Source organism: Pseudoalteromonas sp. S16_S37 (genome assembly GCF_014694405.1).
Lineage (GTDB): Bacteria > Pseudomonadota > Gammaproteobacteria > Enterobacterales > Alteromonadaceae > Pseudoalteromonas.
The window spans coordinates 1-44256 of sequence record NZ_JAAUWV010000039.1; the positions used below are offsets into that span (position 1 = coordinate 1).

General features: G+C 41.2%; 35 protein-coding genes. 20 read left to right on the forward strand and 15 right to left on the reverse strand.

Going from position 1 to position 44256, the window contains the following annotated elements:
• Window positions 1–139 precede the first annotated feature (139 nt).
• From minE to minC, 3 genes are read right to left on the reverse strand one after another with little or no spacing between them, the layout of a single operon-like run.
• Entirely contained in the window at window positions 140–409 is a 270-nt protein-coding gene (gene minE, locus HC733_RS15565) for a cell division topological specificity factor MinE (RefSeq protein ID WP_190365935.1), read from the reverse strand.
• 1 nt (window position 410) lies between these two features.
• Window positions 411–1220 (reverse strand): septum site-determining protein MinD, encoded by an 810-nt coding sequence (minD, locus tag HC733_RS15570; protein ID WP_190365936.1) that lies wholly within the window; start codon window positions 1218–1220, stop codon window positions 411–413.
• A 5-nt stretch (window positions 1221–1225) separates the two neighbouring features.
• Window positions 1226–1936, reverse strand: coding sequence for a septum site-determining protein MinC (minC, locus tag HC733_RS15575; RefSeq protein ID WP_190365937.1), 711 nt, complete (start codon window positions 1934–1936; stop codon window positions 1226–1228).
• Between the two features lie 237 nt (window positions 1937–2173).
• Between minC and HC733_RS15580 the strand changes: the two genes are divergently transcribed.
• The 3 genes from HC733_RS15580 (at window position 2174) to HC733_RS15590 (ending at window position 4029) form a co-directional block, all read left to right on the forward strand.
• Entirely contained in the window at window positions 2174–2455 is a 282-nt protein-coding gene (locus tag HC733_RS15580) for a YcgL domain-containing protein (RefSeq protein WP_190365938.1), read from the forward strand.
• The gene (locus HC733_RS15585; RefSeq protein WP_190365939.1) at window positions 2448–3464 is read left to right on the forward strand and encodes a lytic murein transglycosylase; all 1017 of its coding nucleotides are present in this window, start codon (window positions 2448–2450) and stop codon (window positions 3462–3464) included. Before HC733_RS15580 ends, HC733_RS15585 begins: the two co-directional genes overlap by 8 nt.
• A gap of 118 nt (window positions 3465–3582) precedes the next feature.
• On the forward strand, window positions 3583–4029 hold the full coding sequence (locus HC733_RS15590) for a GNAT family N-acetyltransferase (protein ID WP_190365940.1): 447 nt from the start codon (window positions 3583–3585) through the stop codon (window positions 4027–4029).
• Between the two features lie 43 nt (window positions 4030–4072).
• Here the strand turns inward: HC733_RS15590 and HC733_RS15595 are convergent, their stop codons facing one another.
• The 7 genes from HC733_RS15595 to HC733_RS15625 all read right to left on the reverse strand — a co-directional run bounded on the left by HC733_RS15595 (window position 4073) and on the right by HC733_RS15625 (window position 11780).
• A complete protein-coding gene (locus HC733_RS15595; protein ID WP_190365941.1) occupies window positions 4073–4858 on the reverse strand; it encodes a BPL-N domain-containing protein in 786 nt (261 codons plus the stop codon).
• 469 nt (window positions 4859–5327) lie between these two features.
• Entirely contained in the window at window positions 5328–6326 is a 999-nt protein-coding gene (locus HC733_RS15600) for a cytochrome d ubiquinol oxidase subunit II (RefSeq protein WP_190365942.1), read from the reverse strand.
• A complete protein-coding gene (locus tag HC733_RS15605) occupies window positions 6319–7662 on the reverse strand; it encodes a cytochrome ubiquinol oxidase subunit I (protein WP_190365943.1) in 1344 nt (447 codons plus the stop codon). Before HC733_RS15605 ends, HC733_RS15600 begins: the two co-directional genes overlap by 8 nt.
• Before the next feature lie 15 nt (window positions 7663–7677).
• The gene (locus HC733_RS15610) at window positions 7678–8223 is read right to left on the reverse strand and encodes a GbsR/MarR family transcriptional regulator (protein WP_190365944.1); all 546 of its coding nucleotides are present in this window, start codon (window positions 8221–8223) and stop codon (window positions 7678–7680) included.
• Window positions 8224–8490: 267 nt separating this feature from the next.
• A complete protein-coding gene (locus HC733_RS15615) occupies window positions 8491–9336 on the reverse strand; it encodes a hypothetical protein (protein WP_190365945.1) in 846 nt (281 codons plus the stop codon).
• Between the two features lie 132 nt (window positions 9337–9468).
• A complete protein-coding gene (locus HC733_RS15620; RefSeq protein ID WP_190365946.1) occupies window positions 9469–10413 on the reverse strand; it encodes a hypothetical protein in 945 nt (314 codons plus the stop codon).
• Window positions 10414–10643: 230 nt separating this feature from the next.
• Window positions 10644–11780: a Na/Pi symporter gene (locus tag HC733_RS15625; protein ID WP_190365947.1), complete on the reverse strand. Its 1137-nt coding sequence runs from the start codon at window positions 11778–11780 to the stop codon at window positions 10644–10646.
• A gap of 509 nt (window positions 11781–12289) precedes the next feature.
• Between HC733_RS15625 and HC733_RS15630 the strand changes: the two genes are divergently transcribed.
• Entirely contained in the window at window positions 12290–14236 is a 1947-nt protein-coding gene (locus tag HC733_RS15630; RefSeq protein ID WP_190365948.1) for a sensor histidine kinase, read from the forward strand.
• Between the two features lie 66 nt (window positions 14237–14302).
• Complete coding sequence (locus HC733_RS15635; RefSeq protein WP_190365949.1) at window positions 14303–14809, forward strand: YcgN family cysteine cluster protein; 507 nt, start codon at window positions 14303–14305, stop codon at window positions 14807–14809.
• A 105-nt stretch (window positions 14810–14914) separates the two neighbouring features.
• On the opposite strand, the gene HC733_RS15640 is transcribed toward HC733_RS15635, so the two are convergent.
• Together HC733_RS15640 and hutH are read right to left on the reverse strand one after the other, a co-directional pair.
• Complete coding sequence (locus tag HC733_RS15640) at window positions 14915–16915, reverse strand: urocanate hydratase (RefSeq protein ID WP_190365968.1); 2001 nt, start codon at window positions 16913–16915, stop codon at window positions 14915–14917.
• 12 nt (window positions 16916–16927) lie between these two features.
• Window positions 16928–18421 carry a histidine ammonia-lyase gene (gene hutH, locus HC733_RS15645; protein WP_190365950.1) on the reverse strand — a complete coding sequence of 498 codons (1494 nt, stop codon included), beginning with the start codon at window positions 18419–18421 and terminating at the stop codon, window positions 16928–16930.
• Between the two features lie 151 nt (window positions 18422–18572).
• Between hutH and HC733_RS15650 the strand changes: the two genes are divergently transcribed.
• From HC733_RS15650 to asd, 12 genes are all read left to right on the forward strand, one after another.
• Complete coding sequence (locus HC733_RS15650; RefSeq protein WP_190365951.1) at window positions 18573–19469, forward strand: LysR family transcriptional regulator; 897 nt, start codon at window positions 18573–18575, stop codon at window positions 19467–19469.
• Window positions 19470–19605: 136 nt separating this feature from the next.
• Window positions 19606–20874 carry a glucose/galactose MFS transporter gene (locus tag HC733_RS15655; protein WP_190365952.1) on the forward strand — a complete coding sequence of 423 codons (1269 nt, stop codon included), beginning with the start codon at window positions 19606–19608 and terminating at the stop codon, window positions 20872–20874.
• A 436-nt stretch (window positions 20875–21310) separates the two neighbouring features.
• On the forward strand, window positions 21311–23200 hold the full coding sequence (locus tag HC733_RS15660) for a methyl-accepting chemotaxis protein (RefSeq protein ID WP_190365953.1): 1890 nt from the start codon (window positions 21311–21313) through the stop codon (window positions 23198–23200).
• A 229-nt stretch (window positions 23201–23429) separates the two neighbouring features.
• Entirely contained in the window at window positions 23430–24182 is a 753-nt protein-coding gene (locus HC733_RS15665) for a DUF3450 domain-containing protein (protein WP_190365954.1), read from the forward strand.
• 10 nt (window positions 24183–24192) lie between these two features.
• Entirely contained in the window at window positions 24193–25560 is a 1368-nt protein-coding gene (locus tag HC733_RS15670) for a MotA/TolQ/ExbB proton channel family protein (protein WP_190365955.1), read from the forward strand.
• A gap of 2 nt (window positions 25561–25562) precedes the next feature.
• A complete protein-coding gene (locus HC733_RS15675) occupies window positions 25563–26090 on the forward strand; it encodes a MotA/TolQ/ExbB proton channel family protein (protein WP_190365956.1) in 528 nt (175 codons plus the stop codon).
• 24 nt (window positions 26091–26114) lie between these two features.
• Window positions 26115–26525, forward strand: coding sequence for an ExbD/TolR family protein (locus tag HC733_RS15680; RefSeq protein WP_152087685.1), 411 nt, complete (start codon window positions 26115–26117; stop codon window positions 26523–26525).
• A 9-nt stretch (window positions 26526–26534) separates the two neighbouring features.
• Complete coding sequence (locus tag HC733_RS15685) at window positions 26535–27140, forward strand: energy transducer TonB (protein ID WP_190365957.1); 606 nt, start codon at window positions 26535–26537, stop codon at window positions 27138–27140.
• Between the two features lie 21 nt (window positions 27141–27161).
• Entirely contained in the window at window positions 27162–28466 is a 1305-nt protein-coding gene (locus HC733_RS15690; RefSeq protein ID WP_190365958.1) for a tetratricopeptide repeat protein, read from the forward strand.
• A gap of 166 nt (window positions 28467–28632) precedes the next feature.
• A complete protein-coding gene (locus HC733_RS15695) occupies window positions 28633–30318 on the forward strand; it encodes a hypothetical protein (RefSeq protein WP_190365959.1) in 1686 nt (561 codons plus the stop codon).
• 83 nt (window positions 30319–30401) lie between these two features.
• A complete protein-coding gene (locus tag HC733_RS15700; protein WP_190365960.1) occupies window positions 30402–33086 on the forward strand; it encodes a TonB-dependent receptor domain-containing protein in 2685 nt (894 codons plus the stop codon).
• 674 nt (window positions 33087–33760) lie between these two features.
• Window positions 33761–34870 (forward strand): aspartate-semialdehyde dehydrogenase, encoded by a 1110-nt coding sequence (gene asd / locus HC733_RS15705; RefSeq protein ID WP_190365961.1) that lies wholly within the window; start codon window positions 33761–33763, stop codon window positions 34868–34870.
• Window positions 34871–34904: 34 nt separating this feature from the next.
• Here the strand turns inward: asd and HC733_RS15710 are convergent, their stop codons facing one another.
• Window positions 34905–35411, reverse strand: a complete 507-nt coding sequence (locus HC733_RS15710) for a DUF4240 domain-containing protein (protein ID WP_190365962.1) — start codon at window positions 35409–35411, stop codon at window positions 34905–34907.
• A 124-nt stretch (window positions 35412–35535) separates the two neighbouring features.
• On the opposite strand from HC733_RS15710, the gene HC733_RS15715 reads away from it, so the two are divergent.
• On the forward strand, window positions 35536–36060 hold the full coding sequence (locus tag HC733_RS15715) for an RNA methyltransferase (RefSeq protein ID WP_190365963.1): 525 nt from the start codon (window positions 35536–35538) through the stop codon (window positions 36058–36060).
• On the opposite strand, the gene HC733_RS15720 is transcribed toward HC733_RS15715, so the two are convergent.
• Together HC733_RS15720 and HC733_RS15725 are read right to left on the reverse strand one after the other, a co-directional pair.
• Entirely contained in the window at window positions 36061–37038 is a 978-nt protein-coding gene (locus tag HC733_RS15720; RefSeq protein WP_190365964.1) for a tetratricopeptide repeat protein, read from the reverse strand.
• A gap of 428 nt (window positions 37039–37466) precedes the next feature.
• Entirely contained in the window at window positions 37467–39380 is a 1914-nt protein-coding gene (locus HC733_RS15725; protein ID WP_190365965.1) for a M12 family metallopeptidase, read from the reverse strand.
• A gap of 670 nt (window positions 39381–40050) precedes the next feature.
• Here HC733_RS15725 and HC733_RS15730 point away from each other — a divergent pair.
• Together HC733_RS15730 and HC733_RS15735 are read left to right on the forward strand one after the other, a co-directional pair.
• Complete coding sequence (locus tag HC733_RS15730; RefSeq protein WP_190365966.1) at window positions 40051–42018, forward strand: FAD-dependent L-amino acid oxidase; 1968 nt, start codon at window positions 40051–40053, stop codon at window positions 42016–42018.
• A 58-nt stretch (window positions 42019–42076) separates the two neighbouring features.
• Entirely contained in the window at window positions 42077–43879 is a 1803-nt protein-coding gene (locus HC733_RS15735) for an alpha-keto acid decarboxylase family protein (RefSeq protein ID WP_190365967.1), read from the forward strand.
• Window positions 43880–44256 lie beyond the last annotated feature (377 nt).

Below are 44256 nucleotides of genomic sequence, written 5' to 3' on the forward strand. Positions count from 1 at the left end.
GGACAATGCCCATTCAAAACTGGCGTCAGGCGATGAGTCGATTTATTATCGAATTCGAGGAACGCCTCGAAAGACATATCAACTAAATGGCAGTTACACAGAATCTGTTACAGGGTCGATATTTTGGTTTTTCATTTAGCTATTTAGGCTCTCTGTCATCGTCTGGAAGCGTGACATTCAACTCTAATACTGCTAAATCGTCTTCGTTTTGCTCAAATTGCACATTGACTGCATCTGAGTCTACTTTTACATATTTACGGATCACGTCCAAAATGTCTTGCTTCAGTTGTGGCAAGTAATCAGGTGTACCGCGTTTTGAGCGCTCATGCGCAACAATTATTTGCAAACGCTCTTTGGCAAGCGACGCGCTGTTTTTTTTCTCTGAACGAAAATAGTCAAGTAACGACACGTTAACCTCCAAAAATCCGTTTTAGAATGCCCTTTTTCTCAACATTAAGAAAACGGAAATCAACAATTTCACCAAGTAAACGGTTGATAGCATCATTGTAGGCTTGGCCCGCATCTGATTCACTGTCTAATACCACCGGCTGACCTGAGTTCGATGCATTAAGCACAGCTGTTGACTCAGGAATAACACCTAGTAAATCGATAGCCAAAATTTCTTGTACATCTTCCACAGACAACATTTCACCAGCTGCAACACGACTTGGATTGTAACGAGTTAACAATAGGTGCTCTTTTACTGGCTCTAAGCCGTCTTCTGCGCGTTTTGACTTACTTTGCAAAATACCTAGGATTCTGTCAGAGTCACGTACTGAAGATACTTCAGGATTGGTAGTAACGATTGCTTCATCGGCAAAATAAAGCGCCATCATGGCTCCCGCTTCAATACCCGCAGGGGAGTCGCAAATAATGAAATCAAACTTGTCTTTGAGTTCATTCAAAACACGTTCAACGCCTTCACGAGTTAGTGCATCTTTATCACGCGTTTGAGAAGCCGGGAGAATAAATAGTTTATCCACTCGCTTGTCTTTAATTAACGCTTGATTGAGATTTGCTTCACCATTGATGACATTAACAAAATCGTAGACCACACGGCGTTCGCAGCCCATGATTAAATCTAAATTACGAAGGCCAATATCAAAATCGATGATGGCTGTTTTGTAGCCTTTAAGTGCAAGGCCCGTACCAATAGCTGCGCTAGACGTAGTTTTGCCTACACCGCCTTTACCTGAAGTTACGACAATAATTTTTGCCATGTGATTTATCCTTTGACCAAAGCTGTTATTTCTAAAGAATCATTTTTTTGTTTTACTTGTGCAGCTTTACCCCACAGCTCCCCTTGTAAAGAGTCGCTGATCCAGTAGCTGCCATTAATAGAAACCAATTCGGCTTCAAGACGCTGGCAATAAATTGCTGCTTCATCGTACCCTTGAGCTCCGGCAATTGCTCGGCCTCTCAAAGTACCATAAATATGAATATTACCATCGGCGATAACTTCTGCACCGTGGCTAACCGCACCTAAAACAATCAAATCTCTGTTTTTTGCGTAGATTTGCTGACCTGATCTGACCGTGGTCTGAACGATTTGTGGCGGTAGATAAACTTCTTTTTCAATTTCAACCACTTCAGTGTTACTTTGCTTAGGTTGAACTGGTTTTGCATTATCTTTACTGTAGTTTAAAACTGATAGTTTAACTGCCTTTGCCGCTTCATTTTGCTGCTCTGTGCCATTGCAAATGCCAACAGGGTTTAATTGTAAGTCAAGAAGTGTTTGTTTTAATGTTGCAAAGTCGACATCGGTGTCTTGAAGTTTTGCTAAATTGATAACGATAGGTGCACCAATAAAAAATTTTGGTGCTTGAGAAATCTTCTCGTCTAGCTCTTTTCTAAGTTGGGTGATGTCAACTGAGAACAAGTGCAACACTGACAAGGTAAAAAGGTTTCCTTTTAACTCAAATGTTTGTTCTGACATAAGCGCTCTATAAAATGCAGACTTCATACTTAAGCAAACCTAAAGCTGTATTTTTATAAAAAGAATACTCAGGTTTGCATGGGTATATTTCACGGGCGTATTCACGGGCGTATTCACGTGCGTAATTGTTGTTTTGGCCCCGTATTTTATACGTTTGTAAGTCGCAAAACTTTCCAAATACAATGACTGTCATGGTATAGTGCCAATTAGACATAAGCAAGAATTTATAGGGTTATAATGCTCACTGCTGTTTATAAAAGCTTAAAAAAAGCGGATACCTACCTTTATATAGAAAAAAGAGATGATTTTTCTAAAGTACCAGAGCCGTTAATGGCCATGTTTGGGCGACCTAAGTACGTTATGATGTTTGATTTATCAAAACGCAGCAAACTGGGTATAGCCGATATTGCACAGGTTAAGGAAAAATTAAGCAGCGATGGGTTTTACTTGCAGCTTCCTCCGCCGGAAGAAAATCTTCTAGACCAATTCAAAAAACAAAATGGAGCGTCCAGTGATTAAAAAATTAACTGTGCTAGTAAGCGCGCTGTGCTTATCTAGCTCCGTTTGGGCTAATACACAAGAGAAGTTTGACAAATACGTTGCTAAGCTAAAGATGGAAGCACAAGCGAAAGGGTATGACCAAGCTTTGATAGAAAAAGCGTTTTCGACCGCTCAGTTTAAGGAAAAAGTCATCACCAATGACAAAAACCAACCAGAAATAGTCGAAACATTAGAAACTTACTTACCAAAGCGTGTGCCGCAATGGAAAATAAGTCAAGCGCGCAAGCTCTACAAAGAGCACAAAACGATTTTAGAAAAAATAGCCAAAGAATACGGTGTACAAGCACGCTTTATCGTTGCGTTATGGGGGTTGGAAAGTAACTTTGGCCGTATTCAAGGTGGCTATCCAGTTATTAGCGCGCTAGTGACTTTAGCTTTTGATGGCCGTCGAGAAGAGATGTATAAACGCCAACTATGGGCGGCGCTCGATATCTTAAAAGAGGGCCATATCACGCTTGAAGATTTTAAAGGATCTTGGGCTGGAGCTATGGGGCAAACGCAATTTATGCCAACCTCGTTTAACTCTTATGCAGTCGACTACAACAAAGACGGTCGCAAAGATATTTGGACTACGCAGGTAGACGCCTTTGCTTCAATTGCAAACTACCTCAAGCAAGCTGGTTGGAATGACAACTTAACTTGGGGACGCCAAGTGAAGTTACCAGAGAATTTTGACCACAAATACGTACTTAAACGTGGTACCAAAACACGACAAGAGTGGCTTGAGTATTGGAAAGACTCTGAGCGTTCGTTAGAAGATTGGCAAGCTCTGGGTTTGCGTCGTGCCGATGGTAGCGATTTACCTAAAGTTGACGTTAGTGCCGCGCTCGTTATGCCAGATGATATCAACGGCCGTATGTACTTAGCGTATGATAACTATAAAGCCCTAATGCACTGGAATCGTTCGTACTATTTTGCAACAAGTGTAGGCTACCTATCTGATAGAATCGGATATCCAAAAATTTAAGCGTTAGAACCAGTTTGGATCTAATCGCAGGCCATAATAAATAGCACAGTTGTTCAGTTTATTATGGCCTTTTTGGTTGCAGCGTTTGTTCAAGTGGCATTAACTGTTAGGTAGAGTTATGAAAGTAGTGAAATACACAGAAAGATATAAAGAGGCTTGTTTAACACTATTTCACAGTAATTTAGACAAATACTTCAGTGACGATGAGACCGACGAATTCGAGGCTTACTTAGCAACAGAAGCGCTTTTTAACCCATATTTTGTAGTTTTGAATAATCTTGAAGTCGTTGCCTGCGGTGGCTACGAAAAATGTGGCAGGGCAGTTGGGCTTTGTTGGGGTATGGTACTCAAGAGCAATCATGGACAGTCGATAGGCTCTTTTTTGTTGAAGTATAGACTGGCCAGTATTTTGGAAGAATATGGTGACAGTCTGGTGCTAATTGATACATCCCAACACACAAAAGGGTTTTACGAAAGGCACGGTTTTAAAGTTACTCACATAGTTAAAGATGGTTACGCGCAGGGGCTTGATAAAGTTCATATGGAGTATGTACTTACCCCTTAAAATCCTAGTAAGTAAAAGCCCATAAATCTGACCAGCGCTGAGGCTACTGTATGGTGTCTTTTTGTGCCGTCCACCGGATGATCTCAGGGATCATACCTTGGTTTTCTTCAGGGTGCTCCAAATGAGGGCTTGATATAAAAACACGGCCTTTGCCAAAGGTGGTGCTTATGCAGGCGGTGTGGCCGCTCATATGTTCATCACTAAAATATTCAGGAAAGCGAATATTCTCATCTTCTGCGCCCTCTGGTTCTATCACCGCACCAAAAGCAGCAATTTCATTTATGGTACCAAATTCTAGCGCGCGTTTAGCTTGAGAAGGTTTGCTTTGTGACGGAATAACCATCAGCGGACCTTGCCAGTAGAGCATGGGATAAACTGCATTTTGTGTCCATCGCGGCGAAAGGATAGCCTCGGCATGCTCGGAATTTAGCTTTACATTGATTAGGCCACCACCGCGGTTTTGGTGTTTCATATCATGTAGCTTTACATCCACCAACCCAAGCCAACCAAAACGTGCATTTGTGGCAAGGAACGCACCAGAGCAGATGCCAAAATACCCGCCTCCTTTGCGAACAAAGTCTCGTACGATTTTTCTACCGCGAAAGCCAAGAACCCACTGCTGAAACAACACCACGCCGCCGCCAGGCACTATAAAAACGTCAACGCCGTCAAGCTTGCTTTTTCGAATCATTTTTCCGGTGACAATGATAATTTTTATGTTTGGCTGAGCCGTTAATATAGCGTGCAGAACCCGAGCAGATTTATTCTGTGCTCCAGCGAGGATACCGTCTTTGTTAACATCGAAGATAGCGACAGTAATTGAGTTCACAAATGTTCTTCCTTGTTAAATGGTTACTTGCCGTAAGCCATTTGCATTAGCGTATAAAACTCCCGTTAGGGACTGTTCATCACTTGATATGTTTAATGCTATAGCAAGTGTTGTCGGCGCAAAACTAACAACGAATATCAATGCTGTCAACAAGAAGAATTCGACAAAAATTCAAATGAAAAACAGTAACATGAATAAATGGCAACAATAGTTTTAGGCACTCAAATTTGACTGAGAAATTTACACGCCTTAGCGTTAATTTTTTGAGAGTCATAATGATCAATCAGGTAACGAACTGTATAGAATAATTACAAAGCGAACTATGAGTTGCTTGGCCACTTTAATTGCTCAAACTGAATGTTTAGAGGCAAATAAAAAAGGCAGCATTCCAACATGCTGCCTTTTTGGTGTGGCTTAAATGCCTACAAGTGTGTAATGAACTTTTACTTTGTTTTACATACGTTTAATGTCAATAGTATGAAAGTGGTTGAACTTTCCCCCAAAATACCCGATACGAAAATGCGGTATATGCAAGAATCGTTGGTACCACGACTATGACGCCGTATAGTAAAAAGTTAAGTGACTCTGGCGCTGCTAAGGCTTCAAAAATGGTAAGTTTGCCCGGTACGACATAAGGGTAAAAACTGTACAAAATACCAAAAAAGCACAGCACAAAAATAACGCTTGAGATCAAAAAGGGTAACCATACTCCTACATCGGGCTGTGACTTTAGTTGCCCTAAAATACGGTCGAGCAACACAAATAAAGCAAGACAAATAACGGGGATGGGCAAAATCAGTAGAAATATATCTGAGGTAAACCAGCGTTCATAAACACTGTGATTAATAACCGGGTTTACTGCCGACACCGCAATGACACCAAAAAAAGCCATCCGCGTAGATACTTGGCACCACCGAATAGCATCAAGCTGCAATTTTCCTTCGGTTTTTAGTATCAACCAAGCAGCACCTATGAGTGCATACGCAGCAACAACTCCTACACCGCTTAATACAGCGAACGTTATCGCCAGCACATTGGTTTCGAAGGACATAACGTACAAACCTAGCATATAGCCTTGCATAAATGCGCTGATGATAGAACCTATTTTGAATAGCTTGTTCCACATAGATTTACGCTTTGTTTTAGCTTTGGCTCTAAAATCAAACGCAACGCCGCGAATAATTAAACCAATCAACATGACAGTTACTGGTAGATAAAGCGCCTGTAAAATCATGCTGTGCGCAAGTGGAAAAGCGATAAGAGCCAAGCCAACAGCAAGCACTAACCATGTTTCGTTGGCATCCCAAAACGGGCCGATTGATGCAATCATAGTATCAGCATGAGCTTCATCATCAGTTGGCAATAAAATGCCAACACCTAAGTCATACCCATCTAGAATGGCATACAGTAGTATTGCCAGTGCCATTAACGAGGCATATATGAAAGATAGCGAGTGTGCATCAAGCATAAACATTCTCCTCTATTGAGGGGCGTTGATATTCTTCTACTTCAACCGATTTATCTGCGGTGTAAAAAAGTGTTCTAATGTACGCAATAAGTAGCAGCACATAGACCGTTAAATAGGCAATCAGTGACAATAATACATTATCACTTGCAACAGGAGTGACAGCTTCTTCAACACGCAAAACCCCTGTTACCAAGAATGGCTGGCGGCCAATTTCTGTTACGTACCAGCCAGCTAAAGTGGCTAACCAACCTGAAAAACTCATGGCAACAAGCGCCTTTAGTTGCCACGGAGCTAGAGTGTCGTTACGCCAAAGTGTAAAACGGAAATACAAGGCAACAACAATCATTAATAGGCCCATACCCACCATAATTCTAAAACCAAAAAAGACAGGTTTTACCGGTGGTGTAGCATTTGGGAATTCATTAAGTCCTTTGATTTCTCCGTTTTTCTCATGCGTTAAAATAATGCTCGCCATGTTGGGAATAGCAATTTCAAAATCGTTAGACTTGGTCTGCTCATTAGGAATGGCAAAAAGCAGTAGTGGTGCGCCTTTTTCTGTTTCCCACACGCCTTCCATTGCAGCCACTTTTTGTGGTTGATGCTCAAAAGTGTTTAAACCATGTAAGTCACCTACAAACATTTGCAGTGGTGCTAACAAAGCAGCAACAGTTAATGAGACTTTTAAAGTCAGCTGTGGCGCTTTTTTATCATCGCCTTTTAACAACCTATAGCTGCTCACTCCAGCAATTAGAAATGCGGCTGTTAAACCGCTGGCTAGCAACATATGGGCGAGTCGATAGGGGAATGACGGATTAAATATTACTGCAAACCAATCAGTTGGAAACACTACGCCATTTCGTATCTCAAACCCTGTGGGCGTTTGCATCCAGGAGTTGAGCGAGAGTATCCAAAACGCCGATAAGCTAGTACCTACTGCAACAATGATGGTTGCTAGAGTATGTACTTTTGGTGAAACGCGCTTCATACCAAATAGCATTACACCTAAAAATGTGGCTTCCATAAAAAATGCGGTTAGTACTTCATAGCCCAGCAAGGGGCCCGCAATGTTACCAACTTTTTCCATGAAACCTGGCCAATTTGTACCAAATTGAAACGACATGGTTATACCGCTGACAACACCCAATGCGAAGGTGAGTGCGAATATTTTTACCCAAAAACGATAGGCCCTGAGCCAAACCGGGTGCTGTGTTCGATCGTATTTGACTTTAAAGAAAACTAAAAACCAAGCTAAGGCTATGGTGATGGTAGGAAATAAAATATGAAAGCTAATATTGGCGGCAAATTGTATTCGCGACAACAGCAAGGTATCAAGCATGACGCACCTCGGCGATTAAGATTTTTTAAGCAATTTATCCTTTAAATCAATTACTTTACTTACAGAAGAGCCTAACTTCATCAGTGTTTGTAACTGCTCGGGGGATAAACGTTGTAACTCTGCCGACCATTTAGTAATGGTCTCTAGTAAATCGTGGATTGTTTGAATTTGATTTTGAGCGTATTCCTCTTCTGGGCTTTCACTTCCTTCAAGTATTTGATCACGAAGCAAAGAAAGGGTTGGGTCGATTTCTCGTTTTCTGCGTTCTTCAAAAACGCGATTGGCTAAGTCCCAAATACTGCCATTAGGTGCATAGTATTCTTTTCTGTCACCGGGGATATGGGTCACTTTAACGAGCTGCCAAGACTGTAACTCTTTAATGCCCATACTAACATTGCCGCGGCTGATCTTCAGTGATTCGGCTATTTCGTTGGCAGTCAGCGGTTGTTCGTGGATCACCAAAAGTGCAACCATTTGCCCTATGGTTCTGTTAAAACCCCAGCGACTACCCATTTCACCGCAGTGCAGTACAAAGTTTTCAATTCTTGGAGATAAATTCATTGTTCTAAAGTTTCAGTAATTATTGAAACTTTAATATATAGAGCTAATTGATTTAGATCAAGCGCTATTTACTAGCTAGCTAAAACAATATGGAAATAACATAACAGTAGATACAAAGTGCAGTTGGCTGTGGTTAATATTCCTCAGCTAATAGTGCAATTGACCGCACTAAAGCGGCCAAAGCGAAGGCGTGGAATAAATTTGGCTTTAACACAACTAACAGCTAAAGCCACTGACATTCATTCCTAAAATACGCTTAAAAGGAAGTTACTCTTTGGGCTTAAGTGTTTCAATAATTTTTGCATCTACCCAATGAGGATTTCCTATCCAATAACTACTACCATCTTTTTTTAGCTTTTTATCACCGCGCCAAAAAAATAAGTACTTACCGTCAGGTGTTACTTTTGGACGCTGTTCGTACGCATTGGTATTTATTGCATCACCAAAGTCTCTGGGCGCCCCCCAAGAGCCATCTTTTTGTTTAAAGCTGATAAAAATATCAGGTTTAGTTTTTCCGTTTACTTCTGCATCCCACATTAGATACGATTCATCGGAGGCAATAAAAGGATGAGCGATATAATTTCCTCTATCGATTTGCGTGATCTTTTGCGGTGTTTCGTATTTGCCATTGATAAAGCGCGAATAACTCAAATGGCCACTGCCATCTTTGAAATCTAATACATAAAAGTAAATCGTTCCTGAAGGTGCAAAGGTAAAGCCTACAATCGGGACATTTTTAAACTGGGGGAGGCTGTTTATTTGCGAAACGCTCGGACTGAACTTTTCTTTATACTGATTGATTTGCGCAGGCGGAATGTGTTTTTCACTCCACGTGTTATTTTTAAACTGCATAACAATCCATTTAGGTTCAGTATGCTCTCCACCAGATCGAGTAAATGATAATTCGCTCATATCCGGTAAAAACAGCACTTCAGTTTCACGGTGTTCTGATGTGGCAACAATGCCCGGAGCAAATAGTTTAGGTACTAAGTTCGGTGGGGTTTGGCCAAAATAACGTTTTGCAGTAGGTGGGAAGTTATCTTGAGCGAAACTGCCGCCACTTGATACTAAAAAAACAAACAATAATAGCGTGTTAGCAAGAGTAAGTTTCATAATTATCCTTTTTCCATCAAAAAATTATTCTAATTTTAAGTGCAACTAATTTATGAATACCTTACTTGAAATGGATTTTAATACCTGACGGCGTGCTGACTTTTTGATGATTTATCTGCTGTTTTAATCATCTTACTTGTTGTAAAGGGGGAGGGCCACGCCTACCACATTGGTATATTCAACAACAGCTACAGGATAAAACCCCGTTTTCTTCAATGCGATAGCCGTTTTGCTATTTGATGGCCCTACCCAGAAGTAACCAACAAATGGCTGTACCCAACCAGATTTCGACTCCAAAATCTCCATTAATTGCGCAGCCTTATTAGTATTTGGTGTAAGGTACTGCGGTAAAACGTTATCCCCAGCGCTATACAATGGTGTTTGAGTACCTATTTTCCTTAAATAGCTGAGCTCTACAATTGGCGTATAATCGGGAACGTCGCCTACTTGTATGTCAACATAGTGTTTACCCACCCAATGATTTATCTCAGCTAACGACTTTGGGTATCCCCAAATCTCTAAACCTGCTTTGATTGCAAGCGCGTTGTTTAGCTCAAGGTCTTGATTATACATGGCATAATCTGACGGTATGCCCTGTTGTAAATTGTTAGCATTGGCTTGCGCCATAATTTGCTGAGCAGCAAGTAGATATTGCATTTGTTGTCTTTTGCTGGCGTGTTTTGGCAAGCAGGGAAGTGGTAGAGCTTGGGCTGATTTTCGTTTTACAGCAATAGTGTTAACAGTTTCAGCGTACGCGCCTACAGGGCTTTGAGTTATATCTTGAAAGTACAACACACCAATGCTTTGATTAGTGCCAGTACCATTGCATGCGATTTCTATTGGTTCAAACTCGCTGTGGGCAATAAACTTTTTCGCTTGGTTGGTTTTAAGAATTGATAAGAATGCGCTGGTTAGATTGCCAGCTACGTGAAATGGCGTGCTCACTGCTGTGCCATCACTTAATAAAACTTGTTCGGTGACAGGGTATTGTTGTTCGACACTTGCCACACTTGCTGAACCACTTAATAAAAACAATGCGTAAATGGCTTTGAGCAAACTCCCGCTGTTGTTAATCATTCTTTTATCCTTATTGATGATTATTTGTTTCCGTATTAGGGCTGATAAATTAGCACTAATTTTATTCGCGATATAGATTTATTTAGTTAAAAGTAAACAGGCAGGCACAAAAAAACGCCACAGCTGGGCGTTAATGTGTTGGTTTGAGAGATCCTGAAATTGTCTCGTCATTCTGAACTTGTTTCAGAACCTCCAAACCTTAATCAAGTGCATTTTCAAGTATACGTCGCTTATCTTACCGCCATCATAATAATGCCTGGTAGGATAAAAAATGAACCCAGTACGTAACCTAACGCCGCTGACTTGTTGTTGGCGCCAACGTGAGCAAGCTTTTCGGCAAGTGTAATTGGCAGCTCACGCAATACCGGAACGCCATATATTAAAGCTACCGCGAATACGTTAAACAGTACATGTACCAAGGCGATTGTGAGTGCAACTTCCGCCGCAGGACCGGTAATAGACGTCGCTGCTAATAGAGCGGTAATGGTCGTGCCAATATTTGCGCCCAGTGTAAACGGGTAAATTTGACGGGTGTTGAAAACACCACTGCCTGCCAATGGGATCATTAAGCTAGTCGTTGTAGAAGATGACTGTACCATAATGGTTACCGCCGCGCCTGAACCGATACCTGCGATAGGACCTCGGCCGATTGCGCTGTGCAAGATGTCTTTTGCTTTACCAACCAGTGCTTTTTTAAGTAACTTACCTAAAGCTGTAACGGCAAATAGGATTAGGCCTATTCCAGCAACCACCATTGCAACGCCAAGTGCTTTACCGTCCAAAAAGCCCAAAGCGTCTTTTATCAAACTGACAGTGGGTTTTACCAGTGGCTTGATAAAGTTATAGCTTTTTAATGAAAGGTCCGCATCGCCTACGAAAATGTGAGACAAACTCGCCGCTAGTTTTTGTAGTAAGCCAAAGATGATTTCTAAAGGAAGGAAAATAGCAACCGCAATCAGGTTAAAGAAGTCATGAACAGTTGACGCTGCAAAAGCCCTTTGAAACTCTTCTTTATTACGAATATGGCCAATAGAGACCAGTGTATTAGTTATAGTTGTGCCTATGTTTGCACCCATTACCATAGGGATTGCAATATGGATAGGTAATCCCCCTGCTACCAGGCCAACAATGACAGACGTTACAGTTGAGGATGATTGCACTAGCGCAGTTGCCAATGCGCCCAACAATAAAGCAACAAACGGATTGGTTGCAAACGCAAAAATTTCTTTTGCCCCTTCACTACCTCCAGAAGCGATTTTAAAACCACCACTGACTGTGCTGACAGCGACTAAAACTAAATAAACCAGTAGGGCAATCGCAGCCCAATTTAAAAATTTATAAAGGCCAGAGTTTGCGGAACTACGCATAATACTTCTCTCTCAGTACTCACCAAAAATGACATTTTGATGACGTTTTTATTTCATGGTGCGAATTACAACATCACTTTGTTACAGAAATATTTCAGCTTAGAGATTTAATTATTTTCGCAGGTACGTGAGTGGTGCATTTTTAAGCAAAATGAATTTGTGACAGATGAACAACTAGTATTTTATTCCTAATTAGAGAGTCTCTGGCGATAGCTATAGCTGTGAATTTACCGCTATCGTAGCCCGTTCACCACATGTAAACCAAGTAACCGCAACAGTCGTTGAAGATGATGGCTCTCAAGCGATTATGCCATCAGATACAGCCACTGTGAGCTTTGACTAATTACACTGAAGAGGAATAACTGCTAGGTAATCCTTAAATGGTTATAAATATAATCATTTAGTATTGTTTTTGGTGGAGAAAACACATAATTAGCGTTGTTTTCTCCACAATTACTACACTTTTAACGTATAAAATTGCCCGCACTGAGATTGGCTTGTGTAGGCACATGAAACTAACACGTCTTTTTACATTACTTATAAGTTGGGTCTTGAGCAGTTTTGTTCAGGCAAGCTCTATTGAATTATCAGATAAACAAAGCGAGTACGAGCTAAAAAAATCCGCCTTATATTTTCATGACTATGATAAACAAATCACATCTGTCTCACAGCTGCAGTCTCTATCTGGAATTTTAAAACCTTACTCAACACAGAAACCGCATATAAAGCCATATTGGAAGTGGGCTAAAGTAGAATTGTATAACACTACCAACGTAGAGGATTGGTATGTCTCGTTTGGTTTTGCACGTTTGCCTATCTTAGAAATGTATTGGCACGAAGAGCCTTCTGCCATTATCAAACTTGATGAAAAAAGCACTTTTTTTGATAGAACACTAAAATATCCACAAATGTATGTGCCCATCAAATTGCAACCCAAGAAAAGAAAAACATTGTTTATAAAGTATCAAACGTTTGCTAACGCCCCCGCCAAGATAGTCATTCATTCTCCCGAGCACTTTATTCAAACTGCGCAGCTGAGTGTACTGAACAACGCAGTTATCGCCGGTGTGGTTATAGCTATATTATTGATAGTAATTGTTAATTTGTACTTTAATCGTAACTTAACCAACGTCTTTTATGCAATTTGGACATTGATGTTTTTACTTATCGTGACAGATATGGCTGGATTCACGTACCAATATTTGTGGCCGAATTTAGGAGAATTTGCCAATACATTTTCCATTTTGCTAATGGTGTTGGTGCCGATATTTCACTTACTTTTTGTTCGAAGCTTTCTACAGTTAGCGCACTATCATGTGTTTCTCGATAAAATCTATATAGGGTGTATTTCAATTTATCTTATATTGATACCTTTAGCGCTGATTTTACAGAGTGTATTTTACAATTTGCTTGCTAGTTCGCTAATTATTTTGGTGTTTTTGTATACCTGTTACTGGTGTTTTAAACAGCGTGCACCTGGTATAAAAATTTTCGCTATCAGCCTGTTTAATCACGTTTTATTTGTGAACGTTTTGACTATACTGGGTGCAAGCTTTGGCAATGTTTTCTCCGCGTTTGAAATTTCAACTTATATTAAGGTCGGCTATTCAATAGAAGTTTGCTTATTTACGGTAGCAATGGCGGTGCAGCATAAGTCTGTTCAACATCAGCTCGTTTATCATTTGCAAAATCAAGTGAACGCGCTAAATCAATCGGTATTACAGGAACAACGTTTTTCAAAGCAACAATCAGAGCAAGTGAAAAAGCAAGAGCAGCGATTATTTACCGATTTATCTCATGAGCTGAGAACACCACTGACGGTTATGAAAATTCAGGTTGAGTCATTGCAACACAATATCGTCGACAATGTGCATGATTCCTATCGTAAGTTACATGACAAAATTGATGAACTGAATGAATTTATCAACACCTTGATGTTAGTCAGCGATTCAAAAGATCTACACTACGGATTAAATATTCAAGCTACGCAAATTAAGCCTTTTATCAATGAGGTACACCATTTGTGCTTGCAAAAGTTGGATCTTAAAAATCAGAAGTTGAGCCTTAATTGCCAAATAAATGAATTAGAGTCGTTGTATATAGATAAAAAGGCCATCATCCAAGTTGTTGAGGAAGTTGTCAGCAATGCAGTTAAGTTTGGTGATAGTCGCGTAGAAATCATGTTGAGCTTTATAGAAAACGACGAGAACATGGTCATTCGAGTCGAAAACTCTGGCAGTCCGTTGTCTTACGAAGCGCACCAAATGTTGTTAGAACCTTTGTTTAGGCAAGAGCCTTCTCGCAGTAATTTGCTTGGAGGCAAAGGTATGGGCCTCGCGGTATGTAAAAAGATTATTCAGGCCCATCATGGAGAAATCACCTCAAACAACAGCTTGCTTGGCGGGATATGTGTTGAATTCAGCTTACCGAAAAGTTTTGCGTACGATGTTGTGTGATCTTTGCGTCACTGTTTATATTTAAGTAAACTCCATCGTTTTATGTATAAAGATGGTTGAAGTAGCATGACAGACGCACCGTTTTGGCAAACAAAAAGCCTAGAGCAAATGAATCAACAAGAATGGGAAGCCATTTGTGACGGATGCGGTAAATGTTGCCTTAATAGCTTTATCGACAGCGAACATGAAGAAGATGAAGACTTCGCCAGCACCAACTTTTTGCGAGAAGGTGAAACGCTCATCTATACTAGCTTAGTTTGCCAATATATCGACGACAACAGCTGTGGTTGCACAAGATACAGTGAGCGACAGCAACTGGTACCATCTTGCGTTAAGTTGACTAAAGACAATTTGAAAGACACTTTTTTTATGCCACAAAGCTGTAGCTACCGTCGGTTACACGAAGGGCGAGGGCTTGCCAGCTGGCATCCGCTTTTAAATAATGGCAGTAAAGACAAAATGCACGCTGCTGGAATTAGCGTAAAAGGGCGTGTAACCAAAGACAATACTGTTGATTTAGAGCATGAGTTTGAGAATTATGTAGCCACTTGGCCGACATATGATTGTGATTAAGGCCTTTACTTAAGTATTTTTGCCTTCAAAGACCGGATTAACAAGTAACACTTTATTTAATAAAGAGTTATTCCATCGAAATGGAATAACTCCGTAATTTCTAACTTAAAGTGACAAGTTATTTAAAATCTCATCATCAACGTTATTTGCAAGCGTTACTTTTAACTTAGGCGTACGCGCCATTTCGCGTTTAATAGCAAAGTTAGCTTCTTCGTTACGTGCCCAGCTACGACGAGCAATACCGTTGTTTACATCAAACAATAACATTGATTTAAGACGATTTTCAGCTTCAGGTGTGCCATCAAGTAGCATACCAAATCCGCCGTTGATCACTTCTCCCCAACCAACACCGCCACCATTGTGGATTGATACCCATGTTGCGCCACGGAAGCTATCACCAATCACATTGTGAATTGCCATATCCGCTGTAAAGCGACTGCCATCATAAATGTTTGAAGTTTCACGGAACGGTGAATCTGTGCCGCTTACATCGTGGTGGTCTCGGCCTAATACCACAGGGCCAATTTCACCGCGTGAAATTGCATCATTAAAGGCTTTGGCTATTTCAGCACGGCCTTGTGCATCGGCATACAAAATACGCGCTTGTGAACCTACCACTAACTTGTTTTGTTTGGCGTCTTTGATCCAAGTGATGTTGTCTTGCATCTGTTGTTGAATTTCTGCTGGCGATTCAGCCATGATTTTGTTTAGCACGTCTGCGGCAATGGCATCGGTTTTGTCTAAATCTTCAGGCTTGCCTGAAGTACATACCCATCGGAACGGGCCAAAACCATAGTCAAAACACATAGGGCCAAGAATATCTTGCACGTAAGACGGGTATTTAAAGTCAATACCGTTTTCGGCCATTACGTCGCCACCAGCACGTGATGCTTCAAGCAAAAAGGCATTACCATAATCAAAGAAGTAGGTACCTTTTGCGGTGTGCTTGTTCACAGCATCAGCATGGCGTTTTAGCGTTGCCTGTACTTTTTCTTTAAATAACTCAGGTTCTTCACGAATTAAACGGTTTGATTCTTCGTAGCTAATATCAACAGGGTAATAACCGCCTGACCAAGGGTTATGCAGTGATGTTTGATCTGAGCCTAGGTGAACAAATATGTCGTGCTCATAGAAAGCTTCCCATACATCCACCACGTTGCCGATGTAAGCAATAGACACCACTTCTTCGTTAGCTTGCGCGTGTTTAACACGTGAGAGCAACGCGTCCATATTGTCGATAAGTTCATCAACCCAACCTTGCTGGTGACGCTTGGTAGCAGCTTTAGGATTAACCTCTGCACATACGGTGATACAGTTTGCGATATTACCTGCTTTAGGTTGTGCACCGCTCATGCCACCAAGACCCGCAGTTAGGAATATTTTTCCTTGTGGGCTTTCGCCTTTTTTGAGTACTTTGCGGAACGCGTTCATTACCGTAATAGTAGTGCCATGTACAATACCTTGCGGACCAATGTACATAAACGAGCCAGCTGTCATCTGGCCGTACTGAGTCACGCCTAGCGCGTTAAAACGCTCCCAATCATCTGGTTTTGAGTAATTGGGGATCATCATTCCATTGGTCACAACCACACGTGGCGCTTCTTTAGATGACGGAAATAAGCCCATAGGATGGCCTGAGTACATGTGCAGCGTTTGGTCTTCTTCCATTTCGCTTAAATACTTCATTGCTAACAAATACTGCGCCCAGTTTTGGAATACAGCGCCGTTACCACCGTAAGTGATAAGTTCTTCTGGGTGCTGAGCAACGGCTGGGTCGAGGTTGTTGTCGATCATCAGCATGATAGCTGCAGCTTGTTCGCACTTGGCTGGGTAATCTGAAATCGCGCGTGCTTTTAACTCGTAGTTTGGCTTAAAGCGATACATGTAAATGCGACCGAAATCTTTAAGCTCTTGGGCAAACTCAGCCGCAAGCTCTTGATGCCACTCTTTTGGGAAATAACGCAGCGCATTGCGAATAGCTAATTGCTTTTCGTCAGTAGTTAAAATGTCTTTACGTTTTGGTGCGCGATTCGCATCAGCTGGATATGGCTTAGGTGCAGGTAAAACGCTTGGGATCCCTTGTTTAATTTGCTCTTGAAAATTCATCACAACTCTCCCTTAGTTTACGGTAAATGCTTGAGACTTCACTAATGCAATCATGGCATCGATGTCAGGTTTCAATAATCTATCTTCTTCTAGTTTGGCAACTTTAGCGCGGATCACCTTAAAGTTCTCTTCGATGATGTCTGAGCAGGTATTTGGGCGTCTAAACTCGATTGCCTGTGCCGCATACATCAATTCAATAGCCAAGATTTTTTCAAGATTACCTAAAATTTGATTAAGCTTCCGACCTGAGATGCTACCCATAGATACATGATCTTCTTGGCCCATTGAGGTTGGTACGCTATCTGCCGATGGTGGGAAGCATAGCGATTTGTTTTCAGTCACTAAAGCTGCTGTTGTGTACTGCGGGATCATCATACCCGAGTTCAATCCACCTGACTTGGTGAGTAAACGAGGCAGACCGTGCAAGCCTTCTAGTAATAAGTAACAACGTCTGTCAGAGATATTACCAAGTTCTGCAGCTGCAATTGACGCATAATCTAACACCATCGCCAAAGGTTGACCGTGGAAGCTACCGCCTGAAATCGCTTCTTCTTCACTTATCACGATTGGATTGTCGGTAACCGAGTTCATCTCAATTTCCGCGAGTTCTTTTAGGTGATTGTAGGCATTACGAGATGCACCATGCACCTGTGGAATACAGCGCAGTGAATATGGATCTTGTACACGGTCGCAATCAGTATGTGCAGCCATGTTTTGCGAGTCTTTAAAGAATCGACGCATACGTGCGGCTACTTCAATATTGCCGGCAAACGCACGAATTTGGTGTAGCTCTTCTCTAAACGGTGATTGGCTGCCTTGCATACCTTCAATGCTCATCGCACCTGCAAGGTCAGCTAAATCAAGCAAATAGCGCATTTTAGTCAGTGCTGTAATGGCGTGAGATAAAATAAACTGCGTGCCATTGATAAGCGCCAAGCCTTCTTTAGCATGCAGCTCTAGCGGCTCTAAACCATGTTCTTTCAGTGCTTGTGCCGCAGGCACCATGGCGTCACCTTGCCAAAACTCACCTTCACCAAGTAGAGGTAAAAACAGGTGAGACAGTGGCGCTAAGTCGCCCGATGCGCCAACCGAGCCTTGCTCTGGCACCACTGGAATTAAATCAAGCTCAATGAATTTTAACATGCGCTCAACCACTTCTAGGCGGATACCTGAAAAACCTTGGCTTAACGCGTGTACTTTGGTGATCAACATAAGCTTTGATATTGGCTTTGCGATTGGCTCACCCACACCGACTGCATGTGTGATCAGCAAGTTTTTTTGTAATAGATGCGTTTCTGCTGGTGAAATTTGCGTATCACACAGCGGACCAAATCCAGTGTTAATACCGTATATGGCTTTGTTAGAAGCTGCCATTTTTTCAACATTGCTGCGGCTTTTATTAATTTTATCTAGCGCCTCTTGGCAAAGCTCTGCTTTGATACTGCCATTTGCAATACCATTTACAATATCTAGATTTAGACGGTCAACACCATATCTAAACGTCATATTATTCTCCTAAATATCATCTTGTTGCGATGAATGTTTCGCTGCTATGCCGATATGCTAACTTGTGCTAGATGTTTTATAAATGCATAATAATCGTAATTCATTCCGATAATATCGAACTAAAAGTTCAACCATTCACAAAGGTCATCATATGCAGGTCCAAGACGTTGATTTACGCTTACTGAGAATATTTGTTGCTATCGTTGAGTGTGGTGGTTTATCGGCCGCTGAATCACGCTTAAATATTGGCCGCTCGACGATAAGTTCACATCTATCGGACTTAGAAGTACGATTAGGATTAAAGCTGTGCAAACGAGGGCGCAGCGGTTTTGAGCTGACAGAACCAGGGCGCATAACTTATCAAGCCTCTTTAGAGCTAATGCAGCAGTGCGAAGCATTTGCAACAACGGTAGCAAGCTCAAAAAATGCGTTATCGGGACGTGCAACCATCTCAGTAATCGACACTATGGTCAGCGATCCTCGTTGTGGTGTGGCTCGAGCAATTGCCGCTTTAAAAAAGAAAAGTAACAACATTCAATTTGATATCAATGTGTGTGAGGCGCGAGAAGTTGAAACATCGGTAGTAAATGGTCGTTCTTTAGTTGGCTTGGGAGTAAGCCGTCATCATTTACGTGGGCTTGACTATTTTCCTCTCTACAATGAGAGTAACTTTTTATATTGCGGTATTGCACATCCCTTGTTTGCGTGCGAACCCAACCAAGTTGATGCCTTATTACAACAGGCTGAAGTTGTAAGTAGTAACTATATGCGCGACAAAGAAACGCGTAATGATGGCTTAAATTACCAAAACACCGCTGTGGCATACCACGACGAAGGGATAGCTCACCTGATCTTGTCGGGACAATTTATTGGTTACCTACCAGATCATTACGCAAGTTATTGGGTAGAAAAAGGCTTATTCAAAGCAATTTTGCCAGAGCGCTATTCGTATAAAATCCCGGTTGTATTAATTACATCGAAGAGTAATGCCTCATCACCACTGGCTAATGCTTTGGTCGAGCAAATGAAGCTGTGTCATCAGAGTTGATTAAAGAGCTTTTTAAAAGTCACATAAAATGCACAAATAACGTACCGAATAGCATGGAACGTTCCATGTTTGAGCATGTGATTTTATTGTTACAGCGTGTAAACTCTAATTTATCCTTTTAATTGGAGTTTTTCTTGTGAGTGATATAAACACAAATCAAAGTTACGTTGCGCAAGGTAATGACGAAAACAAAAACTATTTGTTACCGCTCAGTGCAATGACCACATTATTTTTCCTGTGGGGATTTATCACGGTCCTCAACGATGTATTGATCCCGAGGCTCAAAGGGGTATTTGATCTCAATTACACTGAAGCGATGATGATCCAGTTTTGCTTTTTCAGCGCTTACTTTATTGTTTCTTTGCCAGCTGGTGTCTTGGTTAAAAAGCTTGGATACAAAAATGGTGTGCTCACCGGTTTAGTGGTCGCGTCAATTGGCTGTATGCTGTTTTATCCTGCTGTTGTGGTCCATGAGTATTGGCTATTCTTAGGCGCTTTATTTGTACTAGCCTCTGGCATTACTGTGTTGCAAGTTTCTGCAAACCCTTATGTAGCAGCATTAGGTCCAGCCAAAACAGCATCAAGTCGTTTGAATTTGGCTCAAGCCTTAAACTCTCTTGGAACGACCGTTGGTCCATATGTTGGCGGTTTATTATTTTTCGGTACGGCTGGTGCAATGGCAGCAGAAGCAGGTGCTGAATCAGTAAAAGTGCCTTATCTAATGCTAGCTGGGGCGCTACTTACCATCGCCATTGTTTTTGCATTTTTAAAGTTACCAACCATTGAGTCGCACAGTGATGAGCAAGATTGCAAGGCTAAAGAGCATAGTTTGTTTGCTGCGCCACACCTCGTTATGGGCGTTGGTGCTATTTTTTGTTACGTAGGGGCTGAAGTGGCAATTGGTAGTTTTTTAGTTAACTATTTTGCACAGCCGAATATCGCGGGCCTTGAAGAACATGCTGCCGCTAAGTTAATCAGTTATTATTGGGGCGGCGCGATGGTAGGGCGCTTTATCGGGTCGGCATTGTTACAAAAGGTAGCACCATCAAAAGCGCTAACATTTAACGCGCTTTGTATTGTTGCACTGCTAGCTCTAACCATGTCTTCAAGTGGTAGAGTGGCCATGTGGGCGGTTTTAGCGATTGGCTTGTTTAATTCTATTATGTTTCCTACCATTTTTTCAGTGGCAATTGAAGGGCTAGGTTCTTTAACCAGTAAAGGTTCTGGATGGTTGTGCTTAGCAATCGTAGGCGGTGCAATTGTGCCATTGATCCAAGGTCTGTTCGCAGACAATCTTAATATCCAAGTAAGTTTTATCGTTCCTTTAGTATGTTACTTATACATCGCTTGGTACGGTTTAAATGTTGTAAATTGGACTAAGCGTTGGCATAGCATAGCTAAGTAAATAGCTGTCACTTTTCTTAAGGCAAGCATTCGCTTGCCTTTTTTGTTTCTTTTATATTTAAATTAAACCTCGGCTGAATACGTATTCATTGCAGATATAAGCGGAAATTATAGGAACGTTCCAAATTATATCTACTTTGACAAGTCTCTGGCAAAGTTAATATGGGCCTAACAATCCTTGAGCTGAGGCTAGCCCATATTCGATTTTTCAATCTATACTTTTTGTAGTTATCGAAAGTTAAGCAATAAATCGTCTGCTTTTTATACGAATGTACATGATTTAACTAATTTTGCTAAAAAATCTCAGATACTGACCGATACGATAAGACAAACCAGTTTAATTTTGTTACATATGAATTAAAGCCTGATTTGATCAGACGTTGTGTGCAACTTATGGCAACGGGTTTCAGCGTAAAATTTATAATAATAGGCTCATAATGTTTAAATCGTTTAAGTTCACTACCAAAGTCACCATTGCTGCCTCAGTGGTATTAGTGATGGTGTTAGGATTATTTACCGTCAATAATTTTATTGTGATGCGTAGTCAGACCCAAGAGCAACTAACCTTAGTGCTTCAAGAGATTTCTCAGTCTGTGTCACAAAATATCGCCAATTGGCTCAACGATAGGCTAGATATTGTTGGCTCTGTTGCGCTTGGTCATCGCGCATCTGACTCGAAAGAACAGATTTTGCGACGCTTAGCAACTGCCGATGCGGCGGGGGATTTCAAAAATGTGTACATAGGTATGCGTGAAGGAGATTTTATCCTCGATGATCCAAGTATCGTGTTACCCCCAGATTACGATGCAACAACCCGACCGTGGTATAAATTAGCACAAGAAAAAAACGGCACAGCCTTTACCAATCCATATATTGATGTAACCACCAATGAGTTAACAATTTCAGCTGTGGTTCCCGTAACCAGTGGTAGCGAATTTTTAGGTGTAGCCGGTGGTGACATAGATATGGCAACCATCACCGATATCATCAATGAAATTGACTTTTTGGGCTTTGGCTATGGTTTTTTGCTCGACTCAGAAGGCCGTATTTTGTCTCATCCTAATACCAAGCTAAATGATAAACCTATGGCGGATCTGTTTGGTAAGCGTTTGCCATTACAAAGTGAGTTTATCGAAGAAGAAATTGATGGCACTGAACGCTTAATCTCGTTTGTCAAAATGCAAGGGATCAAAAATGTTGATTGGTATTTAGGTGTAGTGATCAACAAAGAAATAGCTTACTCATCTGTATCGTCATTTAGAAATATGGCAGCCATTTATATGCTACTGGGTGTAATAGTCATCGTATTGATGCTGAAGTTATTACTAAAGTACCTGATGAAGCCAGTAGAGCAATTGAACTATGCGATTAAAGATATTGCCCAAGGTGAAGGTGATTTGACTCGGCGCTTACACGTTGAAAGTGAGGACGAGTTTGGTGAACTATCTAATTACTTTAATTTGTTCATAGAGAAAATTCACGACTCTATTTCTCAAGTAAGAGACACAACGATCACACTTGAACACTCTGTAGAGAGCTTGATTGCGCAAACTCAATCTACTTTACGTATGTACAGCGACCAAACGAAGCGAACTGACAATGTAGCGACGGCAATCAACGAACTCTCATCAAGTGCTGTTGAGATCTCAAACAACGCCAGTCACGCGTCTGAGCTGGCAACTGAGGCAAACAAACTGAGTATTGATAGCCAAACAGCATTAAACGCCAACATTGCTGAGATTGCCTCTTTGAGTGACAAAATGGCACAAGCACAATCAACCGTAGATAGCTTGGATAAGCACTCAGCAAGCATTGGACAGGTACTTGAGGTGATTAAAGGTGTCAGTGAGCAAACTAACTTACTTGCACTTAACGCTGCTATTGAAGCTGCCCGAGCAGGGGAAGCGGGTCGAGGCTTTGCTGTGGTAGCAGATGAAGTAAGGCAGCTTGCACAACGTACCCAAGACTCTACCCGAGAAATCGAAGCCACGATTATAGAGCTGCAACAGGGGTCGGCTTCAGCCGTTGCGGTGATGAAGTCTTCGCTTGAAGATTCAGCTAAGAGTGCTTCTCAAGCGACTCAGGCAGGCGAGAAAATGCATGAAGTAAGTAATGCGATTGATTCAATTGATGGTGTTAACCATGCTGTTGCAAGTGCAACGCAAGAACAAAATACCGTGATCCAATCGTTAGATAGCGACATTCATCATATTAGTGATCTATCTATTCAAGGTTCGGAGAACTTACAGGCCACGCTTGGCGAATGCAGACAGTTACAAGCTCAGTTTGATGAACTAGAAAAGATGGTGATGAAATTTAAAGTTTAATGTAACCATTATCTAAATTTAACAAAGGCCAGCCATATTAGACGCTGGCCTTTCTTGTCTCTAAATTAGAGAACATTGTTGCAAGTCAGGAAATAAAAGGCTTGTACAGGTAAGTGTGTACCTTTTATTTCTATTGTCATTTTTCTGTATTGTTTGCGCAACACTACTGTCATTAACCACCCTTAAACTGCACCCAATTTAATTACTAGCAAAACTTAAGGTGTATGCGATGAAGTGCGTTAACCCCCTGTTGTTGGCAGGTTTGCTTGCAACTGCGTCAAGCGTTCAAGCGAATGACTTAAACCAAGTCGTCGAGAAAAGTAGTGCAATTAACGAATCTGCACAAAAGACTCAAACCAAGATAGATTCAATTGCAGACTCAATGCAATCGCGTTTACAAAAGTTCAAAACTCTCAATAAAGAGATTGACGGACTAAATGTATATAACGCGCAATTAGACAAACAAATTAAAAACCAACTTGATGAAATGAACGCTATCAATGCGTCGATGGATCAGGTGTCGGTTATTGAACGTCAAATTACACCTTTAATGCTTCGTATGATCACGGGGTTAGAGCAGTTCGTTCAACTAGACGTACCATTTCTTCCAAAAGAGCGCGCAGAGCGTCTAGCTAGCCTAAGAGCGATGATGGACCGCGCCGATGTAACATCAAGTGAAAAATTCCGTCGTGTGCTTGAAGCGTATCAAGTAGAGGTGGATTATGGCCGCACTATCGAAGCGTATACAGCGTTATTAGATGTTGAAGGTCAAGAGCGTGAAGTTGACTTCTTACGGATCGGTCGTATGGAGCTACTTTATGTCACAAAAGATGGTTCTCTTGCTGGCAGCTGGGATCAATCTGCAAAGAAATTTGTAGCACTTGAAGATACAAGTATCAGCCAAATCAAAAAAGGCATACGCATAGCGCGTAAGCAACTTGCCCCAGATATGTTATCGCTCCCAGTTCACGCGTCGGAATAAGAGGTTCATCATGAAATTTATCAAGCAATTTAGCAAACACGCTGTTCTGGCAGCAACTTTAGCGCTTTCAACTTCTGCATTTGCAGAGGAAGCGTTGAACTTGGACTCGTTACTTAAAACACTAGAGCAAGGTCAAGTTGCTCAAAGCAAACAAAATCAGGCGCGTGAAGCAGAGTTTAAAGCTAAGCAAGATCAACAAGTCGCAATGCTTAACCAATTAACGCAAAAGCGTAATGATGAACTTGCACGTTCAGAGCGTTTAGAAACTCAGTTTGAAGAAAACGAAATTAAGTTACAAAACTTAACCGATACTTTGTCAAAGCGCATGGGCTCTTTAAAAGAGCTATTTGGTGTAATGCAACAAGTAGCGGGTGACTCAAGCAACAAATTCCAAACTTCGGTTGTGTCGGCGCAAATTCCTGGTCGGAGCGAATTTATGGATGAGATGGCCAAGAAAATGGGCTCAACGTCACGTTTGGCTTCGATTGAAGATATCGAAAAAGTATGGTTCGAATTGCAACGTGAAATGACAGAGCAAGGGAAAATCACTCGCTTTAACAACGAGGTTATCGTAGCTGGTGGTTCTAAAGAGACTAAAGAGGTAGTACGAGTTGGTGCATTTAACCTTATTGCTGATGGTAAGTACCTAACTTATAACCCTGTAACCAACACTATTTCTGAACTAACACGTCAACCGGTAGCTCGCTTCACAGAAACAGCAGCGGATTTACAAGCGGCTAAATCAGGCGTTGTTGAGTTTGCACTAGATCCAACAGGTGGTTCTATCCTTGGCCTACTTGTTCAAGCGCCGAATACCGAAGAGCAGGTTCATCAAGGTGGTGCTGTAGGCTATGTCATCCTTGGTGTTGGTGTTTTAGCGCTTATCATCGCACTAGAGCGTTTTATCTCACTTATGCTAATGGGTGCCAAAATTAACCGTCAGCTTAAAGATAGCACCGCACGTGATGACAACCCGCTTGGTCGAGTGATGAAAGTTAAAGATCAGTATCCTGATGTAGCGTACGACACGTTAGAGCTTAAATTAAGTGAAGCAATTTTACGCGAGATGCCAAAAATCACGCGCAATCTAACACTGATTAAGATCATCTCAGTTGTCGCACCACTGCTAGGTCTACTAGGTACAGTAACAGGTATGATTAACACCTTCCAAGCAATTACGTTATTCGGTACTGGTGACCCTAAACTGATGGCTGGTGGTATCTCTCAAGCGCTTGTTACAACAGTACTTGGTCTGGTAGTCGCAATTCCAACAGTATTCCTATACACATTACTTAATACCCGTTCACGTAACTTGCTACTTATCCTACAAGAGCAAAGTGCGGGTATCATTGCAGAGCGAAGCGAAAAAGGAGCGTAATCGTGGTCCTATTGGTTGAAGCAATCAATGCGCTACGAGAGTTTTTAGATACAGGTGGCCAGGTTCTGCTGGTCATCGGACTAATTATCTTCGCCATGTGGTTGCTGATTTTAGAACGCTTTATGTTCGTATTTGGACGTTACAGAACATACAAAAATGAACTGCTCGCAGCTTGGAAATCACGAAGTGAAAGAAACAGCTGGAATGCAGAGCAAATTCGCCAAGCGCAAATCTCACGAGCGGGAATTCGCTTAAATGCCAACTTACCTTACATCAATGTCATGGTGGCGTTGTGTCCACTTTTAGGGCTACTAGGTACTGTGACAGGGATGATTGAAGTGTTTGATGTGATGGCAATCACAGGCACGGGTAGTGCCCGTTCGATGGCCTCAGGTGTATCAAAAGCCACCATCCCGACAATGGCTGGCATGGTTGGCGCACTTTCAGGTGTATTTGCATCAACTTATTTGCAGCGAAAAGCAAAGCGCGAAGTAGAACTGTTAGAAGACAAAATGCTGCTTGATCACTAAATCGAGCAGCGAGAGGAAAATATTATGAGAGCTCCATTAGCTAAAGTATTTCAAGAAGAAGAAGCTGAAGAAATTAACATGACGCCAATGCTTGACGTTGTATTTATCATGCTGATCTTCTTCATCGTAACTGCTTCTTTTGTAAAAGAAGCTGGTATTGATGTAAACCGTCCGGAAGCTGCGACAGCCGTTAAAAAACAACGCGCCAATATCCTAGTGGCAATTTCAGATAAAGGTGAAATCTGGATCAACAAGCGTCAAGTAGATATCCGTGCAGTTCAGGCAAATATCGAGCGCTTAAAAGCTGAAAACCCACAAGGCAGTGTGGTCATTCAGGCTGATAAAAAAGCAACCACAGATATGTTAATTAAAGTAATGGATGCATCTCGTGCTGCTGGCGCGTTTGATGTTTCAATTGCTGCACAAGAGTCATAGGTAACAATTATGCGTTATTTAATAGCACTGATAATAGCAGGTGTTATTACGTTCTTCTTGTTCTTGGGTATGCAAGCGCTTATCCAAGGCGGGGAAGGCGCAATGACTGATCCTGTAAAAGGGAATGTGCTTGATTTTGTCCGTTTAAAGAAAGAAGAAACGGTACAGAAAAAAGAGCGAAAGCCACAGAAGCCACCGACGCCAAAAGAGCCGCCTCCACCGATGGATGCGCCACAAATGCAAAGTAATGATCTTGATACTGCGGGTGCAGACTTTGACTTTAGTGCGAACGTTGAAGCAGATGTAAATCTTGCAGGCGGTTTGGCACTTGAGTCAAGTGACGGTGAATATCTACCTATCGTTAAGGTTGCGCCTGTATATCCTCGCCGAGCACTTTCACGTGGTATCGAAGGATATGTGATAGTCGAATTCATTGTGACAAAGCAAGGCACAGTTCGCGACCCTAAAGTAGTGAGCGCTGAACCAGAAGCGATATTCGATAGGGCGGCGCTCGATGCAGCATTAAAGTTCAAGTATAAGCCGCGTGTCGTCAATGGTGAGGCGGTAGAGGTTGCAGGTGTACAAAATAAGATTTCATTCCAAATTAATGGTTAATGAGGTTTTCGAGGTGCGATTATGAAAAATATTAAACAACTAGCAATTTACAGCGCTTTATTTATCGCAGGCTCAGCTGCACCTTCTTTGGTGTCGGTAGTGCCATTGATAGATATCAGTACGGCTTATGCAGAAACTAAAACCACGCGTGTACCTGCGCTTAGAGAAAAGGTTTACAGTCAACTAGCACGAGCACAGAAACTTGCTGATGATGGCGATGTTAAGGCTGGCTTAGAAGCCCTAGATAGCATCAACGAGCGCTCATCAAGTATGAACTCGTATGAAATTGCAATGATGCATAACTTTTATGGGTTTATTTACTACAACGAAAACCAATTAGATAAAGCAATAGCATCTTTTGAAAAGGTTGTCGCTGAAGAGGGTATTCCTGAGTCATTAAGATTATCGACTACATTTAGTTTGGCTCAACTAGCAATGGCTAACTCTGAATATAATAAAGTAATAAAATATTTAGATAGCTGGGAGGAAATAAACGCAAGCGTGACACCTGATAATTATTATGTACTTCGTGCTCAAGCTAATTACCAGTTAAAAGAATACAAAGAAGCTGTAAAATATATTAATACAGCGATCGGATTAAGTGAATCAAAAGGTAATGTGCCAAATGAAAACTGGTTGGTTTTACAACGCGCACTTTATTACTCACTTAATCAACCTGAAAAGGTAACTGAAGTACTGGAAAAAATGGTTAAGCTTTATAATAAGCCTAACTATTGGATCCAGCTTGCAGGAATGTATGGTGAAATTGGTGATGAGAAAAAGCAATTAGCAATTTTTGAAGCCGCAGATCAACAAGGCTTTGTAAAATCACGTTCAGAAATGAAACAACTTGCGCAAGTGTATATGTATAACGGTCTAGCGTATAAAGCTGCAAAGGTTATGGAGCGAGGTTTGGAGCAAGGTGTTATAGAGAATAACGCTAAAAACCAGGCGTTTATTGCAGAGTCTTTGGTGCAAGCTAAAGAAGACAGTAAGGCAGTAGCGTATTTTGCAAAGGCAAGCAAGTTAGTTGAACATGGTAATTATGATCAAAGGCTTGCAGAAATATATATCAACTTAGAAATGTTTGATGAAGCTGCAGATGCTGCACGCTCGGCATTAGATAAAGGTCAATTAACGTTCGAGTCAAATGCCTATGTTGCATTAGGCATGGCTCAATATAATTTGCAAAATTTCGACGCTTCGATATTGGCATTTGAACAAGCTGAAAAACACAAAAAATCTGCAAACTTAGCAAAGCAGTGGATTAATTACGTAAAAAAAGAAAAACTACATAATGAGACTTTAAAACAAGCTTTATTATAGTTTTATAATCGCAACACCAAAGCCGCCTTCGGGCGGTTTTTTTATTTCAAAAATATAAATTGTCATTATTGTTTCTATAAAGTGTAACCCATTTGTAATACAGTGGCGTTACTTTAAGTCCAAGCTTTTTATGCGCTTATAATTATTATATTTATTGGAGATAAAAATGAAATTTTCTGGGTTATTCAAAGTTAGCCTTGTTGCTTCTGCATTAGTTTTAGCCGGTTGTGGCGGCGATATTAAAATTACGCCTACTGTTAACGATAGCAGTGTAAAGAATTCTAATAACACAACAACAACACCAACTACTCCTACTACACCAGATACTGGTGATGGCAAAGTTGAAAACCCATGTACTAAACGTACAGTTGCTGGTAACGAAGTTCAGGGTGAATTTAAAGCGCCACACTGTGTTTATGACACAAATTTTGCAGGCAAAAACCTAGAAATTGAAGAAAACATCACATTTAAAGCGTTAGCCAATGGTGGTGCACACGTATTTAAAGGTGCTATCCAAATGGGTAAAAACTGTGATACGACTCTTGGTTGTACCATCGAGAAAAATGGTCCTACGCTGAATATTGAACCTGGTACAACAATGGCATTCACATCTGGTGAAGCGATTGTGCGTATCGGTCGTGGTGCAAAAATTAACGCAATTGGTACCGCTGAAGCTCCAATTACATTTACTTCTGCAAAAGTTTACCCAGATTTTGATATCGCTGGCACCGGCGCACAATTTGCTGATTGGGGCGGTATCATGATTAACGGTTTTGGTTTAACTAACCACTGTAAAAATGAACAACGTGCAGCTGGCACATGTAATGCTGAGTCAGAAGGTATTGTTAGCCACTTCGGTGGAAATGATAACGCAGACGACAGCGGTAGCATCAAATATGCAAACATTTGGTACGCAGGTTCAGGTCCTCGTGATGGCGGTGAAGGTAACGACTTAAACTCACTAACGCTTAATGCCGTAGGTTCTAAGTCTAGTTTTGAATATTTGCATATTCACCAAGGTTTTGACGATGGTATCGAATTCTTCGGTGGTGCTGCAAACATCAAACACATCGTAGTAACTGATACACAAGATGATGGTATTGATATCGACGCTGGCTGGAAAGGTAATGCACAATTTATTTTAGTTAAGCACGGTAAAGTGACCACTAAAACAGACGTGACATACTACGATGAAGACGAGAAAAAACTAGTTACCATCCCAGCTGGTACAGAAGGTTACATGGGTAACAATGGCTTTGAGACAGACGGTGAGAAAAACGGCGGTGCAGACTACTCAGAAGTACCGGCATCTAACCCTACTATTGCCAACGTAACGGTTATCACCACAGATGGTAAATCTATTCGTGATAATGGCTCCTCACAAGCAATTGCATTTGATGATGCGATTGAAAGTACTTACTACAACACGTTATTTGTTAAGGCTGATGCATCAATTAATGGGACCAACTGTGTTCAATTTAAAGATGTAAGTGCTCAGAAAAAAGCTGCAGACGGCAAAATTAAATTCAACAACTCTGTAATGGCATGTGTTAAACAGTTTAAAGACGGTGACACATTTAACGCTGACGCAGGTTCTGGCTCAAAAGCTGAATGGTTTGCAAACGGTGGTTCAAGTATCATTCTTGATAACGCGCAAGGCGTGCTATCTGCAGATGGTTTTTCTACTAACACGGCCTCTACAGAAGTTACAATCCAAGCAAACGATTTAACAGGCGAAGGCTTAGACAAGACATTCTTCGAACAAGTGGATTACATTGGCGCAGTATCGGATAAGGATACAAGCAGCCCATGGTACAAGTGGGTACAAAAATCACTTGCTGCTATTAAATAATCAAAATCTTTTGTGATTTATATGTTTATCACGAAGTAGGCGCAGCTTTTGCGCCTTTTTTATGGTTTTTGGCAGGATTGCAAATGAATACTCATATGAAATTGAAAAAAATTGCGTTGGCAGTAAGTTCGGCGGTGGTTGTTGGAGTATCAATGCCAAGCATCGCAGCAGAAGACCAAGCAATAGAAGAAGTTGTAGCTGTTGGCACGCGCTTGCAAGGCAGTGCGGCTGCAGTAATCGAAGAGCGTAAAAATCAAGCGTTCGTTGCGGACATTATGGGCGCTGAGCAGCTATCTCGTACTGGTGATAGTGACGCGGCTTCGGCACTGCGCCGTGTAACGGGTTTAACGCTTGTTGATGGTAAATTCGTTTATGTTCGCGGCTTAGGTGAGCGTTATTCCAGCGCGCGCCTAAACGGTGCTTCAGTACCAAGCCCAGATTTAACACGTAACGTGGTACCACTGGATATTTTCCCATCTAGTATTATCGAAAGTTTAGCTGTACAGAAAGCATACTCTCCTTCGATGCCAGCTGCATTTGGTGGTGGTAATATCGACATTCGTACTAAATCAGTGCCAAGTGAATTTACGGCAGGTATTGAAATTGGCATTGGTATGAATTCAAACTCGGATAAAGGCTATACATATTCACGCCCTGGAAGCGGGCAGCCTCAAGCATTACATGATGCCGTGTTGAGTTATAGAGGCGATTTTAGTTTGGAAGGTATTGTTGATGCTGATGGCATTAAGGAAACCGCAACGCAGACGAGAGCTGAACAAGCGGCTGCGATTAATAAATCGCTAATTTTATCGCTACCTCGCGATCTCAAAGTTACCAAAGAATCGTTAGATCCGAACTACGATGTAAAGGCCAATATTGGCACTAGCTTCGATGAAAGCTATTTTGGTGGCACGATAGGGTTTATGCTTGCGGGCTCCTATGATAACGACTGGTCGTATTCAGAGCGTAAGACTGCGGTGACGGATGACGATCCTGCAGATAACTGTACAACGTCTCTTGCCACCGCAGAAGATGCCAGCACTAACTGTTACGTAACAGTGAAAGATTCAAAAGTAACTACTGAAAACGAACGTATTAGCGGTGTTTTCAATTTGGGTTACAAACTTGAACAACACAGTGTTAGCTACTCGAAAATATACCTCGAAGATAACGAAGATGAAGTAAGCTTATCCGTATCTCAAAGTCCTAACGGCAGTACGGTAAGAACTATTGCAGGTACGGGTGAAGCGCAACGTGCTCACAGTTTCAATTACGAAGAACGCAAATTAGACGTAGATCAGTTGATCGGCCAACATACTTTCCTTGATTATTGGGGAGTTGGTGCTGATTGGCAGTATACAGAGTCGGAAGCGGAAACACGCATCCCAACTAACATTGATTACCGTTTTATTGATAAGTTTGAGAACGGTGCTTACACAGGTTCGATTATCACTGGTGACGACAATAGAGCAATTTATTCGTTTACCAACATGGTTGATAATGTTAAGTCGTACAGCGGTAACATTACATTGCCACTTTCTTTTGACAATGTCGAAGTTACATTGAAAGCTGGCTACGACTTTATGGACCGAGCGCGTGTATACAATACGTCAAGTTTTGCTGTTAATAACAATACTGGCATCTCTATTCCAGTAAATAACAGCGCAGAAAATATACTTGGCTTAACAACCTACTTGGACGATGAGTTTGTTGGCAATAACAACTTTTTACTGACTTTTAACGAACCGACCGCACCGAGCGCGGATGACTATACAGCGGCTCAAAAAATTGATGCGGGTTTCTTTGAATTTGATGTGCTTTACGATAACTCGTGGCGTGTAAGTGGCGGTTTGCGCTACGAAGACTTTAAGCAAGTTTCTATCGGCACGTCTAGCTTGATCTTTGATAAGATCACTCAGGGCATTTTCTACTCACCCGAAAAAATTAAAGAAGGCTCAGTTAATCTGGACGATGTTTTTAGTTCGTTGGCTTTAACTTATTTGGCTGAAAGTAACTATCAGGTTCGTTTTAGTTACGGAGAAACGACAGTTCGCCCTGACTTACGTGAGTTAGTCTCTGTTGCTTACTACGATCCGCTTACTGATATCAAAACATTTGGTACACCAGGCCTTAAAAGTAGTGATTTGAAAAACTACGATGCGCGCTTTGAGTACTACATGGATAACGGCGACAACTTCTCGGTTGGTGCGTTCTACAAAGATATTACTAATCCAATCGAAACCGTACTGCGAGTCGGTGATGAAGATTATAGTGCTTCATTTGTAAATGGTATCGATGGTGAAGTGTATGGTATTGAAGCTGAATGGCTATACGACTTATCATCTGCCCTAAGTGGTGTATTCACGTCTGGTAACATCACATTAAGTGATTCAGAAGTATCAATTGACCCTGCGTTTGCTGGTAACTTAACTAACCCTACGAAGCGTATGACAGGTCATTCTAAATACGTAGTTAACCTACAAATGGGTTTTGATTCTGCAGATGGCCAGCACAGTGGTTCATTAGTATACAACGTGTTCGGCGAGCGTATATTGGCCTCAGGTATCGGTGGTCGACAAGATGCGTTCGAGCAACCGTTTCATTCACTAGATCTAGTGTACACTTGGTATCCGGACTTTAACTCTAAGGTTAAGTTCAAAGTGAAAAACCTGCTAAACGAAGAACAGGAAGTAACACAATCAGATCTTATTGTTAGACAAAAAGAAGTTGGTACAAGCGTAAGCATAAACTATAGCTACGAATTTTAAGTGCTAGACGATTTTTACTAATAACAACGAAAGTATTAAGCCAAGGCTATCGCCTTGGCTTTTTTTATCTCATAAAAAATAATTAGATTTGATTGCGAAAATATGACATGTAACGTAGACTATACGCTATCAGTTAAGTGAACTTGTACTGAACCAGATAATTTAAGTATAAAGCTCAGCACGTTAATAAATTTGTCATCTTTATACTTTAAAGTGCACACAATCTTAAAGGTTATAATTAAAAATTATAAACGAACCTCGAACCGAGTTCTGAATTGATGTCGTGAACATCAGATTAGGACAACCTTTACATGTTGTATCCAAACCCCGCTTTGCGGGGTTTTTTATTTTATCGTCATAACTTAATTAACTGAAAAGATAAGCTATTTTTTTATGTAATTGCCATTAAGTTGATTGTGTGGTGTGTTAGCTTTAGAACCCTAAGTTTACTCAATACAAGACTTATTGGTAAGGGCAGTGAGCCGTAGATAGCGTATCAAGTAATGAATTAGTCCTACTCAGTTCCCAAATTCCACCTTTGTTGCCAACAAAAAACGTCACTAATTTAGAGAAAATAATATTCAATTTTGGCTAGTCGAACCCTCTCATATTTGTTATTTTGGACGTCTAGACTCACGCAATGTCTATTAATTTTAAATGAAGGTAAAAATAACATGAATAAAGTAGGACTCGTTGGTTGGCGTGGTATGGTTGGCTCTGTGCTTATGCACAGAATGATGGAAGAGAATGATTTTGCACACATTGATGCGCACTTTTTTACGACATCACAAACTGGGCTTTTAGGCCCCGACTTTGCCGGTACTGCCAAACCACTACAAGATGCTAACGATGTAACGGCCTTGTCTGACATGGATATTATCATTTCATGTCAAGGTGGTGACTACACTAAATCAATTTATCCTGCTTTGCGTGAATCAGGTTGGAATGGCTACTGGATAGATGCAGCGTCGGCATTGCGAATGGAGTCAGATAGCATAATCGTACTTGACCCAGTAAACAGCGATGTAATAAAGCAAGGGTTAGAGCAGGGCGTTAAAACATTTGTTGGCGGCAACTGTACGGTTTCTCTAATGCTACTTGCCTTAGGTGGTCTATTTGAAAAAGACTTGGTTGAATGGGTAAGCCCTATGACATACCAAGCTGCATCAGGTGCAGGTGCGCGTAATATGCGCGAATTAATTGCACAAATGGGTGATATTCATGCATCAGTTGCAGAGTTGTTGAATGACCCAGGCTCTGCGATTTTAGAAATCGATAAGCTAGTTGCGAATAAGATTAAGTCAGATGATTTGCCGACAGACCAGTTTGGGGTGCCATTAGCTGGTAGTTTAATTCCTTGGATTGATGTTCCTATGGAGTCTGGTCAATCAAAAGAAGAATGGAAAGCTCAAGTTGAGGCAAATAAAATTTTGGGCTCTTCTAAATCTCCGATCCCTATTGATGGCCTATGCGTACGAATTGGTGCGATGCGTTGTCACTCACAAGCAATGACTATCAAGCTTAGAAAAGATTTACCGGTCGATGAGATCGAACGTATTTTGGCATCTCATAATGACTGGGTTAAAGTTATCCCAAATGATCGTGATAAAACAGCACAGGAACTTACACCAGTAAACGTAACGGGGACTCTTGATATCCCTGTTGGACGTATTAGAAAACTCAGCATGGGCCCTGAATATATCAGTGCCTTTACGGTAGGAGATCAACTGTTATGGGGCGCAGCAGAGCCGCTACGCCGTATGCTGCGAATTATTTTAAACTAAATGCTAAAAACATAAGGCGCTTCAAGCGCCTTTTTTATTTTTGCTGCCAATATTTAGCAAACAGTAGCGGAAACCGCTCTTTTAGTAACTTGGGCTTATTTTTAAACTTTTTGCCTTGCGGCTGAAAATTCACCACGTTGTGGTAGGGGAGTTCTTCGCCTGTAATGTCTTCATACAATAAACCTGCTACCAAATCGAGTTCGTCACAGTAAGGGGCGGGCAGGCCGTCATTCATTGGAACATGGTCATAATTAGCTAAACTATCAGGGTTACTCAATATCTGTTCTAGATTAGTCTTTCCTTGTAATATCAACCAATTACAAAAATCTAAAAAGTCATACTCGCTATTACAACCACACATAACATAGGCAAATGCCCAGTTATCCCAATGCCATAACTTACGCAGTTGTTGGGTGTAGAGTATGTCAAACTCCGCTATCTCTTGTTTATCTAAGGCTGAAAGTGCAGTTCTCAACGCAAGGTTTACATCATCATCATTTTGCACTGTAGAAATAATTTGCCAGAAAGTATCAATATTCATTTATAAACTTTTCATGCTTAATATGGTGAGATCTTACCATAGCTTGCAAAACAAGCGCACCTCTATAGACGTGCTGCCGTTATTGTTGTAGATTCGCGTGGCATATATAAAAGAGTGAAAAACGATGTTTGATAGTGGATTTGCCTGTATTGGATTAACTAACCCTAAAAGCCCAAGTAATGTTGGCGCAGTGATGCGAGCAGCAGGGTGTTATGGTGTCAATTCTGTGTTTTATACAGGTAAGCGATTTGAAAATGCGCGAAAGTTCACAACCGACACCAAAAAGGTATATCAAAGCATACCTCTCATCGGTGCTCAGTCTTTAGGTGATGTTATACCACTAGGCGCTACACCTGTCGCGATAGAGCTTATTGAGGGTGCAAAACCACTTACCGAATATGTTCACCCAAAAAGTGCATTCTATATGTTTGGTCCAGAAGACGGCTCTCTTGATAAAGAAACCCTTAAGCTGTGCCAAGACGTTATTTATGTTCCCACTCAAGGCTGTATGAATCTAGCGGCAACCGTGAACGTTGTTCTTTACGACCGGTTATTGAAATCAGGTGTAACCTTTAATCATGACGAAATAATTCGCAACAGCCGAGACAATAACAACAACATAGTATTAACGGATTTGTTGGCTAAGTAGTTACCAATTACAGCTTAATACTTTGTTAAACCAAGTTTTATTTTCAAATTTTTTGGTTGCGATATGCTCGACAATGGGTACCTCAATACCAATGAGCGATGCCAAGTGAATTTTAATCAGTGTTTTTAGCTGAGGCCCTGCTAACTTATTAAATTCAATAATTAATTCTTTGTTTTGCTGGTCGGTAAGTTTGACACCTTGGGTATATTGATATGCCGAATTGACCCAAAATAAATAGGCTTTTTTCGACTCATCTGGGTATTCATCAGAGAGCTGTGAAATATGCGGATATAATCGCAAAAAATCGATACTTTTGTTTTGCAAAACAAAAGTGAACAGCAGATTTATACCCGAATTTATATGGCCAGAGTGGTTATTCGCTAATTGAAATGCGGTTAAGGCCTCTCGAAAATGTGCTTCGGCTTCTTTTATATTGCCTTGGTCCATGGCAATAGTGCCAAGGTTGTTGTTGATTGTTGCCATTGCGCGCACGTCATCAAGTCGCATAGCGATGTTGGATGCCTCTGAATAAATAGACTTCGCAAGCGTGTAGTCTTTTTTATATCTGGCAACAATCGCACTACTTATCAATAAAGAGATCCGTTGGCTAGACTTATCTGCATGCTTCAGCGCACATGAGAAAACATGTTGTGCAGCGTCAAAATAGTTTGTTTTTCTTAGCCAAATACCCGTACCACTTAATATTGCCACTATTGTTTCCGAAAAAGCGGGTTTTTCATCCAATTTGAATAAGGTCTCTAATATTGGGTCTATGTCATCAAGATAGTTGAGTGTCAGTGAGGTTCTAAGCTTCAATACGTGAAATGCGACTTGCTGCTCATCAGGTAACTTATCAACGTTAGATATTTTATTGAGAATAGCTAAAGATTGCTCTGGATCTGAGCGCATAAAATACTGTGCGCGAGATATTTCATATTCAGGATCTGTATTAGATGAAGCCGTACTCAATGTACTCATTATCATGCAATAGCAGAAAAACAATAACGAAGCGGCTTTGTACAACAAGAAACACCATCATAAGAGTTTGAATATGGTTAATTATAGATTGCGCAATAATATGATCAAGCTTATTAACAATAAGTCCGATACTGCCTAGTATTGGACTTAGCTGGTGACATCTACACATAGATGGAGATAACGGTAAACGGATATACGTAACATCCCATAATTTACGTTATGTTAAATGATGTAATCTATTAAAGTCGAACTCCATTGATGCTGATTTATTTAAGATATTTTTGAGTGACTTTATGCGTAGTCAACGTAGATAAGTGAATAAGATCAACTGTTCTAACGCTAACTATCTAGGAAACTAAAATTGAGTGTACTTCAAAATCAATAGCGTTATTAAAAAAGCGCCTTCTCGTTGAAAGGCGCAAATTTAGTTATTTTTTCAAAGTAAACTGATATTGCCCTGTTGATTGACTGTCCCAGCTGTATATTTTGAAGCGGTAGTAGCCATACGGTGCTTGATATTCAATTTTTTCAATAGACTGTGGCTGGGTTGATGATTTAACGACTTCCCATTGTTGTTTGTCTTCATTCCAAACCTCTAGGCCTAACTCCAAATCAGCCTGGTTATCACCATTTAATAGTCCGGTTAGGTTGCCTCCTTGGTATTCAAACCACTGACCATTTGGCTGAATGTCCACTTCGTCTCGTGTTGATATTTCACCCACATATGTTTCACTATTATCATTGCTACCTTTTAGGTCTACCCGCAAAGCGGTATTGCTTACTTCGGTGTTCGCGTAAACATAAATGTAATAGGTTGCGTTTTGCGCTGAGGTTGAACAGTGCTCATTGTTGTTAGATGTTGCGCTTACGCAATCATAGTTTTGGCGGTTAGCATGAGCCCCACTTCTGACATAGAGATCTGCGTTGCCCTCACCACCCTTTAAGTTAAATTCTACTGAGCTGTAGCTATTATCAGCTGTTACTTTAAAACACATACCCGTATCTGCAGCGATGTTTTTAAGTGTAACAGTGGTGTTTGGCGTAAGCGCGTGTGCCTTACAACTGCCATCAACTGGGTCGTCATCTTTTAATTCAACTTCAGCGCTGAGTGTTAAGTCATCAAAGTCGCTGTATGCATAAACGTTAATGTAATAGTTTCCTGCGGTGGTAGCAGATATGCACTCTTCGTTGGCGTTTTCGCCATCTGACTTACAATCATAGTTATGCTGCGTTGCAATTTGACCTTTGCGAACAAATAAATCTGCATCTCCATTATTGCCAGTTGTTGTGATGCGGTAGCGCTTTGCATTTGCACCCAGCGTTAGCTTAAAGCATTGTGACTGCCCTTTTCTTGCTGACAACGTTAATGATTGATTGTTTTCAATCACACTGACCGAACATTCAATAATAGGATCTGGTGTATCATACAAATAAGCTACGGCAGCAATATCGCCTTGGCTTAAGCGTTGGCCATTTCCTACATTGTACTCATTCACGTTCGTATCCAATATCTCGATGGTACGACGACCCCCTATACCAAACGCATTGATGCGATAATGCATAATTGAATCATAGTCATATTGACCATGTGCTTTACCTTGGTAGTTTGAAATGCGCTGAAAGTTGTATGCCATACTACTTGAGATATTGCCCCATAACAGACGGATGTAATTATCTCTGTCTGGGCGAGTTTGTTCATGAAATAGCCCGACCGCATGACCAATTTCATGCACAGCTGCACCGCGTCCACAGTTATTGGCAAGCGTAATTGTTTGTGCGCCACCTGAGCGACCAATCCAGGAACTACACCCACCACCGTTTTGAACGATTACATAATCGCGTTGGTTGGTGCGTGGCACCAGTCGAATACTGGTATTGGCGTGCCAATGCTCAACGGCGTACTGAAAGTCTCTACGCGCCTGAGCACCAAGGCTTCCATCAATAACATAAGGGATAACGCCGTTTGGCCATTTGTAACTTGAGTCTAAATGCCTCACAGTACCCTGTATAGAGTCAAAATCACGATGTACATTATTAACACTGGGTGATGAGTTAATGTTTAAGTGATAGCCGCGCTGTTTTAAGGTGTCTGTATGGCCCAAGATCATGTCACTCACATAGCCATAACCGCCTATATCTACTACGTTTATCAAGCTGCCATCTTTGTTTTGTATGGTATATGTTTCACGCCCTTCAGATGAATAGCCAAATAAAGATTCTCCTTTGTCGAGGTTTGGTTCGGGTGAATAGATAGGGATCCACTCTCCCGCTAATGTAGACAATGAGCAAGCTAACAAACTCACTGTTATTAGATGCGTTATCAATTGTTTCATCTTTATCATTAAAAAAGTCCTTGGTAGTAATTATAAATTTTGTTGCTAAGTGTTAACTAAGGCTGATTTTGTTTAATACGCTTTGATTCCCAATCAAAGACAGCGGCTAACTTAAGATGGGTTGTATACAAATTTTTGATGTTTTTATAAAAATAAAGTGACAAAAATAACTATTTTATTGTGATTTATATAAATAATTTCAATTAGTTAGAGTGTCGTGAATAATTGGATTTAAGCAGTGGGCCAGCAACTTCTTCGCGAAAAGCCAGATCTAAGGTGGCCAACGGTATGCTGCAGCAAATGTTTATTTATAAAAGGAACGAACAAATTAGAAAAAGTAACGTTAATAAAACTATATATATTTCAGGTGCTTTTTTGTTTTAGAGCAAAAAAATCGCTTTGTAATGCTCTGTAACACACATTTATTTACATACCTGCTACATTTATTAAGGTCTACAGGGAGAGGCGTGACGGCATGCATACTTAAAGGAATAAGTTCGCAGTACTTGCCCAACAGTAAACCCTAAAAAACTAAAGATTGAACTTTGTAACTTAAGCAAACGGTGCACATGTTTGGCGGCCACATTTGGTTGGGCCACATTTTGCTAAGTCATGCCTTGGCGGTACCGAACTGGTCGTTAAGTTGCTAATAAACAGATAACAAATCAAGGAAATAACAATGACCCATTGTAAACTTGGCAGTGAAATCGATTATAAAACTATCCCCGATTCAGTTGATATTGCGATTGTTGGTGCGGGTATGTCTGGCCTGTACAGTGCGTGGAGATTGCAAAACGAGACAAATGAAAATGATTTTGTCATTCTTGAGCGCTCCGATAGAACGGGCGGCCGTTTAGACTCCGACCTTATTAAGTTTAAAAATCAGAAAACAGGCCCTAACCAGCCAGACACGATTACAGTAAAAGAAGAACAAGGTGGCATGCGATTTTTGTTTGATGGCATGGACGACTTAATGGCTTTGTTCTTAAAGTTGGATTTACAAGACGAAATCGTTCCGTTCCCGATGAACAGTGGCGGTAACAACCGTTTGTATTTTCGTGGTCAAAGCTTTTCAGTGAACGAAGCAAAAGAGGATAACTATGCTATTTGGTCTGAACTTTATAATTTAGACCAACCAGAGCAAAGTATGAATCCAACTGAAATTGTGAATGTTGTTTTTAACCGTATTTTACAAGCTAATCCACAGTTTAACGAGCGTCCAAAAGTAAAAGGCCCATCGTTTTGGCAAGATTTCCGTTTAGAGTGTAAGTGGAAGGGTAAAGGTCTAAACGAGTGGTCTTTATGGGATCTTTTCTCTGATATGGGCTATTCGCAAGAGTGTATTACTATGCTCTATCGTGCACTTGGGTTTAATGGCACGTTTTTATCAAAAATGAACGCAGGTGTTGCATATCAGCTACTTGAAGATTTTCCTGCAGATGCAAATTTCCGCACCTTTAAAGACGGCTTCAGTACCTTGCCAAATGCGTTAGTTAAGGACATCGGTGAAAAGCGTATCCATTTAAAAACCGAAATTGAGGCAATTGATTACGATAAAAACTGCAAAGAATATATTCTGCGTTACACACGGACAGAAAAAGATGGTTGCTATGTGACGGGAACTCTTCGCGCTAAAAAGGTTATTTTAGGGCTACCTCGGCTTGCTTTAGAGCGCTTATTCGTGGGTTCAAACGCCTTCAATGAACTACCAAAAGAAGAGTCTAAGAAAATTTGGAATACGCTGCAAACCGCAACAAATCAGCCGCTACTTAAAATTAACCTGTACTACGATACACCATGGTGGGCAACAGGTATTACAGGCCGCCCTGCTGTTGAATTTGGTCCTAACTTTGCAGATTTACCAACTGGTTCGGTATATCCATTTTATGCTGTTAATGAACCGCTTGTTGCCGCGCTCATGTATCAAGAACGTAAAACTCATCCAGATAAAGAGACACAGGCTAAGTTGGATGAAATCAACGCGAAAAAATACGACCGCCCTGCTGCACTGACAATTTACTGCGACTACTTGAATATTAATTTCTGGAGCACGCTGCAAAACAAAGGTGAGTTGTATCACAACCCAAATCAAGATCAGTACGTATGTGAAGTGCCATCAGATATCTACCCTGCATCAGTGGCCGTTGTAGAGCAAGCGACGGCGTTCTTTAAAGATATTTTCGACACACGTTACGTGCCGCAACCCGTTTTAACAAGTGCGCGCATCTGGGAAGGCAGCGTTGATTTTGACTTACCTATGAGCCAGCAGTTTGGCTATGGTGTGCATCAGTGGGCTGTTGGCGCTGATGATAAACAAGTCATGGCGGATTTAACAGAGCCTCTTCCTAACCTATTCACTTGCGGAGAAGCTTTCTCTGACTATCAAGGTTGGGTTGAAGGCGCATTGCGCTCTACCGACTTAGTGCTAGAAAAAGGCTTCGGATTGAAGCCATTTGACGAGCTTTACAAAGAGCAAACTGGCGTTGCGCCATCACTTGCAATTAAGGCTGCCTACGAAGAAAACGCATCGCGATTGATTCATGAGTATATTGATCCAAAACTAAGCCTGAGTGATGCACCAGTAGACGACACTGTTGATAGAACAAGCGTTATCGGTGTGAGCTTAACCTACTTTGACAAAGCTTAATTAGACCAATTGGGGGCCTTGCGCCTCCTTTTTTTATCCTAATGTCTCGAGAATAAATATGAACAGTGTAATTGATAAATACTGCGTTGCTGATTATTTAAAGCAGCGTTTAGAGGAAATTGGTGTAGAGCAGATGTTTGGTGTGGCCGGAAACTACACGGCGGCGCTTCTGGATGTCATCTTATCTGACGATAACTCACCTATAAAAATATCTGGCAACGCCAATGAAATATGTGCGGGTTTTGCGGCGGATGCTTATGCTCGATTAAAAGGTGTAAGCGCATTGTATGTAACCTACAGTGTGGGCGCTTTTAGTTTACTAAATACCATAGCGGGTTCTTTTGTTGAGCAAGTGCCCGTTATTTTAATCAATGGCGCGCCAACAAATAAGGAAGATCAAATATCAAAGCAAGCTGGCTTGTTGTATTCGCACACAACGGGCTATGACTTCGTAGATATTCACATGTTTAAGCCCATTACTGTCGCAGCCGAGAGAATCATCAACGCGCAACAAGCGCCTTACCAAATTGATTCTGCCATCACCGCTATGCTGACTCAAAAGCGCCCTATTTATTTTGAAGTGGCCGAAGATGTGTGGCGTACCCCATGTCAAAAACCGCAAGGAAAACTTGCTTCAGGCGCTAATGCTACGATCACTGTGAGTGAGGCAAGCAATGCAGCCCAAGCTACAGTAGAGTTGATGTTAAGCAAACCAAATAGCATTTTTTGGGCGGGTATTGAGTTACAACGTTATGGTTTACAAGATAAATTCCTAGAGTTGTTGGGAATACTCAACCATTCGCACACGTTACCAAATAAGCATATCCATTTTGTGACTACAGCGTTGAGTAAGTCGGTTATTGAAGAGACTCATCCATGGTTTGAAGGGTGTGTCACGCTTAAAAACGAAGAGATAACCCAGCTTGTTGGCGATGACGGTGCGCTTATCGGCATTGGCGCTTGGACGACAGGTAAAGACACTGGCAACGAAGATATACGCAGCAGCAAAACTGTATTAGCCGCACATGGTGGTGTTTTTGTTGGTGCAAATTTCTATCCATCTGTGCAGTTAGAACAGTACCTAGACGCGCTGATAGCTAAGTTTACTGAGTTAGCGACAGTTGAATCTGTAAAGTTGTCAGGCTTACGCTTGACCAACGCATTGATGAAACAAGCGCGTACTTGTCCAAATTCAGATAGCACACTTGGCTATGACAATTTCTTCCACGCCATGAGTCAATGGATCAGCGAAGACGATGTGATGATTGTTGATGCGGGTTTTCCACTTATCGGCGCACAAGGGGTTAAAATTCCATCTCGCAATGGTTTTATAGCCCAGGCTGCATGGCTTTCTATCGGTTACTCCGTCCCTGCGGGAACTGGCGTTAAATGCGCTATGCCTGATAAGCGTGCGGTGGTTGTTGTGGGCGATGGTGCATTTCATGAAACTTGCCAAGCTGTTGCCGATCAGCATGCTTACGGTCAAAACACCGTGGTATTTGTCATCGCCAATGGTATCTATGGTATTGAACAATACTTAGTAAACCCCAATCCATTTAGACAACCGCCAGTTGATTACAAAGATGAGTTACTGGATAGCGTCTATGCATACAACGAGCTACCGAGTTGGAAAATTGCAAAAGTAACAGAAGCCTTTGGTGGCGTGGGTCGTACTGTGAGTCATATGAGTGAGCTGATGGCGGTGATGGAAGAAATAAGATGCAATCCAGATAGCAACTTTGTGGTTGAAGTATGTATTCCTAAAGAAAACGTCCCGTTGTCAATTGCACAAGAAGCTGGCAGTGCAGTTGGTGAAGATGAAATTGATAATCCAAACTGGCCGCCTGCAGGTAAGTTTTAAAATCACTCAATGATAAGGTTCAGTATTTAATTACTGGGCCTTATCCACAGTGTTCCCCTTCTATTCCATTTTTTTGTAAATCCCCTTTACACACTTAAAAATAGCCATAATAACTTAAGCAATTCTGTAAATAACTTTTTGTTTATTATAAAGTACAGGTGTTCTAGGAATTAGAACGCAGTAACCTAGTTTTTATACAATAAGTGGGTGTAAAAGCATTTTTAAAAGGAAAGCCAATGCAATACATTATAACTGCATATAGAGCTGGACCCCATTGGTTGGACACATAAGCTAACTTTTTAAGTGGTTGATCCAGTCATGCCGCGTATCTTTGCTTACCGAAGTAAACTTCATCAGGTGTTAGTTCGTTTAGCCCT

Excerpts from the sequence above, each read along its gene's own strand:
- minD (WP_190365936.1), bottom strand. The coding sequence starts at position 1,220 with ATGGCAAAAATTATTGTCGTAACTTCAGGTAAAGGCGGTGTAGGCAAA.
- minC (WP_190365937.1), bottom strand. The coding sequence starts at position 1,936 with ATGTCAGAACAAACATTTGAGTTAAAAGGAAACCTTTTTACCTTGTCA.
- HC733_RS15580 (WP_190365938.1), top strand. The coding sequence starts at position 2,174 with ATGCTCACTGCTGTTTATAAAAGCTTAAAAAAAGCGGATACCTACCTT.
- HC733_RS15590 (WP_190365940.1), top strand. The coding sequence starts at position 3,583 with ATGAAAGTAGTGAAATACACAGAAAGATATAAAGAGGCTTGTTTAACA.
- HC733_RS15600 (WP_190365942.1), bottom strand. The coding sequence starts at position 6,326 with ATGCTTGATGCACACTCGCTATCTTTCATATATGCCTCGTTAATGGCA.
- HC733_RS15605 (WP_190365943.1), bottom strand. The coding sequence starts at position 7,662 with ATGCTTGATACCTTGCTGTTGTCGCGAATACAATTTGCCGCCAATATT.
- HC733_RS15610 (WP_190365944.1), bottom strand. The coding sequence starts at position 8,223 with ATGAATTTATCTCCAAGAATTGAAAACTTTGTACTGCACTGCGGTGAA.
- HC733_RS15615 (WP_190365945.1), bottom strand. The coding sequence starts at position 9,336 with ATGAAACTTACTCTTGCTAACACGCTATTATTGTTTGTTTTTTTAGTA.
- HC733_RS15620 (WP_190365946.1), bottom strand. The coding sequence starts at position 10,413 with ATGATTAACAACAGCGGGAGTTTGCTCAAAGCCATTTACGCATTGTTT.
- HC733_RS15625 (WP_190365947.1), bottom strand. The coding sequence starts at position 11,780 with ATGCGTAGTTCCGCAAACTCTGGCCTTTATAAATTTTTAAATTGGGCT.
- HC733_RS15630 (WP_190365948.1), top strand. The coding sequence starts at position 12,290 with ATGAAACTAACACGTCTTTTTACATTACTTATAAGTTGGGTCTTGAGC.
- HC733_RS15635 (WP_190365949.1), top strand. The coding sequence starts at position 14,303 with ATGACAGACGCACCGTTTTGGCAAACAAAAAGCCTAGAGCAAATGAAT.
- HC733_RS15640 (WP_190365968.1), bottom strand. The coding sequence starts at position 16,915 with ATGAATTTTCAAGAGCAAATTAAACAAGGGATCCCAAGCGTTTTACCT.
- hutH (WP_190365950.1), bottom strand. The coding sequence starts at position 18,421 with ATGACGTTTAGATATGGTGTTGACCGTCTAAATCTAGATATTGTAAAT.
- HC733_RS15650 (WP_190365951.1), top strand. The coding sequence starts at position 18,573 with ATGCAGGTCCAAGACGTTGATTTACGCTTACTGAGAATATTTGTTGCT.
- HC733_RS15660 (WP_190365953.1), top strand. The coding sequence starts at position 21,311 with ATGTTTAAATCGTTTAAGTTCACTACCAAAGTCACCATTGCTGCCTCA.
- HC733_RS15665 (WP_190365954.1), top strand. The coding sequence starts at position 23,430 with ATGAAGTGCGTTAACCCCCTGTTGTTGGCAGGTTTGCTTGCAACTGCG.
- HC733_RS15670 (WP_190365955.1), top strand. The coding sequence starts at position 24,193 with ATGAAATTTATCAAGCAATTTAGCAAACACGCTGTTCTGGCAGCAACT.
- HC733_RS15680 (WP_152087685.1), top strand. The coding sequence starts at position 26,115 with ATGAGAGCTCCATTAGCTAAAGTATTTCAAGAAGAAGAAGCTGAAGAA.
- HC733_RS15685 (WP_190365957.1), top strand. The coding sequence starts at position 26,535 with ATGCGTTATTTAATAGCACTGATAATAGCAGGTGTTATTACGTTCTTC.
- HC733_RS15690 (WP_190365958.1), top strand. The coding sequence starts at position 27,162 with ATGAAAAATATTAAACAACTAGCAATTTACAGCGCTTTATTTATCGCA.
- HC733_RS15695 (WP_190365959.1), top strand. The coding sequence starts at position 28,633 with ATGAAATTTTCTGGGTTATTCAAAGTTAGCCTTGTTGCTTCTGCATTA.
- HC733_RS15700 (WP_190365960.1), top strand. The coding sequence starts at position 30,402 with ATGAATACTCATATGAAATTGAAAAAAATTGCGTTGGCAGTAAGTTCG.
- asd (WP_190365961.1), top strand. The coding sequence starts at position 33,761 with ATGAATAAAGTAGGACTCGTTGGTTGGCGTGGTATGGTTGGCTCTGTG.
- HC733_RS15710 (WP_190365962.1), bottom strand. The coding sequence starts at position 35,411 with ATGAATATTGATACTTTCTGGCAAATTATTTCTACAGTGCAAAATGAT.
- HC733_RS15715 (WP_190365963.1), top strand. The coding sequence starts at position 35,536 with ATGTTTGATAGTGGATTTGCCTGTATTGGATTAACTAACCCTAAAAGC.
- HC733_RS15720 (WP_190365964.1), bottom strand. The coding sequence starts at position 37,038 with ATGAGTACATTGAGTACGGCTTCATCTAATACAGATCCTGAATATGAA.
- HC733_RS15725 (WP_190365965.1), bottom strand. The coding sequence starts at position 39,380 with ATGATAAAGATGAAACAATTGATAACGCATCTAATAACAGTGAGTTTG.
- HC733_RS15730 (WP_190365966.1), top strand. The coding sequence starts at position 40,051 with ATGACCCATTGTAAACTTGGCAGTGAAATCGATTATAAAACTATCCCC.
- HC733_RS15735 (WP_190365967.1), top strand. The coding sequence starts at position 42,077 with ATGAACAGTGTAATTGATAAATACTGCGTTGCTGATTATTTAAAGCAG.